Origin of the sequence: Oceanimonas sp. CAM02, assembly GCF_032842915.1 — a bacterium.
In the GTDB taxonomy this organism is placed as follows: Bacteria; Pseudomonadota; Gammaproteobacteria; order Enterobacterales; family Aeromonadaceae; genus Oceanimonas; species Oceanimonas smirnovii.
Genome location: NZ_JAWJBK010000038.1, coordinates 1 through 42129 on the forward strand (window position 1 = coordinate 1; position 42129 = coordinate 42129).

General features: G+C 58.1%; 41 protein-coding genes, 2 rRNA genes and 1 riboswitch. Of the genes, 16 read left to right on the plus strand and 27 right to left on the minus strand.

Annotation, left to right across the window (positions count from 1 at the left end; all coding sequences use genetic code 11):
- From R0I78_RS13670 to R0I78_RS13690, 5 genes are all read right to left on the minus strand, one after another.
- On the minus strand, window positions 1–125 hold a 125-nt coding region (locus R0I78_RS13670; RefSeq protein WP_317075080.1), incomplete at its 3' end, for a helix-turn-helix domain-containing protein.
- 147 nt (window positions 126–272) lie between these two features.
- Window positions 273–608: a sodium/glutamate symporter gene (locus R0I78_RS13675; RefSeq protein WP_317075727.1), complete on the minus strand. Its 336-nt coding sequence runs from the start codon at window positions 606–608 to the stop codon at window positions 273–275.
- A 39-nt stretch (window positions 609–647) separates the two neighbouring features.
- The gene (gene hutG, locus R0I78_RS13680) at window positions 648–1598 is read right to left on the minus strand and encodes a formimidoylglutamase (protein WP_317075728.1); all 951 of its coding nucleotides are present in this window, start codon (window positions 1596–1598) and stop codon (window positions 648–650) included.
- Between the two features lie 21 nt (window positions 1599–1619).
- Window positions 1620–2342 (minus strand): IclR family transcriptional regulator, encoded by a 723-nt coding sequence (locus R0I78_RS13685; RefSeq protein WP_019934586.1) that lies wholly within the window; start codon window positions 2340–2342, stop codon window positions 1620–1622.
- A 386-nt stretch (window positions 2343–2728) separates the two neighbouring features.
- Entirely contained in the window at window positions 2729–3844 is a 1116-nt protein-coding gene (locus R0I78_RS13690; RefSeq protein WP_317075729.1) for an endonuclease/exonuclease/phosphatase family protein, read from the minus strand.
- A gap of 67 nt (window positions 3845–3911) precedes the next feature.
- Here R0I78_RS13690 and R0I78_RS13695 point away from each other — a divergent pair, with 67 nt between their 5' ends.
- From R0I78_RS13695 to R0I78_RS13705, 3 genes are all read left to right on the plus strand, one after another.
- Entirely contained in the window at window positions 3912–4220 is a 309-nt protein-coding gene (locus R0I78_RS13695) for a DUF3634 family protein (RefSeq protein WP_019934588.1), read from the plus strand.
- Window positions 4221–4299: 79 nt separating this feature from the next.
- On the plus strand, window positions 4300–4995 hold the full coding sequence (locus R0I78_RS13700; RefSeq protein ID WP_317075730.1) for a hypothetical protein: 696 nt from the start codon (window positions 4300–4302) through the stop codon (window positions 4993–4995).
- Between the two features lie 128 nt (window positions 4996–5123).
- Window positions 5124–5798, plus strand: coding sequence for a cytochrome b/b6 domain-containing protein (locus tag R0I78_RS13705; protein WP_317075731.1), 675 nt, complete (start codon window positions 5124–5126; stop codon window positions 5796–5798).
- A 51-nt stretch (window positions 5799–5849) separates the two neighbouring features.
- On the opposite strand, the gene R0I78_RS13710 is transcribed toward R0I78_RS13705, so the two are convergent.
- From R0I78_RS13710 to R0I78_RS13725, 4 genes are all read right to left on the minus strand, one after another.
- Window positions 5850–6308, minus strand: a complete 459-nt coding sequence (locus R0I78_RS13710; RefSeq protein WP_019934591.1) for a c-type cytochrome — start codon at window positions 6306–6308, stop codon at window positions 5850–5852.
- Between the two features lie 161 nt (window positions 6309–6469).
- Window positions 6470–7030 (minus strand): DUF1415 domain-containing protein, encoded by a 561-nt coding sequence (locus R0I78_RS13715; RefSeq protein ID WP_317075732.1) that lies wholly within the window; start codon window positions 7028–7030, stop codon window positions 6470–6472.
- A gap of 73 nt (window positions 7031–7103) precedes the next feature.
- Window positions 7104–7388 carry a DUF1294 domain-containing protein gene (locus tag R0I78_RS13720; RefSeq protein ID WP_019934593.1) on the minus strand — a complete coding sequence of 95 codons (285 nt, stop codon included), beginning with the start codon at window positions 7386–7388 and terminating at the stop codon, window positions 7104–7106.
- Window positions 7385–9178, minus strand: a complete 1794-nt coding sequence (locus R0I78_RS13725; protein ID WP_317075733.1) for an ABC transporter ATP-binding protein/permease — start codon at window positions 9176–9178, stop codon at window positions 7385–7387. Before R0I78_RS13725 ends, R0I78_RS13720 begins: the two co-directional genes overlap by 4 nt.
- Before the next feature lie 135 nt (window positions 9179–9313).
- Between R0I78_RS13725 and zntB the strand changes: the two genes are divergently transcribed.
- Both zntB and R0I78_RS13735 read left to right on the plus strand, forming a co-directional pair.
- Window positions 9314–10276, plus strand: coding sequence for a zinc transporter ZntB (gene zntB, locus R0I78_RS13730; RefSeq protein WP_019934595.1), 963 nt, complete (start codon window positions 9314–9316; stop codon window positions 10274–10276).
- Between the two features lie 61 nt (window positions 10277–10337).
- A complete protein-coding gene (locus R0I78_RS13735; protein WP_317075734.1) occupies window positions 10338–10877 on the plus strand; it encodes a glutathione peroxidase in 540 nt (179 codons plus the stop codon).
- A 208-nt stretch (window positions 10878–11085) separates the two neighbouring features.
- Here the strand turns inward: R0I78_RS13735 and R0I78_RS13740 are convergent, their stop codons facing one another.
- Together R0I78_RS13740 and R0I78_RS13745 are read right to left on the minus strand one after the other, a co-directional pair.
- Window positions 11086–12618 carry a TerC family protein gene (locus tag R0I78_RS13740; protein WP_317075735.1) on the minus strand — a complete coding sequence of 511 codons (1533 nt, stop codon included), beginning with the start codon at window positions 12616–12618 and terminating at the stop codon, window positions 11086–11088.
- Between the two features lie 318 nt (window positions 12619–12936).
- Window positions 12937–14559 carry a methyl-accepting chemotaxis protein gene (locus tag R0I78_RS13745; protein ID WP_317075736.1) on the minus strand — a complete coding sequence of 541 codons (1623 nt, stop codon included), beginning with the start codon at window positions 14557–14559 and terminating at the stop codon, window positions 12937–12939.
- Between the two features lie 113 nt (window positions 14560–14672).
- On the opposite strand from R0I78_RS13745, the gene R0I78_RS13750 reads away from it, so the two are divergent.
- Genes R0I78_RS13750 through R0I78_RS13760 form a run of 3 tightly spaced genes read left to right on the plus strand, consistent with a single transcriptional unit; the run spans window position 14673 to window position 17037 of the window.
- Window positions 14673–15419, plus strand: coding sequence for a 5-oxoprolinase subunit PxpA (locus R0I78_RS13750; protein WP_317075737.1), 747 nt, complete (start codon window positions 14673–14675; stop codon window positions 15417–15419).
- The gene (gene pxpB / locus R0I78_RS13755; RefSeq protein WP_317075738.1) at window positions 15416–16120 is read left to right on the plus strand and encodes a 5-oxoprolinase subunit PxpB; all 705 of its coding nucleotides are present in this window, start codon (window positions 15416–15418) and stop codon (window positions 16118–16120) included. The genes R0I78_RS13750 and pxpB overlap by 4 nt, the downstream gene beginning before the upstream one ends.
- Window positions 16117–17037, plus strand: a complete 921-nt coding sequence (locus R0I78_RS13760) for a biotin-dependent carboxyltransferase family protein (RefSeq protein ID WP_317075739.1) — start codon at window positions 16117–16119, stop codon at window positions 17035–17037. The genes pxpB and R0I78_RS13760 overlap by 4 nt, the downstream gene beginning before the upstream one ends.
- A gap of 54 nt (window positions 17038–17091) precedes the next feature.
- Here the strand turns inward: R0I78_RS13760 and R0I78_RS13765 are convergent, their stop codons facing one another.
- The 12 genes from R0I78_RS13765 to menA all read right to left on the minus strand — a co-directional run bounded on the left by R0I78_RS13765 (window position 17092) and on the right by menA (window position 29760).
- A complete protein-coding gene (locus R0I78_RS13765; RefSeq protein WP_317075740.1) occupies window positions 17092–18474 on the minus strand; it encodes an NAD(P)/FAD-dependent oxidoreductase in 1383 nt (460 codons plus the stop codon).
- A gap of 139 nt (window positions 18475–18613) precedes the next feature.
- The gene (gene thiE, locus R0I78_RS13770; RefSeq protein ID WP_317075741.1) at window positions 18614–19228 is read right to left on the minus strand and encodes a thiamine phosphate synthase; all 615 of its coding nucleotides are present in this window, start codon (window positions 19226–19228) and stop codon (window positions 18614–18616) included.
- A complete protein-coding gene (thiM, locus tag R0I78_RS13775; RefSeq protein WP_317075742.1) occupies window positions 19225–20022 on the minus strand; it encodes a hydroxyethylthiazole kinase in 798 nt (265 codons plus the stop codon). The genes thiE (R0I78_RS13770) and thiM overlap by 4 nt, the downstream gene beginning before the upstream one ends.
- 4 nt (window positions 20023–20026) lie before the next feature.
- Complete coding sequence (locus R0I78_RS13780; protein WP_317075743.1) at window positions 20027–21391, minus strand: Fic family protein; 1365 nt, start codon at window positions 21389–21391, stop codon at window positions 20027–20029.
- Between the two features lie 129 nt (window positions 21392–21520).
- Complete coding sequence (locus R0I78_RS13785; protein WP_019934609.1) at window positions 21521–21922, minus strand: NINE protein; 402 nt, start codon at window positions 21920–21922, stop codon at window positions 21521–21523.
- Between the two features lie 379 nt (window positions 21923–22301).
- Window positions 22302–23423, minus strand: coding sequence for a 2-iminoacetate synthase ThiH (gene thiH, locus R0I78_RS13790; protein ID WP_317075744.1), 1122 nt, complete (start codon window positions 23421–23423; stop codon window positions 22302–22304).
- Complete coding sequence (locus tag R0I78_RS13795; RefSeq protein ID WP_317075745.1) at window positions 23420–24190, minus strand: thiazole synthase; 771 nt, start codon at window positions 24188–24190, stop codon at window positions 23420–23422. Before R0I78_RS13795 ends, thiH begins: the two co-directional genes overlap by 4 nt.
- Before the next feature lies 1 nt (window position 24191).
- A complete protein-coding gene (gene thiS, locus R0I78_RS13800) occupies window positions 24192–24392 on the minus strand; it encodes a sulfur carrier protein ThiS (RefSeq protein WP_019934612.1) in 201 nt (66 codons plus the stop codon).
- Entirely contained in the window at window positions 24392–25150 is a 759-nt protein-coding gene (locus tag R0I78_RS13805) for a molybdopterin-synthase adenylyltransferase MoeB (protein WP_317075746.1), read from the minus strand. The genes thiS and R0I78_RS13805 overlap by 1 nt, the downstream gene beginning before the upstream one ends.
- 2 nt (window positions 25151–25152) lie before the next feature.
- Window positions 25153–26661 (minus strand): thiamine phosphate synthase, encoded by a 1509-nt coding sequence (gene thiE, locus R0I78_RS13810; protein WP_019934614.1) that lies wholly within the window; start codon window positions 26659–26661, stop codon window positions 25153–25155.
- A complete protein-coding gene (gene thiC, locus R0I78_RS13815; protein WP_317075747.1) occupies window positions 26658–28613 on the minus strand; it encodes a phosphomethylpyrimidine synthase ThiC in 1956 nt (651 codons plus the stop codon). The genes thiE (R0I78_RS13810) and thiC overlap by 4 nt, the downstream gene beginning before the upstream one ends.
- Before the next feature lie 74 nt (window positions 28614–28687).
- Window positions 28688–28790: riboswitch (TPP riboswitch) on the minus strand.
- A gap of 97 nt (window positions 28791–28887) precedes the next feature.
- Entirely contained in the window at window positions 28888–29760 is an 873-nt protein-coding gene (gene menA / locus R0I78_RS13820; protein ID WP_317075757.1) for a 1,4-dihydroxy-2-naphthoate octaprenyltransferase, read from the minus strand.
- A 114-nt stretch (window positions 29761–29874) separates the two neighbouring features.
- On the opposite strand from menA, the gene R0I78_RS13825 reads away from it, so the two are divergent.
- From R0I78_RS13825 to cysA, 6 genes are all read left to right on the plus strand, one after another.
- Window positions 29875–30786: an o-succinylbenzoic acid (OSB) synthetase gene (locus tag R0I78_RS13825; protein ID WP_317075748.1), complete on the plus strand. Its 912-nt coding sequence runs from the start codon at window positions 29875–29877 to the stop codon at window positions 30784–30786.
- 107 nt (window positions 30787–30893) lie between these two features.
- Window positions 30894–32873, plus strand: a complete 1980-nt coding sequence (locus R0I78_RS13830) for an exoribonuclease II (protein ID WP_317075749.1) — start codon at window positions 30894–30896, stop codon at window positions 32871–32873.
- A 163-nt stretch (window positions 32874–33036) separates the two neighbouring features.
- Window positions 33037–34044 carry a thiosulfate ABC transporter substrate-binding protein CysP gene (cysP, locus tag R0I78_RS13835; protein WP_317075750.1) on the plus strand — a complete coding sequence of 336 codons (1008 nt, stop codon included), beginning with the start codon at window positions 33037–33039 and terminating at the stop codon, window positions 34042–34044.
- 3 nt (window positions 34045–34047) lie between these two features.
- Window positions 34048–34890, plus strand: a complete 843-nt coding sequence (gene cysT / locus R0I78_RS13840) for a sulfate/thiosulfate ABC transporter permease CysT (RefSeq protein ID WP_317075751.1) — start codon at window positions 34048–34050, stop codon at window positions 34888–34890.
- The gene (gene cysW / locus R0I78_RS13845) at window positions 34890–35729 is read left to right on the plus strand and encodes a sulfate/thiosulfate ABC transporter permease CysW (RefSeq protein WP_317075752.1); all 840 of its coding nucleotides are present in this window, start codon (window positions 34890–34892) and stop codon (window positions 35727–35729) included. Before cysT ends, cysW begins: the two co-directional genes overlap by 1 nt.
- Before the next feature lie 5 nt (window positions 35730–35734).
- The gene (gene cysA / locus R0I78_RS13850; RefSeq protein ID WP_317075753.1) at window positions 35735–36826 is read left to right on the plus strand and encodes a sulfate/thiosulfate ABC transporter ATP-binding protein CysA; all 1092 of its coding nucleotides are present in this window, start codon (window positions 35735–35737) and stop codon (window positions 36824–36826) included.
- Window positions 36827–36914: 88 nt separating this feature from the next.
- Here cysA and cysM read toward each other — a convergent pair whose 3' ends face one another.
- The gene (cysM, locus tag R0I78_RS13855) at window positions 36915–37805 is read right to left on the minus strand and encodes a cysteine synthase CysM (protein ID WP_317075754.1); all 891 of its coding nucleotides are present in this window, start codon (window positions 37803–37805) and stop codon (window positions 36915–36917) included.
- A 146-nt stretch (window positions 37806–37951) separates the two neighbouring features.
- Between cysM and R0I78_RS13860 the strand changes: the two genes are divergently transcribed.
- Window positions 37952–38305 (plus strand): DMT family protein, encoded by a 354-nt coding sequence (locus R0I78_RS13860; RefSeq protein ID WP_317075755.1) that lies wholly within the window; start codon window positions 37952–37954, stop codon window positions 38303–38305.
- 1 nt (window position 38306) lies between these two features.
- Here the strand turns inward: R0I78_RS13860 and R0I78_RS13865 are convergent, their stop codons facing one another.
- Window positions 38307–38921, minus strand: coding sequence for a LysE family translocator (locus tag R0I78_RS13865; protein WP_019934625.1), 615 nt, complete (start codon window positions 38919–38921; stop codon window positions 38307–38309).
- A gap of 107 nt (window positions 38922–39028) precedes the next feature.
- On the opposite strand from R0I78_RS13865, the gene R0I78_RS13870 reads away from it, so the two are divergent.
- Window positions 39029–41692 carry a bifunctional acetate--CoA ligase family protein/GNAT family N-acetyltransferase gene (locus R0I78_RS13870; protein ID WP_317075756.1) on the plus strand — a complete coding sequence of 888 codons (2664 nt, stop codon included), beginning with the start codon at window positions 39029–39031 and terminating at the stop codon, window positions 41690–41692.
- Window positions 41693–41808: 116 nt separating this feature from the next.
- Here R0I78_RS13870 and rrf read toward each other — a convergent pair.
- Together rrf and R0I78_RS13880 are read right to left on the minus strand one after the other, a co-directional pair.
- Window positions 41809–41923 (minus strand): 5S ribosomal RNA (gene rrf / locus R0I78_RS13875).
- Between the two features lie 87 nt (window positions 41924–42010).
- Window positions 42011–42129, minus strand: a 23S ribosomal RNA gene (locus tag R0I78_RS13880); the annotation flags it as partial.

Consider the following 42129-nt stretch of genomic DNA (forward strand, 5'->3'; position numbering starts at 1 on the left):
AAAGCATCGGTACGCCAGCGCAGTATGGCGTTATAGACAAAACGCACACAGCCGAAGGTCTGCGCCAGCAGCTCAGCCTGTTCGGGAGTTGGGTAAAACCGATATTTATAGGCGCGTTTCGTCATGCGCTTAGTTTAGTAAGCCACTGTATAAATAGCCAGTTTAAAAGGAGAGGCGGGAACAGGGGCGGCTGACGCCGCCGTGCTATCCCTCCCCGCCTTGAAAGGACGGGGGTTCCCGCGCAAAATTGATGACCACCTTGTGACGCTTGATCAGCAGACGGGCCACAGGCGCACCCAGCAGGCCACCAGATACACCCCCAGCACCTTGCCGCCTTTTTTCAGCAGTGCCAGGCTGCCGCCCAGACCTACGGTGGCAAAAAAGGCAATCATCAGCGGGCTTTGCAGTGCCAGATCAAACCTGAACTCCACCTGTGCCCAGTCCCGGGCCAGCCAGGCAAATACCGCAAAACCAAAACCACCAATCACAGGTGCCGGCACACACAGCTGATGCAGCACCGGAATACGGCGTTGCAGATACATACCCAGCATCAGCAACAGCGCCGCCAGCGTGGTGGTGGTCATTACATCGAAGGTCATTACATTCATAACATATCCCTATTGATACAGCTTTCAGGGGCCTGCTGATCAGCCGGCAAGGCGGGCCAGCAGGCGGGCGGCCACACGGGCCGTGAGTGACTGGTGATCACGGGACGGATTCAGCTCGGCAATATCCGCCATCATCACCTTGTTGCTGGCAAGAATGCGGTCGAGCGCCGCCTCCAGCAGACCCATATCCATGCCCCGCACCGCCGGCGCACTCACGCCCGGTGCCAGGCTGGCAGGTAAGACATCCAGACAAATCGTCAGATAAATCACATCGGCTTCAGCCAGTGCCATATCTACCGCATCAAACAGCGGTATCGGATTCCAGCTGAGCAGCTGCTCATCGTGGACAATGCGGGTATTGAGCTCGGCCGCACGCTCAAACAGCGCCGCCGTGTTATGGCACCGGTTGACACCAATGCAGGTGTAGTGAAACGCCGTATTCAGCTGCTCACACAAGTGGGCACACTGGTTAAAAGGAGTACCGGAGCTGGGCCGGGCGGAACGACGCAAATCCAGATGAGCATCAAAATTGATAATACCCACTCTGGGCAAGGTACCCTGCGTCTGCAGGTGCTGCATCAGACCGCTGAAGCTGCCAAAGGCAATTTCATGTCCCCCGCCCAGGCCTACCACCTTGTGACCTTCATTCAGCAGACGGGCCACCTGTTCGGCGTAAATCGACTGGGCACTCTCCAGCTCATCTTCATGACAAATAACATCACCGCCGTCATAGACAGGACGGCTGCCATGCCAAGACAGATTGGCAGCAGCACAACGCAACGCCCCCGGACCGGCAGCAGCACCCGGGTTACCCTGATTCCGGCGCACACCGGCATCGCTGCAAAAGCCAAGCAACGCCACCCCGGCCGGCGCATTACCAAACAACGACTGCACCTGCTGATGCCAGCGCAGTGCCAGCGGGCCTTCGTCGGTATCGGTCCGGCCTTGCCAGACATTCATATCAGCCGTTTTGTAGGTGGTTTGCTTCATGATTGACTCCTGCTTTTTATATTAATAACTCATGGCACCCAGACGCTGGGCCGCCTCACAGGTCCAGCGAATCCACTGACCGGCCAGGGTGCCCACCCGCTCAGCGGGTGCCATCAGGCTGATGCCGCCCAGCAGGTGATCCCGGCCGCTTAATACCGGTGCGCTGACTCCCCAGATAGTCGAATCCAGCTCACCTTCTGATACGGCGTATCCCTGCTCTCGCACCCTGGCCAGCTCTGCCAGCATGAGGTCCTGTTCGGCATCATCCAGGCTCGCCAGTACACTATTGCGCAGCGTGTTGCCGGCAAAAGCCAGCAGCACTTTGGCACTGGCTCCCCGCCGCAATGGCTGAGACTGGCCTTTCTGATAGCAGCAGCGCAGCGCCTGGGAGCTGTCGATCATCTCCACACACAGAGCCCGGTGGCCGGACAGCATCATCAGGGCGGCACTCTCACCGGTACGCACCGCCAGTTCACTGAGTAACGGCCGGGCCCAGGTGAGCATACTGTTGTGCTGTTCAAAGCCCGCTGCCAGCTGCACCGCCATGGGACCGGGAGCGTAATAGCCGCTTTGCCGTTCCTGCACCAGTGACCAGCGCGACAAGGTGCTCAGGTAACGATACACACTGGAAAGAGGCAGACCGGTCTGCTCTGCCAGTGTTTTGGCGGTCAGGGGTTCGGCAGCCACTGCCAGCGCTGACAACAACGCAAATGTTTTATCCTGGGAGGGTGTTTTTTCAGCCATTGGGTTCTCCTAGAGAGCGCGACCTTCGCTCGAAAAGCGACCTGTGTAAAATCAGATTCTCAAAATATGAGAAATAATGCTTATTTAAGCAGGTTAATTCCGTACATATGAAAAAATAAAACAGCTGTACCGATCCGGACAAAGCGTGGCAGGAGAGCAACAAAACAGACGAAAAAAAGGGCAGGCCGAACGGCCTGCCCTGATATGAAGAAATTCAGCTGATTCTTCGGGTCACCAACCCGAAAAACTGAAGCTTCGAAAGCAATCTAGGGTCTCGAAAAGCATTTAATCGCTAAAAAGACGCGCTTCCCAGCATTGCCTTTCCAATGTTTGACCTTGCTCGCGTTATTACTTTCGCGCTCCGTGAAAGCGTGAAGACACTCACATCACAGCATGATATCCACCCATACCAGCCGGTGATCCGAGCCAAGACTGCGCCGGGCCGGCCTGCCATTGCTCCGCCAGAACCAGCCCGTCTCGTCTTGCTCCGGTGCTGGCCAGTGAACCCCGCTGGCCAGCGCCTTGAGCCGGGCAGACGGCAACACATAATCCAGCCGCAGGCCATTAACATGGGTCCATAACCGGGCCGGCCCCCGGCGAGGCTCAAAGGGCCGCAGCCGGCGCGCCCCTTGTGATGCCGGCTGCAAACGGCCCCGGCTGACCTCCTGATTAAGCCCCGGATCTGCCAGCAAGGAACGAATAGCCCGGCGAAAACCGTTACCATCCTTGGGATCCGCGTTCAGATCCCCCAGAATCACAAAGTCGGCACCGGCTTCAAGACCACCCCGGCTGCCTTTATCATCCACCAGATAATCTGCCCTGCCCGGGCGAATATAATCATGCCAGAGCCGCAGTTCATCGTGATTACGGCAGCTGTTGCGCCGCTCCGGGCCTTCATCAATGGGCGGAGCCGGATGACTGGCCAGCAAATGCAGCCGCCGCCCGTGCGGCAGGCACACCGGCAGATCGATATGGTTTTTGGAAGACAGCGGTAAAAACGCCAGCACGTCAGGCGGATAGTAAGACTGGCCGTTCAGCGCCGGCAATCGAGCAGAAGGCATATCTTTCCATAAAAACCGGCGAAAACTGCGCAACTTGTCAGTATCCAGCGGAAAACGGGATAATACCGCGAAACCGTACTGACCATGAAAGGCACCGAAACCAAGCCCGTCTTGCGGCAACACAGGGGCATCACTGCCATTTAATGCTTTTGGCCCGGTCAGTCCGGTGTTGACCGGTGCCAGAAAATAATAAGGGTAATCCATGCCCTGCTCACCGGCGGCAAGATATTTCCGGGCAAAAGTAATGAGATGATCGGCCTGCCGCGCCTCGCCATCGTGATCAAATTCATTCAGCAGCAAAATATCAGGTCGCACCTGCTGTACCATGGCCGCCAGGTTGTGCAGCTGAACACTGCCGGCTCCGGCTATCTCGTCAACCAGCGCACCGGAAAAACTGCGATCCAGCGCCACATTAAAGCTGGCAATTCGTAATTTTTGCACGGGAGTTATTGCCTTTAGCGTTCAAAATGTCATCATTTTGTATTCAATGTTTTCAGGGAAGAAAACCATGTTTGGCACACTGGCTGCAACCTCGGCCTCGCTGTTTGCGCTGCTTTATTTGCTGCGCCGGCGGCAGGAAAGCTTCTGTATCACCATTCGCAATGATCATCTTAAAGTAAAGCGCGGACAGCCGCCTTCATATCTGCTTCATCACTGCCATCAGCTGGCTACCGATGCTCAAACCCTCAGAGGCACCATAAGGGGCATGAACAAGGGTGGCAGAGTGGTATTAACCTGCTCCCGCAGCATTCCGGCGTCTTACCGGCAGGATATTCATCTGTTCTGGCAGAAGCAGTCGCACCAGACTGAACCTTGAGGAGCATGATGAGTCTCACCCTTGACTTGTATTCTGTTTCCCGCTTTGCTGGATATATTCTTTCTCAAGAGACTCAACCATGAAAAAACTTAGTCCGCTTCTGTTGTGTGTGCTGCTGGCCGCCTGTGCCGGCAAGCCCGACTCAGACACCGCTGCCAACACCGAGAGCAAAAAACAGACGCCTCAAACCAGTGAGCAACAACCACCGCAGGGGCCCGTTACTCCCAAAGGTGAGTTTGCCCGGATTGATGTCAGCCGTTCTCAGCAGGCCATGGATGATATTGCTGCCGGCAAGGCAGATACCATTAACACCATTTTGCAAGACCCCAACAGCTATGCACCGCCGGTACTGTATCTGATGTCGGCCATTATGTTTGACAACGATTATGAAGATCAGGGCACTTTCTGGTATTACGTGGCACAGCTGCGCGCCCGCAGCGACGCCAACAAATCCGGTGACAACACCACTCATGCCGCTGTGAGCCAGCTGAACAAACAGTTTGGCGTGCGTATTGGTCCGCATTCCATGGGCAACCCAGACCGGCTGCAGGCCATTGTGAACCAGGTGCTGCAATGGGACAGCGAACAAATCCGTGACTATGACCCGCGCTGGATTGCTCTGCAGGGCCGGGATGTGGCCACCGAGACCACCATCGACTTTGCTCCCGAGGCCAAATGGCAGGAAATTAACGCCCTTACCCGTAATCAGTATCGTCAGGGCCTGGAGCAGGCACTGGCTGAAATACGCGAAAAGCAGGCCGAACAAGCCAAATAAACCCTGCCTCCCATTAATGCTATCCCGGTCTTTACCGGGATATTTTATTTTGGCACCTTTGCAGTACTAAAAGGTCATACCAATCTGCCCGGGTGGCGGGTAACTGGTTGCACGGAGAATCATGGTTTATGAGTACACCCCCTTCATCTTCGGTTCCGGTCTGGGACTGGTCCATTCGTTTGTTTCACTGGAGTATGCCGGTATTAATGGCGCTGCTGTGGTATTACGCCGGTGAAGACATGGACAAGCACATGTTGTTTGCCCAAATTCTGATAAGCCTGGTGTTATATAGAGTGATCTGGGGCTTTATAGGCACTCCCTATGCCCGCTTCAGCCACTTTGTGTATCACCCCCGTCATATTGTGGCCTATCTGCGCGCCAGCCTGACACCACAAAAGCCCGTTTACCTGAGCCACAACCCCATGGGCGGCATTATGGTACTGGTGCTGCTGGGTGGTTTGCTGCTGCAGGCAGGCACGGGCCTGTTTGCCACCGATGATATTTTCTATACCGGCCCGCTTTACGACTACGTTACCGGTGACACTGCCGAGCAGATGACCCGCTGGCACAAACGCTGGTTTTACTGGGGCATGCTGGTATTGGTGGGGCTGCATGTGTGTGCTGTGCTGCTTTACCGGTTACGCGGTGAAAATCTGGTGGGCCCCATGATCACCGGCCGCAAGCAGGCACCGGCAGAGCAGGTGGCCGACCGGCTGCCCGGGCATACCGGCTTTCCGTGGCTACGCTTTATCATTGCCGCCATCATTGCCTGGGGTGCCGTTGAGGCGCTGTTCAGACTGTAATAACAACAACGCCGGGGCAGGCCCCGGCGTTGTTATATCCGCAATATAAGTTTAGTCTTTGCGGTAATTATCGTGGCAACCCTTACAGGTTTTGAAAAGAGCACCGGCGGCCTTGCGTGCATCAGCCTGATCAAAGCCTTCCTCACCGGACACCTTAACCAGATTCTGCAGCGCATCGCCAAAGTCCTTGCCCTTGGCCTGCATGCCTTCCATATCGTCCCAGGCTTTGTCCAGCAGGTTGCTGGACTCTACGCCGCGGGTTTCAGGAAAGTAGGTTTCACCCAGCAGACCCGCCGCCTGGCTCAGGTTAAGAGCACGCTGGTGCAGAGCAGCAGCATCAAAGTCGATTTCACCCTTGGCCATACCACCAATCACGCCCGCCTGAGCAGACATCACCTGATACAGGGACTGACGATATTTAACGGCATCTTCCGGCTTGAACAGATCAGCCTGGGCAGAAACAGAGGCGGCAAACAGGCCGGTACTCAGAATGAGTGCTTTCTTCAACATGGCTTTGCTCCTTGGGGGTTAGGCAGTGCTCAAAAGGCACCATTTTTTAATTAGAGAGCAACGATATATCACCCACCAGCGGGGATCTAGCTTAAAAACGAGAAAACGCGCTGCATGCCGCAAACACACCCGGCTCTGTGCTGGTGGTGCGATAGCCGTTTTTATTTGGCTTTGGGTGTTTGCGTGCACTGTGCCAGCAGCCGCACAAAAAAGTCGCTGCCCTTGCGCCGGGCAAAGTGAATATTGCGCTCGGGAATGGACTCGGGGTCGTTATAGTCTGTCAGTGCTGCTTCAATGCTGGCTTCGCGAATAAGGTGCAGAGTGGGATAAAGCGAGCGGTTGGTGTAGTTGGCGGCGTCATCCTGGGGTTCGCCGTCAAAACAGTAGTCGGGGTGAAAACTGGCCAGCTGATATTTACCTTCATAACCCTGCTCAAACAGCAGCTCATCCGCCAGGTCAACCAGATCCAGATAGGCGTAAAAGCCCTCAAAACCCCGGGGCAGGATCACCAGAGTGGTTTCTGTTTCCGGCTGCTCGTCCAGCAGCCGACATTCCGCCAGCAGCGCCTGCAGCACCTCTTTCGGCTTGTGCTCTTCCACCACCACATAGCGAATGCTGGCCCGCTCCACCTCCCGCCGGGCAAAGGGGCACAGGTTGTATTTCATGATCACCTGCTTCACCCAGTTTTCAGTGTGCTCTATATACTGCTGTTGTTCCGGCATGACTCGTTTCCCTGTTGGTTGTATTAGCACCGGCCACCATCATAACCGATAGCGTTGCCACGGCGGTTAACTGCTACTCCCAGCGCGCCCACCACAGCAGCACCGGCAGCGTCAGATTCAGCAGCACCGTCAGCCAGAAGATGATGCGAAACGACGCCTTGCGGGTTTTATGACGCAGCCAATATTGCCCCAGCCAGGCACCGGGCCAGCCGCCCAGCAATGCCAGCATATGCAGAGTGCGCTCGGGCACCCGCCAGTTACCATGAATAGCAGCGCGCTTGTCCCACCAGTACACCCCAAGCGTGATCAGACTGAGCAGCAGGTACCAGAGCGCCAGCCCCAGATAAACCTTGATCATGCCGGTTGCTCCTCTTGTTTCTGCTGCAGCCGCCACAGCTGGGCATAAAGGCCGTCTGCGGCCAGCAACTGCTCGTGGCTGCCCTGCTCGGCGATGCGGCCGTCCTGCATCACCAGAATATGGTCGGCGTCCACTATGGTGGACAGCCGGTGGGCGATCACCAGGCTGCTCTGCCCCCGGGACACCTCACGAATGGCCTGCAATATGCTGCGCTCGGAGCGGCTGTCGAGGGACGAAGTGGCCTCGTCAAACACCAGAATGGGCGGCCGTTTTAAAATGGTGCGGGCAATGGCCACCCGCTGCTTTTCGCCGCCGCTCAGTTTAAGCCCGCGCTCCCCCACCAGGGTGGCGCTGCCTTCCGGCAGACTGGCGATAAAGTCATCGAGGTGAGCCAGGCGAATGGCCTCGTTCACCTCGTCCTCGCTGGCGTCGATGCGGCCATAACGAATGTTGTCGTAAATAGAGGCGTTAAACAGCACCGTATCTTGCGGCACTATGCCGATAGCCCGGCGCAGGGACGCCTGACTCACTCGCCGTATGTCCTGGCCGTCGATAAGAATGGCGCCCTCGCCCACCTCGTAAAACCGAAACAGCAGCTTGACCAGGGTGGACTTGCCCGAGCCGCTGGCCCCCACCACTGCCAGCTTCTGTTGTGGCCTCAGGGTAAAGCTGAGATCATGCAGAATTTGCCGGTCGGGGCGGTAACCAAAACTGACGTGGCGAAACTCGATTTCGCCCCGGCTGACTTCAAGCTCAGGCGCGTTATCCGCGTCGGTAATTTGCGGCTGGCGGCGCAGCAGCGCAAACATGCGCTCAATGTTGGCCAGTGACCCCTTCATCTCCCGGTACACAAAGCCAAGAAAATTGAGCGGCAGAAACAGCTGCATCATAAAGGCGTTGATCAGCACAAAGTCGCCCAGGGTCATGGTGCCCGCCACCACTTGCTGGCCGGCCAGTATCATCATGGCGGTCATGGCCACGGCGATGATCAGCGCCTGCCCGCCGTTCAGCGCAAACAGGCTGAGCCGGTTATTGCGCCGGGCCTGCTCCCACTCGGCCAGATCGTCATCGTACCGGCCCGCCTCGTACTGCTCGTTGTTGAAGTATTTGACCGTTTCAAAGTTGAGCAGGCTGTCCACCGCCCGGCTGTGGGTTTGTGAGTCGGCCTTGTTGGCGGCGCGCACATAGCGGGTACGCCAGTCGGTGGCCACCACCGACCAGGCCACATACACCACCACGGCCCCAAGAGTAATCAGCGCAAACCACACCGAGTAGTTGATCAGCAGCAGCGCCGTGACCAGGCCAATTTCCAGCAGAGTGGGCACAATATTGAACACCATAAAGCGCAGCAAGAAGCCCACCCCGGTCACGCCCCGCTCTATATCGCGGGACAGGCCGCCGGTGCTGCGGTTAAGGTGAAAATCCAACTCCAGCCGGTGCAGGTGATTAAACACGCTCAGGCCAATACGGCGCATGGCCCGCTCGGTGACCCGGCCAAACAGGGCGTCGCGAATTTCCCCAAACAGCACATTGGCAAAGCGCACCGTGCCGTAGGCCAGCAACAGCCCAAGGGGCAGCGCCACTACCGTGCTTACGGCGGTGTCCATGCCGTCCACTATGTGCTTTAGAATAAAGGGCAGGCCTACGCTGGCCAGCTTGGCTGCCACCAGGCACAACAGCGCCAAGGCAATGCGGCCCTTCCAGGCCAGCAGGTAAGGAACAAGGGTTTTCAGGGTACGGACATTGATGGTGGCGTCATCCATATCCGGGTGGTACGAGCCTCGGCGCATATCTTAGTCGGGTAAGTGAGCAATGGGGCCTAGTTTACATGGGATTGAAGTGACTGAAAGAAAGCAAAGGTTTCGCATGAACCTGGCAGCACCATATTATAAGCTGGTGCTTTGGTGTGAGTGGGAGAGAAGCCGATGGAACAGCTACCGCAAAAGTGCATTTATCGTCTTCAGCTGAGTGCTGAGGGCGGTCTCAGGCCATTACAGGATCAGCAGGCCACCACGGCGGCGCCGGTGTGGCTGCATCTGGACTACGAGCAGCCCGAGAGCGCTGGCTGGCTGCGAAAAACGGAGCTGATCAGCGAGGCCGCCCGCGAGGCATTGCTGGGCCAGAGCAGCCGGCCCAAGCTGGTGCGCCAGGGCGACAACCTGCTGCTTACCCTGCGCGGCATTAACCATAACCAGGGCAACAGCCCGGAAGAAATGGTCGCCCTGCGCATCTACATCACGCCCTCGCTCATTATCAGCAGCCGGCACCGGCCGCTGCTGTCGGAGCAGGATGTGTATGAGCAACTGGCCAATACCGGCGAACCCGTCACTCTTGGGGACTGGCTGGTGGAAATATGCGACGCCCTCACCGACCGGGCCGGCGAGTTTGTGGAAGACCTGCACGACCATATTCTGGAGCTGGAAGAGCAGATACTGATGCGTGAGCTGCCCACTAACAGCCGGCTGGGCCGCATTCGCAAACAGATGATTTTGGTACGACGTTATCTTTCTCCCCAGCGGGATCTGATCGCCCGGCTGGCCAGCGAAAAAATCGGCTGGCTCAACGACGATGATCGCCGCCGCCTGCTCGACATTGCCGACCGCCTGCGGCGGTGGCTGGACGACCTCGACGCCGGCCTGGCGCGCACCGCCGTGCTGGCGGACGAAGTCAATAACCTGATGACCGAGGCTACTAATCACCGTGCCTATCAGATGTCGATTATGGCGCTGATGTTTTTGCCAGCCAGTTTTCTCACCGGCCTGTTCGGTATTAACCTGGGAGGCATGCCCGGTGCCGACAGCCCCGCTGCCTTCTGGATTTTCTGTATCAGCCTGCTGGCGCTGGGTGGCGGCCTGGGGTTCTGGCTGCACCGCAACCGCTGGTGGTGAAGCATTTTTGCCAGCCAGCAGGTCTGTTTGTAGCACTGCCGAACGTTAAAGGATGCCCGTTATGAAACGACTGATCGGAACTCTGTGTACTGCCCTGTTCTGCTCTGCGGCGACCGCTGCAGAGCCTGACACCACCGCCCTTTATGAGCACCAGCTGCCCCGGCTGCATGCCGACACCATGCTGGATATGCGCCAGTTTGCCGGTCAGCCTATGCTGGTGGTGAACACCGCCAGCCACTGTGGCTTTACCAGCCAGTTTGAAGGGCTGGAGGCGCTGCATCAGCAATATAAGGATAAAGGCCTGAAGGTGGTGGGCTTTCCGTCCAACGATTTTAATCAGGAAGCCAAAAGCGAGGAAGAAGCCGCCAGAGTCTGCTTTCAGAACTTTGGCGTTACCTTTGATATGGCCGCCCCCATTGGCGTGAAAGGCGACTCGGCTCATCCCATTTTCAAGGAAATTACCCGCCAGAGCGGTAAGCAGCCCCGCTGGAATTTTTATAAATTCGTGATCGACAAAGACGGCCGGGTCACCGAGGTGTTTTCCAGCATTACCGGCCCCGAGAGCAAGCGGCTGAAGTCGGCAATTGAGCAGGTGCTGTAACGGCACCCTGCAATGCCCCGTCATACCGGCCTTGAGCCGGTATCTTTTGGCAGGCGGCACAGTGCCATTCGCCCGAGATTCCGGGTCAAGCCCGGAATGACGCTAATCTTAAAACCCAGAATGACGTATACCTTATAGCCCGGAATGACAAAAGCGGTAAATACAAAAAAGGGAGCACCGAGGTGCTCCCTTATTGTTTGCTTCAGGCTTATGCCGCCAGCGGCGTGATGCGCACCTGAGCAATGCGGAAGTCTTCCACTTCCGTTACCTCAAAGCGCAGATCTTCATGTTCAAACACGGCACCGGCTTCCGGCAGTTGTCCTGCCAGCGCCAGCAGCAGGCCGGCCAGGGTGGCGTATTCATCTTCAGGATCCACCAGACCCCGGCGAGACAGTACCTGCTCCAGATAGTGCAGATCGGTACTCCCCTTTACCAGCCAGCCACTGTCTTCAGTAATGATTTCCGGGTCTTCGTCTTCATCCAGAAACTCACCCACTATGGCTTCCAGCAGATCGTGAGGCGTGACCAGCCCCTGCACAGTGCCGAACTCGTCATTCACCAGCACCATATGGCCACGGGCATCACGCAGCACGTTAAGCAGGCGGATCACGCTGATGCTGTCGGGCACAATAATGGGCACACTGCCTTCCGCCAGCTCAGCCAGGGTTTTACCGGCCTTCAGGCCGGCCATCAGATCCTTGGCCCGCACCACCCCCAGCAGATTATCCAGCTCGCCGTCGCACACCGGAAACTGGCTGTGAGAAGACGCCATCAGCTCTGCCACCTGCTCTTCCCGGGTGTCGTTAATGTCCAGCCACACTATGTCGGAGCGGGGCGTCATCACGGTGCGAATGGAGCGCTCGGCCAAAGACAGCACGCCGCTTATCATATTGCGCTCTTCGTCCACAAAGCCCTGCTGTTCAATTTGCTGGGGGGTTTCTTCCGTCTCGTCTTCGGTTTTGTCCTTGCCGCCCATCAGCCGGAATATGGCATCAGTAGTGCGTTCACGCAGCGGCCGGTGAGACTCCTGGCGCACTTTGTTGCGCTGAGCCAGCTGGTTAAAGAACTCAATCAGAATCGAGAAACCAATGGCAGCATACAAATAACCTTTGGGAATATGGAAGCCAAAGCCTTCCGCCACCAGACTGAAGCCAATCATCAGCAGGAAGCTCAGACACAGCACCACTACCGTGGGATGAGCGTTCACAAAGTCGGTCAGGGATTTGGACGCCGCCAGCATCACCGCCATGGCCACCACAACGGCAATCATCATCACTGCCAGGTTATCCACCATGCCCACAGCGGTAATAATGGAGTCGAGCGAGAACACCGCATCCAGCACCAGGATCTGGGCAATCACCACGCCAAAGCCGGCGTAAACATTGCTCTTTACCTCTTCGTGCATGCTGCCTTCCAGCCGCTCGTGCAGCTCTGAAGTGGCCTTGAACAGCAAAAACAGACCTCCGGCCATCAGAATGAGATCCCGTCCCGAGAAGCTGAAGCTGCCCAGAGTGACCAGCGGCGTGGTCAGCGTTACCAGCCAGGACACCACACTCAGCAAGCCCAGACGCATCACCATTGCCAGGGTCAGGCCGATAATCCGGGCTTTTTCGCGCTGATGAGGCGGCAATTTTTTGACCAGAATGGCAATAAATACCAGGTTGTCGATACCCAGTACAATTTCAAGAATAACCAGTGTCAGCAAGCCCGCCCACACAGACGGATCCATCAGGAATTCCATGTTTTACCTCGTAGAGAGAAGGTGGTAATGCGGATCAGCGAACAGCGCGCGTCATACCGGCAAAGTCAGTATAGCCATGACGGCGGCAGGGTCGGAGTAAAATGGCGAGTGCCAAAAACAGCGGAGAAAAGCGGGAAAAAGAATGTGAAACAGTGTGGTGCAAGCAACTTCGCGAGCAGTCCATATTATATACCGGCGTTTGACCGGACCTCTTGGTTAAAATGAGCGCACATCATAATCTGAAAAAAACTGCAGGCAAGATTATTTTTTTATGGCCTTGCCGGCGGCCGTGATGCTGCTCACAACCGCCGTCTGATATTACACCCTAAAGTGTCTGACCTGCTCCTGCAGCTGCTCAGCCAGCCGGGCCAGACCGCTGCTGGAATCGCGGGTTTGATCCGTGCCTGTGTTCACCTGCTGGGTAATGTCGTTAATATTGGTAATATTGCGGTTAATTTCTTCCGCCACCGCCGACTGCTGCTCGGCGGCGCTGGCAATGCTGGCGTTCATATCCCGTATACGAGCCACTGCGGCGGTGATCTTTTCCAGCGCCATACGCGCATCCTGTGCCGACTGCACGCTGTCATAGGCCTGGTTGCGGCCAGTTTGCATCACGGCAATGGCATTACGCGCGCCGTCCTGCAACTGAGTGATCATGGCATGAATTTCGGCAGTGGAGTTTTGGGTGCGGCTGGCCAGGTTGCGCACTTCGTCGGCCACCACAGCAAAGCCCCTGCCCTGCTCGCCGGCACGGGCGGCTTCAATGGCAGCGTTCAGCGCCAGCAGGTTGGTTTGATCGGCAATATCACGAATCACACTCAGCACCGAGCTGATTTGCTCGCTGTGATCCCCTACCTGCTCCATGGCCTGAGCGGCTTTTTCTACCTCGCTGGCCAGCTGCTCTATGCTGCGGCCGGTATGCTCCACCACTTTGTTGCCTTCTTCGGTGGCATCATCCACCTGCAAAGCAGCATCCGATGCCGACAAGGCGCTCTGCGCCACTTCCTGCACGGTGGCGGTCATTTCATTCATGGCAGTAGCTACCTGCTCGGTTTCGGTGTGCTGTCGTTGCACTGAGCCCGCCGACTGCTCGGTGATCTGTGCCAGCTGTTCGGCAGCGGCAGTAACCTCAAAGGTAGATGCTGTCACTTCCTTTACCAGCCGGTGCACCTTGTCTACAAATACGTTCACGCTGGCGGCCATGGCAGTCAGCTCGTCGTTACCGCTCAGCTCCAGCCGGCGGGTCAAATCACCGTCACCGTCCGCCAGCCCGTTGATCATGCGCTGAGTCAGCCCCAGCCGCTGGTGCAGGCTGCGGGAAATACCCAGATTAATGACCAGTACCACCAGCACCGCCAGCGCACCGGCAATCAGGCCGCGCATGTAAGTGTTATCTACCTGCTGTTGCATGTGATCACGAATGAGCAGGGCCTCTTGATGCTCGCTCGCCATCAGGTTATCCAGTTCAACCCGAATGGCACGCCAGGCCGGGTTTTCCGTGCGTGCCAGCAAACGGGCGGCCGCTTCCTGACGGCCATTGGCTGCCATGGCCAGCACTTGCCGGCGGCTGTCACTTACGGTTTGCCAGTGTTCGGCAATAATGGCCATGCTAGCCCGGGTGAGTTCACTGGCACCGGCACCGCTGGTTAAAAACGCCATATCACGCTCAAACCCGGCCTGGGCCTCGGCCACGACTTCGTCGGCCATGACCAGCGACGCATTAAAAATTTTATTACGACTGGCAATGCCTGCCAGCAGGCCATTGCCATACATGCGGTTTAACGCATCCAGCCGGGGCTGGCTGACTTCCAGAAAATCAACGAAGGTATCGCGCACCTGCTGCACACCATACAGCGTCATGCCCAGAGCACTGCCTATCAGCAGCAGCGTCAGCACAACCGAGGCAAACAGTTTGGCCCGAATAGTGGATAATGAAAACATGGCAATCCCGCCCGAGTCTTTAGTTATTCTGAGGCTATGATGCCGTTAAAACGACTTGGTTAATTTGATTTAGTCGACCCTTTAACTGTTTTTTTGAGTAAGAAGGAAAGTAAATGGCCACATTACTGCTGAATGCCGATATGGGAGAAAGTTTTGGTACCTGGACCATGGGTCAGGACGAGGCAGTAATGCCCTTTGTGGATCTGGCCAATGTGGCCTGCGGCTTTCACGCCGCCGACCCCGACACCATACGCCGCACCGTGCAGCTGGCCAACGCGCATGGGGTGAAAGTGGGCGCGCACCCCGCCTACCCCGACATGGTGGGTTTTGGCCGCCGCTCGCTGGCGGCATCCCCTGCCGAAGTGGAGAACATGGTGCTTTATCAGCTGGGGGCCCTGCATGGCATTTGTGTGGCAGAGGGTGCGCAAGTGCACTACCTCAAACCCCACGGCGCGCTTTATAACGACATGATGAAAGAAGAAGCAGTGCTAGCGGCCATTATGCGGGCAGTGGCTGCCTTTAACCCTACCCTGCCGCTGATGCTGATGGCCACCGCAAATCCGCAGCCAGCGCAGGAACTGGCCGAACAACACGGCATCACTTTATGGTTTGAAGCCTTTGCCGATCGTGCCTATGATGCCGCCGGCTTTCTGGTGCCCCGCAGTCAGCCCGGTGCCGTGCATCACGCCCCCGGGGTGATTGTGGAGCAGGCCCGGCGCATTGCCGCCGGCGAGCCCCTTGCCGCCATTGATGGCAGCCCGCTCAGACTTACCGCCCATACCTTGTGCGTGCACGGTGACAATCCAGAGTCCATTGCCGCCGTGGCAGCTATTCGCCGCATGCTGGACAGCATGGCATGAACCCCGGGCTGGAAAATGCCGGTCTCGACGCCTGGCTGGTGCGGCTGTTCGATCATATCGACGACGCCAATATGAACTGGATTGCGGCGCTGATACAGGACTGCGAACGGGTCTTTGGCAAGCACCTGCTGGATCTGGTGCCGTCCTACACCACTTTGCTGGTACAGTTTGATCCGCTCACGCTGGATCATGCCGAGGCCGGCCAGTGGCTGCAAACTCTGCTGGCCACACTTACGCCGCTGAAAGATAACACTCAGAACGAGGTAAAGACCCTGCCGGTCTGGTATCACCCCAGCGTGGGCCCGGATTTGGCCCGTTTGGAGCAACATACCGGCCTGAGCATACAACACATTATTGAGCTGCACAGCAGCCACACCTACCGGGTGTTTGCCCTGGGCTTTGCGCCCGGCTTTGCCTTTATGGGCACCCTGCCCGCCGAGCTGGAAACACCCCGTCTTGCCAGCCCGCGCGCAAAGGTGCCCGCCGGCAGTGTAGCCCTGGCCGGCCGCCAGACCGCCGTCTACCCTAGCGCCACCCCAGGCGGCTGGAACCTGCTGGGACGTACGCCCATCAGGCTGTTTGACCCCGCCAGCCGCAGTCTGAGCCTGCTGCGAGTGGGCGACAGAGTACGCTTTGAGCCGGTAAGCCGCGCCGAGTTTGAACGGCTGGGGGGCGATATGACCCCTATGGAGGCATTATGAGTCTGCTGATAGCAAAGCCCGGTCCGCTCAGCACACTGCAGGACGCCGGCCGCGTTGGTGTGCGTCATCTGGGGGTAGCTCAGGGCGGGCCTGCCGATATGCACGCCTGGGCCTGGGCCAACTGGCTGGTGGGCAATAGCTGGGGTGCCACGGCGCTGGAAATCACCCTTGGGGGATTAACCCTTATTGCCCGGCAACCCTGCCGGCTGGCGTTGTGTGGTGCTCAGTTACAGGCACGGGTAAATGACAGGCCGCAGCCAAACTGGCAGTCGTTTACCCTGCAACCCGGCGATACCCTTGCTCTTGGCATGGCACGCAGCGGAGTGCGTGGTTATCTGGCGGTAGCCGGTGGCTTTATTGCCGGGTCTGTGTTGGGCAGCACCGCCTGCGTAGTGCGCGACGGTCTGGGCGGCCACAAGGGCGATGGCAGTCCGCTGGCCGCCGGCGACGAACTGATGTTTGATGCCAACGCGCAGGAAAATACGTTAACTCGTGGCCTTCCCGCTCAAGAAAAGCCTGATTACCAGGACGAGCCGGTGCTGGCGCTGATCCCCGGTGCCCAGTTTCGTCATTTTGAGGATCACAGCCTGATCGAGACATTGAACCGGCCCTGGACCGTGGATCCTCGATCGGATCGCATGGGGATCCGGATTCAAGGATCTGTTTTGCAGTGCAACATGACATCATTGATTTCAGAAGGGCTGACTCTGGGTGCGGTGCAGGTCCCCCCGGACGGCCAGCCCATCATACTGCTGAACGACCGTCAAACTATTGGCGGTTATCCGCGCCTCGGCACCCTCACACCCCTGGCCTGCGCTCGCCTGGCCCAGTGCCGGCCCGGGCAGACTCTGCGGTTATGCACCATCACCGCCAGTGAAGCACAGCGGGAGTACCGGGCATTCCGGGCGCAATTTTAGGCACAAAAAAGCCCGCTTTATATCGCGGGCTTTTTATTAGCTCAGGGCTGGCTTTCAGTCGACCTTATCGAAGTTCTTGTTTTCAATAAACTCAAGGGACATAAAGCTTTCCAGTGAGTCGTCCTTGATATCCAGCCAGGTGCCCGGCAGACGGGCAGCCATGGTGCCGGTCACGGTGGAGCGATAGCACTTTTCGCGGAAGTTCATAATGCCTTCCTGCTTGTGCTGCTGCCATTCCTTGAGCAGGGCTGCTTGCTCTTCCACCTTAAACTCGGGATAGTCGGTGGGGCCGAGCAGATCGCGAATATAGCTGGCCTGGAAATCAATGGAGTCACAGCAGCCACCCAGCCGCTCGTGGCGCGTCAGCCAGCTGTCCATATCTTTACGGCGCTGATCTGCCTCAGGCAAGGTGATCTTGCCCATGATCACGTCGCGGGCATACCAGGCCTGGGCGTCGAACATGTTGAAGGTGAAATACTGATCCTGCATGCCCAGATAAATCATCTTCGGGTTGTTCTGGAAGAAAATGCCCTTGTACAGGTTGTCCGGGTACAGGCAGTTATGTGTCTGCAGACGCAGTGCATCCGGCAGGAACGGGAAATGGAACAGATAGCCGGTGCACATAATAATGGCATCGAACTCTTTGGTAGAGCCATCGGCAAAATAGCCGGTGCTGCCATCAAAATGAGACAGCAGCGGACGTTCTTCCATGCCCTCGGGCCAGTCAAAACCCAGCGGATTGCTGCGATAGCTGATGGTTACCGATTTAGCACCGTACTTATAGCACTGGGAGCCGATGTCTTCCGCTGAATAGCTGGCACCTACCAGCAGTACGTTCTTGTCTTTAAATTCCAGCGCGTCACGGAAGTCATGGGCATGCAGTACCCGGCCCGGAAACTGCTCTACACCCTCAAAGTAAGGCATGTTGGGGGTGGAGAAGTGACCGGTGGCCACCACCACATAGTCAAATTCGTCGCTTTCCTGCTGACCGGTCTTGTGGTTCATCACGGTCACGGTGAACTTGCCGGTAGCATCGTCATGGCTGACCCAGCGAACCGGGCATTCAAAACGGATGTATTTAGAAATGGCCTGCTTGTCGATACGACCCATGATGTAGTCTTTCAGCACGGCACGCGGCGGATAGGAAGGAATGGCACGGCCGAAGTGCTCGTCAAACGAGTAGTCGGCAAATTCCAGACACTCTTTCGGGCCGTTGGACCACAAATACCGATACATGCTGCCATGAACTGGCTCGCCATTTTTATCTAAACCCGTGCGCCATGTGTAGTTCCACATGCCACCGATGTCACTTTGCTTTTCAAAACAAACGATTTCCGGCAGATCCTGAACCCCTGCCTTGCGAGCTGCTTCAAACGCTCTCAACTGTGCCAGACCACTGGGACCGGCGCCCAAAATCGCGATTCTTTGCTTGCTCACAATCAACTCCTTCTACTGCAAAAACCTTGCCATACTAAAGGAACTGACTGCTGAGTTACAGTTTTTTGTATAAAAACGCCGCAAAAATACACAAACACCCTAAACAATAGGGTGCTAAGTGCTTATATGAAAAAGTATTTTATTCCAGAATCGCACGCAATGTGCGGGCTGCTGTCTGCGGGCAGGAAGCACTGCAAATGGCTGATACCAGCGCCACACCATGCACACCGGTTTGAGCAATAATGCCTAAATTATTCTGATGGATACCCCCAATGGCCACGATGGGCCGGGCGCTGACGGCCAGCGCCCGCTGCAGTCCGTCTATACCCCAGTGCTTTTTGAGATCGGTTTTGGTGGGCGTAGCAAAAATGGCACTCAGGCCCAGATAGTCTATCGGCAATGATTCGGACTCGAATAATTGTTGCTCTGTCTCTACCGACAGCCCCAGCAGCTTATCCGGCCCCAGCAAACGCCGGGCACAAGCCGCCGGCATATCAGACTGGCCCAGGTGCACCCCATCGGCATTCACCGCCAGCGCTACATCCACCCTGTCGTTAATAATCAGCGGAATCCCTGTGCCTTTAAGCACTGACTGCACCGCTTCGGCCCGCTCAATAAAGGCACGCACATCGCCGTGTTTTTCCCGTACCTGCACCAGGGTTACGCCACCGGCCACCGCCTCGCGCACCACCTGCTGCAGGCGTTCCACCGGCAGCTGTTCGTCCGTCACCAGATATAAACGATACGGGTTCATGCTGTAGTCACCTCAATGCTCAAATGGTTTTCCAGGGTCTCGGCATCAAGCCGGTAGAGGGTATCAAGCAGGTTGAGTTGCAGGCTGCCCGGCCCCGGCGACCGGGCGGCGGCGATTTCTCCCGCCACACCCATTACCGCCGCGGCCGCCGCACCAGACATTTCCCCCACAGCGGCAAAAGCACCGGTAAGTGCCGACAAAGTGCACCCCATGCCGGTAACAAAGGGCATCATGGCATGGCCGTTGTTCAGCCTGACTTCGCGGTTTTCACCGATAATGATGTCGGTTTCACCGGAAATCACCACATGAGCGCCATACTGCTGCACCAGTTGCTGCCCGGCGCTTACTGCTGCTTCGCTGCCATCCATGGCATCCACCCCCTTGCTGTTGGCAGCCGCACCGGCTAGGGCAATAATTTCTGAGGCATTGCCACGAATAATCAGCCGCTCTGCCAGCGCCGCCAGCCGGCGCGAGGTATGGGTGCGCAGGCTGCTGACACCACAGCCCACCGGATCCAGCACCACCGGCTTGCCGTGCCGGTTGGCCAGCGTCACCGCCGCTTCCATGCTTTCAATCCAGTGGCTGTCCAGGGTGCCGATATTAATCACCACGGCCCCCACCAGCGGTACCAGCTCCTCCAGTTCATCTTGTGAATGGGCCATAATGGGTGACGCTCCCAGCGCCAGCAGGCCATTGGCGCTGTTATTCATCACCACATAGTTGGTAATGTTCAGCACCAGCGGTTTTTGTTCCCGTACCGCCTTGAGTGCGGTAATGATTTGTTGTTTGTTCATTGACTTATCCCTGCCAGTTTTGCTGAATTTCTGCCTGTTCTAGCATAAAGAACACCCATTCTCTGCCCAGCTTTCGTTTACCAAACACGCCCAGCTCCACCAGACCGTTAAGGGCGGCAGACGCCGTATTGTAGGAGCAGCCCAGGTTTTCTCTGGCATTAGCCGCGGTAAATTCTCTGGCCTTGCCACTTTTGGCCACCTGAAAGATCACCCGCTGCTTTTCCGACAACTTGCGATACAGGCCGGAGTGCCAGATCCAGGCATTGAACTGTTCAATGCTTTCAAGAGTGCTGGTATAGGCCTTTTTAAAGTCATTAATGGCCCGCAATATCACCTGACACTGGTAATCCACAAAATAGGTCAGATCCATGTCGTCGGTTTCGGTATACAGATAAGACTTGCCGTATTTCACCGGCACCGCCTTGAGCAGGGTACTGATGGCAATATAACGAAACGCCGCATAATCGCTTTTAAACAGCTGCCAGTAAAACAGGGTACGGGCCACCCGGCCGTTGCCATCCCGGAACGGATGCTCGTAACCAATGGTAAAATGCAGGCAAATAGCCTTGATCATGGGGTGAATGTAAGCATTACTGTCGGCATCATCATGATTAACGTTGGCCCACTCCACCAGCCTTGTAAGCCGCCGGCGAATGCCCTTTGCTGAAGGCGGCACATGCACCGTATTGCCATCGGCATCCACCACCGCCACGTCGTCGGTTGTTCTGAACACACCCGGCGTGTACTCATCGTCGTCGATGTCTTCGGTGCCGGTCTTGTGCATGGCCAGTATCAGCTCCACGCTCAGCGGTTTGTGTCTTTGCTCCCAGGCAAACTGCATCATTCTGAAATTACCCAGGATCATTTTCTCATCCGGCGTTCTGGGCTTGCGCTTTCTTTTCAGCATGTCTTTGGCCACCAGTGTGGTGGTGGCCGCCCCTTCAAGCTGACTGCTGCTGATGGCTTCGTCCTCGATCAAATCGTTGATCAGATACTCGAAGTGATTTTCTTCCCCGATTTTGCTGCTCATCCACTCCAGCGCTCCTGTGGTGGCGTGGCGATCGGCCCATGAAATGGCCTTCTGAATGGCGGGGGTCAGCATGAAATTGCACAGCTCCCCCCGCTCGCCCAGCGGCAGCAGCTGTAGGTACTGAACCCGGCGCGACAGCTTGGTCATGGCCCAGCACAAATCCACATTCAGTCCTTTGGGAACCCGATGGCGAAATTCGTCATAAGGCAGATAGCGCCCTTTGGCATCCACCGGCGTGTGCAGCGCCATGTAATCGGCCAGACGCTCGGGATGCTGACAGGAAATGGTCTCAAATACACCGGGCAACAGCTCACTGGACGGCGGCGGTATCTTGATCATGACGCTATCTCAAAAAAGGAAACAATTGAGATAACATTACTATATTTGGGTCCGACTGTCTCAGTTTATGAGGTTTTTGAGACAGAAAAAAAGCGCCTGATGGCGCTTTTGTATAAAATCTGAAATAAATCAGCCAAAGCGGCGTGAACGGCGGTTAACCTCGTCGATCTGGGTATTGAGAGTGCAGTAATCGTAGAGATAGCCGATCAGGAACAGGCCGCCAGTGAGGAACCAGATAATGGCGGTGACCCACTTACCCAGATAGAGCCGGTGCAGGCCAAAGATGCCGAGAAAGGTCATCAGTATCCAGGTCAGGCTGTAGTCTTTGGGGCCGGTGGCGTAGCGCTGATCAGCATCCCGGTCCATGGACGGAATAAGAAACAAGTCCACAATCCAGCCGATAAAGAACAGGCCAAGGGTAAAGAAGTAGAGGGTGCCGCTGACGGGACGGCCATAGTAAAAGCGGTGAGCGCCCATGAACCCGAAGATCCACAGAATGTAGCCGATCACCTTGCTGTGTGTGTTGTTCATGCAGCCTCGGGCAGTTTGATAAAAACGACCATTCTAGACCTTGCCCATGGCAACCGCCATGCTTGTATTTGCATCGGCGACCCGGTTCGTCGTTCACCCTGCAGGAGCTGTCAGCGATCAGCTTTAAGTGTAAGTAAAACAAAAAGGCTGCAGGCACGGCATTGTGCCTGCAGCCGCTAATAGCTGACAGCCAGCTCATAGACTCTCGAAGCAGCAGTGGGGATTGCCGTAGCCGACCGTCACATGCCATGGACGGCATGTGCCGAGCGTCCCATGGATGGGCTCGAAGCGTGTCGGCGGAGTGCAACCGCACTGATGCTTCGTACCACGGCGTCTTCAAGCCGCGGGCCGCTTGGCTGTCAGCTTACGGCTTCAAGCTTCAGCGGCTTGCAGAGTAGCTGTTGTCCCAGTCCTTCCATACCGGCTGCAGGCCGGTGGCGGCAATGGCCTGGGCCACTTCGGCGGGGCTGCGGTCGTCGTCAATTTCAAACTGTTCCAGCTCTTCCTTGACGTTGTCCACATAGCCGCCGGGCTGGGTTTTGGAGCCGGCGCTGATGCTGGTGACTCCGAGCGGAATCACCTTGTCTCGGAACTCCTGGGCCTCCCGGGTAGACAGGCTCAGCTCCAGCTCGCCGTCGAGCATGCGGTAGGCGCAGATCAGCTGCACCAGCTGACGGTCGGTCATGATCGACTTGGGCTGCAGGCCGCCGGTGCAGGGGCGCAGCCGCGGGAAGGACACCGAGTAGCGGGTCTTCCAGTAGTGCTTCTGCAGGTAACGCAGGTGCGAGGCGGTGTAAAAGCTGTCGGTACGCCAGTCTTCCAGACCGTACAGCGCGCCCAGGCCGATTTTATCGATGCCGGCCTTGCCCAGGCGGTCCGGGGTTTCCAACCGCCAGCGGAAGTCCTTCTTCTTGCCGCGAATATGATGCTCGTCGTAGGTCAGGTGCTGGTAGGTTTCCTGATACACCATAACACTGTCGAGGCCATACTGGCGCAGCTCGGCGTATTCTTCCTGAGACAGCGGCTGCACTTCCATCATCACATAGCTGAAGTGGCGCTTGACGATGGGCAGCATTTGCTTGAAATACTCCAGACCCACCTTGCCCTCGTGCTCGCCGGTCACCAGCAACACGGTATCAAAGCCCATGGCCTTGATCGCCAGGCATTCCTGCTCGATTTCCTCGGCGCTCAGAGTTTTGCGCTTGAGCCGGTTGCTCATGGAAAAACCGCAATAGGTGCAGTCGTTGGCGCACAGGTTGGACAGATACAGGGGAATGTAAAAACCCACTGTGTTGCCAAAGCGCTGCCGGGTCAGCTGATAAGACTGCTGCGCCATTTGCTCTAGATAGGGCTCCGCCGCCGGCGAGATCAGCGCCATAAAGTCGTTCAAATCCCGCTTCGGCTTGGCCAGCGCCCGCTCCACATCGGCGGCGCGCTTGCTGTAGATGGTCATTTTGATGTCATCCCAGTCCATGGATGACCAGACATCGAAGAAACTCATAAGGTCTCCAGGAAGGACGTCAGCGGACTGGACGCCTGAGCCTGCCGGCTTTGCCCGGCCAGACCGGCTTCATAGCCCATGCGACCGGCAATCACCGCTCGGCGGAAGGCATCGCCCATGGCAACCGGGTCACCGGCCACGGCAATGGCGGTGTTCACCAGCACGGCGTCGGCACCCAGCTCCATGGCGTAGGCAGCGTGGCTGGGGGCACCTATGCCCGCATCCACCACCACAGGCACAGTGCTCTGCTCAATGATGATTTCGAGGAAGTCGTGAGTGACCAGACCCTTGTTGGAGCCAATGGGCGCACCCAGCGGCATGACGGCGGCACAGCCCACTTCTTCCAGCCGCTTGCACAGCACAGGATCAGCACCGCAATAGGGCAGCACCACAAAACCTTCCTTCACCAGCTGCTCGGCAGCCTTGAGGGTTTCAATGGGATCGGGCAGCAGGTACTTGGGATCCGGGTGAATTTCCAGCTTGAGCCAGTGGGTGCCCAGGGCCTCCCGGGCCAGACGGGCGGCGAACAGGGCTTCGTCTGCGTCTTTGGCACCGGAGGTGTTGGGCAGCAGGTTCACCCCCATTTCCAGCAGCGGCGGCAAAATGTCATCGGTACGGTTTTTCAGATCCAGACGCTTCAGCGCCATGGTCACCAGCTGCGAGCCGGAGGCCGTGAGTGACTGCTGCATCTGCTTGCCGTTGGCATATTTGCCGGTGCCGGTAAACAAACGGGATTCAAAGGTTTTATCGGCGATTTTCAGACTCATATCAGCCTCCGGCAATGGCGTGGAACAGGGTAATGTTGTCGTTGGGTGCAAGCTGACGCTCCGCCCACTGGCTGCGTGCCACCACTTCACGGTTGAGTGCCACCGCCACACCGGGTTTGTCCTGCTCCAGTTCGGTCAGCAGCTGCGCCAGGGTGGTCCCCTCGGTCAGCGGGTGTTGTTCGTCGTTCAGAATTATGTGCATCAGTTCTCACTCCCCTTGATTCCACATACCGGGCAGGCCGGGTCCTTGGGCACTCGAAGGCTGTGCCAGCGGTGGGCCTTGGCATCAAACAGCTTGAGCTCACCCCAGGGCACAGTGCCGGTGCCGGCTAAATACTTGATGGCTTCCAGTGCCTGCAACAAACCGATGGTGCCCACCACGGGGCCAATCACACCGGCGTTGCTGCAGGTCAGCCGTTCTTCCATTTCAGGGCCATACAGGCAGCGATAGCATCCATGCTCGCGGGACGGATCCAGCGCCAGCAACTGGCCTTCAAAGCGAATGGCCGCGCCCACCAGCAGGGGCTTGCCCTCGGCGTAGCAGGCGGCGTTCAGAGCCTGGCGCACCGTCATGTTGTCGGTGCAGTCCAGCACCAGGTCTGCCTCGGCCACAAAGCCGGCCAGACTGTGCTCGTCCATTTTCTGATTCACCGCCACCAGCTCGACCTCGGGGTTGAGCTTTTGCAGCTTTTCCCGGGCCACTTCGGCCTTGGCCATTTTCAGGCTGTCGACGTCATACAGGGTCTGGCGCTGCAGGTTGCTGACCTCAATCTGATCGAAGTCGGCCAGCCAGAGGGTGCCCACACCGGCTGCCGCCAGATATTGAGAGGCCGGCGAGCCCAGCCCGCCCAGGCCCACAATGAGCACGGAGGCGTTTTTCAGCCTGAGCTGACCTTCCTCGCCCACCTCTTCCAGCAGCAGATGCCGGCTGTATCGCATGAATTCGCTATCGCTGAGCATGATTAGCCCTCCACCATGTGCAGCAGTTCCTGCGTGGCTGCATCCGGATCCGCCGCCTCGGTAATGGCGGTGACCAGTGCAATGCTGCCGACGCCGGTTTCCGCCACCAGCGGCACTCTGTCCTTGCTGATGCCACCAATGGCCACCAGCGGGAACTCGTCCTGCATCAGTGCCACATAGCGATGAAGCCGCTCCAGGCCCTGCGGGCGGGACGGCATGTCTTTGGTGCGGGTAGGGAAAATATGCCCCAGCGCCAGATAAGACGGCTGCAGCTCCCGGGCCCGCAGCATCTCGTAATAGCCGTGGGTAGACAGCCCCAGCTTGAGGCCGGCAACCCGAATGGCTTCCAGATCCGCCACTTCAATGTCTTCCTGACCCAGATGCACACCATAGGCACCATGCTGAATGGCCAGCCGCCAGTAATCGTTGATAAACAACCGGGCGTTATAACGCTTGCCCAGCTCCACCGCGGCCTTGATATCGGCTTCCACCTCGGCATCGGTCTTGTCCTTGATGCGCAGTTGCAGGGTGCGAACCCCCTGCTCCAGCAGTCGCTCCAGCCAGGCAACCGTGGTCACCACCGGGTACAGACCGAGCTTGTTGGTGTCCATGGCGGCAAAAGCGCCATTCGGGTGCGGACCTTCAATACCCAGCTGCCCGGCCAGCGGGCTGCCGGGCATGACCACGGCAGGAAAGTCATCCAGATTGGTGGGCCAGCCCAGATGGGCCACCGGACCGGCACCGGCACCAATGCCTTCGGCGGCTTTCAGGCCCTGATTAACGTAGGCCTTGGCCAATACCAGAGCATCCTCGATGGGATAATCCAGCGCCATGGCGGTGGCAATGGCGGAGGACAAGGTACAGCCGGTGCCATGACCGTGCTGCGTGTCGAGGCGCGGGCTGGCCAGCCAGATTTCCCGCTCGCCGTCACTGTAGAAGTCGATGGACTGGTCGCCGGTCCAGCCGAGATGGCCGCCCTTGACCAGCACAGCACCTACGCCCATTTCCCGCAGGGCGGCAGCACCGGCACGCAGTGCCTGAGGTGAGTCGGGCGTTATGCCCGACAAGGCTTCCAGCTCAACGGCGTTGGGGGTGATCAGGTCCACTTCCGGCAGCAGATCAGCCTTGATGGCCGGCAGCAGGTTGGCTTCTGCCATGGACTGACCGGTGCTGGCAATGGCCACCGGATCCAGCACCACATAAGGCTGCCACTGGCGGCGATATTCCTTGAGGTAGCGCGCCAGCACCTCGGCGCGCAGTCCGCCCGGCAGCAGGCCCACCTTGATGGCGGCGGCCTGCATATCGGTAGACAGAGAAACCAGCTGGCTGGTAAAGGCCTGCATCAATACCGGCTCCACCATGGATACCGACACCGAGTTCTGAGCGGTAATGGCGGAGATGACTGAGCAGCCGTGGCCGCCCAGTGCATGAATGGTGTGCAGATCGGCCTGAATGCCGGCTCCGCCACCCGAGTCGGAACCGGCTATGGTCCAGACGATGGGTTTGGTCATAGAGTTTCTTGCTCCAGTTTATCGGCCTGGTGATAGAGCTCACCGCCGCGTTTCTTGAATTCTTCCGACATTTTCGCCATGCCGGCCTGTACGATTTCAGGCTGGCCGTCCATACCCACCAGCTGCACTGCTATGTTGTTTTCCAGGCTGGCGGCGTAGTCGCGCACGTCCTGAGTGATCTTCATGGAGCAGAACTTGGGTCCGCACATGGAGCAGAAGTGCGCCACCTTGCCCGATTCCTGAGGCAGGGTTTCGTCGTGATATTCCCGGGCGGTTTCCGGATCCAGCGCCAGGTTGAACTGATCGTGCCAGCGAAACTCGAAACGCGCCTTGGACATGGCGTTGTCACGAATTTGCGCGCCCGGGTGGCCCTTGGCCAGATCGGCGGCATGGGCGGCGATCTTGTAGGTGATCAGACCCTGCTTCACGTCTTCCTTGTTGGGCAGCCCCAAGTGCTCCTTGGGAGTAACGTAACAGAGCATGGCACAGCCGTACCAGCCGATCAGCGCCGCACCGATACCAGAGGTGAAGTGGTCGTAACCCGGGGCGATGTCGGTGGTCAGCGGGCCAAGGGTATAGAAAGGCGCTTCGTGGCAGTGCTCGAGTTGCTCTTCCATGTTGCGCTTGATCATGTGCATGGGAATGTGACCCGGGCCTTCAATGATCACCTGCACGTCGTATTCCCAGGCGATCTTGGTCAGCTCACCCAGCGTATGCAGTTCGGCGAACTGAGCCTCGTCGTTGGCATCGGCCACCGAGCCCGGACGCATGCCGTCACCCAGTGACAGGGACACATCGTAAGCGGCACAGATTTCACAGATTTCACGGAAGTTCTCGTAGAGGAAGCTTTCCTTGTGGTGAGTGAGGCACCACTTGGCCATGATGGAGCCACCGCGGGACACAATGCCGGTCACCCGCTTGGCGGTCATGGGCACATAGCGCAGCAGCACGCCGGCGTGAATGGTGAAGTAGTCCACGCCCTGCTCGGCCTGCTCGATCAGAGTGTCGCGGAACACTTCCCAGTTCAGGTCTTCGGCCACGCCGTTCACTTTTTCCAGGGCCTGGTAGATGGGCACGGTGCCGATGGGAACCGGGCTGTTGCGCAAAATCCACTCACGGGTTTCGTGAATGTAGCGGCCGGTGGACAGATCCATGACGGTGTCGGCACCCCAGCGGGTGGACCACACCAGTTTTTCCACTTCTTCTTCAATGGAAGAGGTCACTGCCGAGTTGCCGATGTTGGCGTTGATCTTCACCAGGAAGTTGCGGCCGATGATCATGGGCTCGGCTTCCGGGTGGTTGATGTTGGCGGGAATGATGGCGCGGCCTTCGGCCACTTCCTTGCGCACAAATTCTGGGGTGATGTTTTCCGGCAGATTGGCACCAAAGCTCTCGCCCTTGTGCTGCCTGAGCAGCAGTTCGTCCCGCACCCGCTCACGGCCCATGTTTTCGCGAATGGCGATGTATTCCATCTCGGGAGTGATAATGCCTTTGCGGGCGTAGTGCATCTGGGTCACGCACTGACCGGCCTTGGCCTTGCGCGGCTTGGGCAGGTGCTCAAAGCGCAGGTGATCCAGGCCATCGTCGGCCATGCGCTGCTGAGTAAACTCGGAGGTGACGCTTTCCAGCTCTACGGTGTCGTTACGCTCCAGAATCCAGTCCCGGCGCAGCTGGTGCAGACCCTTGCGCACATCAATTTCAGACTCGGGATCACCATAGGCACCTGAGGTATCGTATACCGGTACCGGATCGTTGGGCTCGAAAATCGGGTTTTCTTCAGTGCCGCCCTTGTAGCTGTCGGCCAGGGCGATTTCGCGCATGGCGACTTTTATGTCGGGGCGTGAGCCGTCGAGATAAATGCGGGAGGAATTCGGAAAGGGTTCGCCCTTCAGGTTGTGAATATATTCCTGGGCCTGGCTGCGAACTTCACGACGGTTTACTTTTGTTGACATAGCAATCTCACTTTTGCGTCCATTTGGTGAAATGCTTGTCGGGAGTGTTGATAAAGAACTGCCTACATCCGGTGGCGGGTTCTTTACTTGCTTCCCTTCGCAGGTATTAGCCTGATCAGGTTCAACGGATCCCGCTTTCGCGGTCTCAGCCCCATGAGGGCACTCCGACAAGATGGTCGCAGTATAACCAGACCGAGTTCACAAAAGCAAAGATGATTCATTGCCAGGCAACAGCCAAAATGGCACCGGGCCGTTACTTTTTTGCATAAACCACTCAGGACGTTACCAGCCCCAATGCCAGACCCACGGTCAGAATCAGGGTACCTTTGGCAGTGAGCGCCAGTGCCCGGTTCAGCTCGGTGCCTTCCCGGGTCAGCACCAGCTTCAGCCCTTGGGCAAGCGGCCACAGCCCCAGCAGCGCCAGATACCCCCAGCCGGTCATCAGCCGTTCGGCTGCCAGCACCGCCAACGCCAGCAGCCCGGCCTGCCAGGCCCGTGCCCGGGGCAGCCCCAGCCGTAAAGCAAGCGTGTGTTTGCCCGCCTGAGCATCACCCGCCAGGTCACGAATATTGTTGATATTGAGCACCGCCATCGACAGCAAGCCTGCCACCAGCGCCGCCCAGCTGCCGGCAGCGGCAAGCTCCGGCCGCATCAGCCAGCCAGTGCCCAGCACCGCCACCGGACCAAAGAACACAAATACTGCCGCATCGCCCAGCCCGGAATAACCATAGGGCCGCCGGCCCAGGGTGTAGCCCAGCGCCGCCAGCACAGATAATGCCCCCAGCAGCAAAAAGCCCAGCCAGGCGGCAAGGTCGTGACCCAACGCCAGGGTCAGCAGCGCCAGTCCGCTTGTCAGAGCCAGTAAAATCACCACTACTATGGCCCGGCGCAGCTGAGCCACCGACACTTGCCCCGAGGCCAGCACTCGTACCGGGCCGGTGCGCTCATGGCCATCTGTGCCACGCAGACCGTCACCGTAATCGTTGGCCAGATTCGACAGAATCTGCAGTAACAAGGCCGTGAGCAGGGCCAGGGCCAGCACACCAACATTTACAGTGCCGGCACTGGCGGCTCCCAACACAATGGAAGCCACCGCCAGCGGCAGGGTTTTGGGCCGAATGGCCAGCAGCCAGATGTTCAGGGGCATCACAAACACAATTCCGCTTATATAAAGCGCTCCATGATACTCAATAAACACCGCTGTTGCTTACTGTGTCGGCATGTTACCTTTATGTGAAAATAAGTATGAGAGCGCCTGTTTATGTCTGTTTCCGTATATCGTTATGCCCTGCCGCTGACCAAAGAAAAAGTGATCGACGGCGTTGCCGTGCGCCGCCGCCGTGGCTTGTATATATGTATTAACGGTCACTGGGGCGAGGTGGCACCCCCGGTCACCGCCGATATAGCAGCAACAGAAACCGAACTGCTGACCGCCTGCGCGCGGCTGGAACAAGGCCTTGAGCATACAGCCACCTCACCCTGGGTGCGCTTTGGACTGGGTTGCGCGCTCACGCCACTCACAGCAGCACCCGCTCCCAGCCTGCCGCTGCTGGAAGGCGAGCGCGAAGCCATTATTCGTGCCTGGCGCTGCCGCAGGGAGCACCCTGTTCAAGCCTGGCTGACCCTGACCGGCGATGTGCAGCTTGACGCCGGCCTGGTGCGCGAGCTGTCCATTCTGGTGCCCGGCCTCAGGCTGGTGCTGGATGCCGGCGGCCGGCTCAGCGAAGTACAGCTGGCTGAACTGTGGCGACATACCGGTGGCCGCGCTACCGACTGGCTGCTGGACCCCGGTGCCAGCGCGGCCGACACTCAGACGCTTGCCCAACGACATGGCTGGCCGGTGGCCATCAGTGCTGATCGCTGTGGCGGTAAACTCCCGGCGGTGTTTGAAGGGCTGAAAGCACTGGTACTGCGCCCCTCCCTGCTGGGCGAGCCGCCTCTGTGCCGGCAATGGGCCAATACGGCACTAGCGCAAGGGCTGCAGGTGATGCTGGCGGGCAATCTGGAAAGCGGCCTGGCCAATCAGCATATTGCACAACTGGCGGGGGAGCTGACACCGGACAGCCCGGCTCAGGTCGACGGCCTGCGTTATTTGCTGCACAACGGCGTGAATACGGAAGGGCAGCCGCAGGCGCAAAACCTCACCCTGATTTACGGCCCGGACTGTTTATAAAACCGCCATAAAATGCGCACCAAATTGGTGCAAAAGGCAAGGTTTTCTTGGCATTATGCGGGTAAATCCGTATAGTCAGGCCGATATTTCGACAGGTTCCCAAACACATGTTTCAAGACAATCCCCTGCTGGCTCAGCTCAAGCAACAAATCCGCGACACCCTTCCCACCAAGGAAGGCATGGTCAAAGGCACCTCCAAGGGCTTCGGCTTTCTCGAAGTCAGTGACAAGGAAAGCTATTTCATTCCGCCCCCTCACATGAAAAAGGTGATGCATGGCGATCACATTACCGCCGTGCTGCGCACCGAGAACGACAAGGAGATGGTGGAGCCCGAGACCCTGATCGAGCCCGGCCTGACCCGCTTTGTGGCCCGGGTGAAGTGGTTCCGTGACCGGCTCAATATTGTGCCCGATCACCCGCTGATGAAAGACGCCATCAAGGCTCGCACCATCAAGGGGATGAACGACAAGGACCTGAAAGATGGCGACTGGGTGCTGGCGGATCTCAAGCGTCACGCCCTGAAAGACAATGGCTTTTTTGCTGATGTGGTGGAAGTGATTGCCGGCGTGGAAGACCCCATTGCCCCCTGGTGGGTGGTGCTGGCCCGCAATAGCCTGGCCAACCAGGCCCCTCAGGACCGGGAACAGTGGGAGCTGCTGGACGACACTCTGCCCCGCCAGAACCTGACCGAAGTGCCCTTTTTCACCATCGACAGCGAGTCCACTCAGGATATGGACGACGCTTTGAGCGTGAAAAAGCTGGATGACGGCGGCTGGGAGTTGCTGGTGGCCATTGCCGATCCCACCGCTTATGTAGCCCACGACAGCGACATGGACAAAGTAGCCGCCGAGCGCGCCTTTACCGTGTATTTGCCGGGCCGCAACATTCCCATGCTGCCGCGCACCCTGGCCGACGAGCTGTGCTCCCTGAAGGAAGGCGAAGATCGCCACGCCCTTTGCGCCCGCATTCATATTAACGCCGACGGCAAAGTGGCCGACAACGCCGACTTTTTTGCCGCCCGCATTCGCTCCCACGCCCGCCTGGCCTATAACAAGGTCTCCGACTGGATTGAAGGCACCGGCGACTGGCAGCCCGAAAGCGAAGTGATTGCCGAGCAGTTGCGCGAGCTGAACACCATGACCCTGGCCCGCAACAACTGGCGCAGCACTCACGCCATTGTGTTCCCGGACCGCCCCGACTTCCGTTTTGAACTGGACGATGCCAGCAACGTGGTGGCCATTCACGCCGATCACCGCCGCATTGCCAACCTGATGGTGGAAGAGTCGATGATTGCCGCCAACCTGGCCTGCGGCAACTGGCTGACCAAACACTGCGGCACCGGTGTATTCAACGTGCACGCCGGCTTTGATGAAGAAAAACTGGCCCAGCTGCAGGAACTGCTGAAAGAGCATGATGCACCGGTAGACCTCGACAGAATCACCACCCTGGAAGGTTTCTGTGAGCTGCGCCGCTGGCTGGATAGCCGCGACACCAGCTATCTGGACAACCGGGTGCGCCGCTTCCAGTCTTACGCCGCCATGAGTACGGCTCCGGGTGAGCACTACGGCCTGGGTCTGGACGCCTACGCCACCTGGACCTCGCCCATTCGTAAATACGGCGACATCATCAACCACCGGCTGATCAAGGCCATTCTGGCCGAGAAGGCCCACGATGCTCACGCGCCCAACGCCGAGCTGGCCGTGCACCTCTCGGAGCAACGCCGCATGCACCGCCGTGCCGAGCGCGACATTGCCGACTGGCTGTATGTGCGCTATCTGCAGCCGGCGGTGGCTGGCGGCCATGTGTTTGATGCCGAGATTATCGACATCGGCCGCGGCGGCGTGAAGCTGCGCCTGCAGGAAAACGGTGCCGTGGTGTTTATGCCGTCCTCCCTGATCCTGCCCAACCGGGATCGGCTGGAATGCAGCTGGGACGACGGCCGCGTCTATCTCGACAAGCAGCCGGTATACGAGCTGGGCCAGCGCATTCAGGTGATCCTGACCGAGGCTATCGAGGACACCCGCTCGCTGATCGCCAAACCGGCTATTCCGCTGGTACCGGAGAAGCAGGAAAAACCCGCTTCCTGAGCGGAATTCTGATACTGAAAAGGCCTGCACATGCAGGCCTTTTTTGTCCCTTATATCCACCCTTGCTTATATATTCCAAAAGAAACTATCAAAGATGGTTTAAATATCTTTTGCGCATATTAGAATCGATTACAGTTTCTTCATTTTTGTTTGGAGTTGAATCATGCGCAAATCCCTTCTGGCTTCCGTGCTATTTGCTGCCGGCATCAGTGCTACCGCCCTGCCGCTGCAGGCCAAGGAGCTGCTGAACAGCAGCTATGACATCGCCCGCGAGCTGTTTGCTGAAATCAACCCGGTGTTCGTAAAACACTGGCAGGAGCAAACCGGTGAGACCCTGGAGATCAAACAGTCTCACGCCGGCTCGTCCCGCCAGGCCCAGGCCATTTTGCAGGGCCTGCGCGCCGATGTGGTGACCTATAACCAGACCACAGACGTGGACGTGCTGCACCAGAAGGGCAAGCTGATCCCCGAAGACTGGAAGGCCCGCCTGCCCAACGACAGCTCTCCTTACTACTCCACCATGGCGTTTCTGGTGCGCAAGGATAACCCCAAGCAGATCGCAGACTGGGATGACCTGACCCGGGAAGACGTGCAACTGGTGTTCCCCAACCCGAAAACCTCCGGCAATGGCCGTTATACCTATCTGGCCGCCTGGGGTGCCGCTCACAAGGCCTTTGATGGCAACGACGCCAAGATTCGCGAGCACATGGGCAAGCTGGTGAAACAGGTTGCCGTGTTCGACACCGGCGGTCGCGGTGCCACCACCACCTTTGTGGATCGGGGCATTGGTGATGTGCTGATCACCTTTGAATCGGAAGTGAACAACATTATCGCCCAGTACCCGGATCAGGCCTTTGAGCGGGTGGTACCGCCGGTGGATGTGCTGGCCGAGTTTCCGGTGACCTGGATTGACCGCAACGTGGAGCGTAACGACACCGCCGGCGCCGCCAAAGCCTATCTGGAGTTCCTCTACACCCCAGAGGCCCAGCGCATTCTGGCCAGCTACAACTACCGGGTGCATAACGAAGAAGTGGCCGCCGAAGTGGCCGATCAGTTCCCGGCCACCGAGCTGTTTACCGTGGAAGAGATCTTTGGTGGCTGGGAGCAGGCCATGCAGGATCACTTTGCTAACGGCGGCAGCCTGGATCAGCTGCAAGCCGAGGCCCGCTAAGCCATGGCGGCGTTGCTGGGTGCTTCCAGGCGGGTGCTGCCGGGCTTTACCCTGAGCCTGGGCACCAGCCTGCTGTTCGTCAGCCTGATCATATTGCTGCCGCTCACCGGGCTAGTGATGAACACCAGCCAGATGGGCTGGGAGCAATATTGGCAGGTGGTGACAGACCCGCGGGTGGTGGCTACCTACAAGGTGACCCTCAGCGCCGCCGCCGTGGCCAGCCTGTTCAACATGGCCTTTGGCCTGCTGATGGCCTGGATCCTCACCCGCTACCGTTTTCCCGGCCGGGCCCTGCTCGACGGCCTGATGGACCTGCCCTTTGCTCTGCCCACGGCGGTGGCAGGCCTGACCCTGGCCTCGCTGTTTGCCACCAATGGCTGGTACGGTGCCTGGCTGGCAGAGCTGGGTATCAAGGTGTCCTACACCTGGGTGGGCATAGTGGTGGCCATGGTGTTTACCAGCGTGCCCTTTGTGGTGCGCACCGTGCAGCCGGTGCTGGAAGACCTGGGCCCGGAATATGAAGAAGCCGCCGCCACCCTGGGGGCCAGCCCCTGGCAGGCCTTTACTCGCGTGGTGCTGCCCGAGCTGCGGCCGGCGCTGTTTACCGGCACTGCGCTGTCATTTACCCGCAGTCTGGGGGAGTTTGGCGCCGTCATCTTTATTGCCGGCAACATGCCCTGGCAGACCGAAATCACTTCGCTGATGATCTTTATTCGGCTGCAGGAGTTCGACTATGCCGCCGCCAGCGCCATTGCCAGCCTGGTGCTGCTGGCCTCGTTTGTGCTGCTGTTTACCATCAACACTCTGCAAAGCCGCTTTATGCGCCGCATTCGAGGTAACGCCTGATGGAACAGACGCTCACGCTCAGGGCTTCCCGCCCCTGGGGCCGCTGGCTGCTGATTGGCACCGGCGTGGTACTGACCCTGCTGTTGCTGGTGGTGCCGATGATTGCCATCTTTGCCGGCGCGCTGGCCGCCGGTGTGGGTGGTGTGATTGACAACCTGGCTGAGCCCGACATGCTGCACGCCATTGGCCTGACCCTGATGGTGGCGGCCATTACCGTGCCCATCAACCTGGTGTTTGGCACCCTGCTGGCCTGGCTGGTCACCCGCTTTCGCTTTCCCGGCCGTCAGCTGCTGCTGACCCTGATGGACGTGCCCTTTGCGGTGTCACCTGTGGTGGCCGGCCTGCTTTATCTGCTGATGTACGGCGTAAACGGCCCGGTGGGCGGCTGGCTCGACAGCCACGATATGCAGCTGATGTTTGCCTGGCCCGGCATTGTGATGGTGACGGTGTTCGTAACCTGCCCCTTTGTGGTGCGCGAGCTGGTGCCGCTGATGAGCAGCCAGGGCACCGACTCGGAAGAGGCCGCCGTGCTGCTGGGTGCCAGCGGCTGGCAGCTGTTCCGTAAGGTCACTCTGCCCAATATTCGCTGGGCGCTGCTTTATGGCGTGATCCTCACCAATGCCCGGGCGGTGGGCGAATTTGGGGCCGTGTCTGTGGTGTCCGGCGGCATTCGCGGTGAAACCAATACCCTGCCCCTGCATGTGGAGCTGCTGCATCAGGACTATAACGCCGTGGGTGCCTTTACCGCCGCCGCCCTGCTGACGCTGATGGCAGTGGTCACCCTGATGATTAAATCTTATCTCGAGTGGCGTCTGCACAACGCCAGTGAACAGGAGTAACCGGCATGAGCATTCGCATTGACGGCATTCAAAAGTCCTTTGGCAAGACCCGAGTACTGCACGATATCAATCTGGATCTGCCCAGCGGTCAGCTGGTGGGTCTGCTGGGGCCGTCGGGCTCGGGCAAGACTACGCTGCTGCGCATTATTGCCGGGCTGGAGCAGGCCAATGCCGGCCGCATTCACTTCAGCGGCACCGAAGTGACCGGGCTGCACGCCCGGGATCGCAAGGTAGGCTTTGTGTTTCAGCATTACGCCCTGTTCCGCCATATGACGGTGTTCGACAACATCGCCTTTGGTCTGACCATTAAACCAAAGAAAGAGCGTCCGTCCGCCGCCGAGATCAAAATCCGGGTGGGCAAGCTGCTGGAAATGATCCAGCTGTCGCACCTGGCCGACCGCTTTCCGTCCCAGCTGTCCGGTGGCCAGCGCCAGCGGGTGGCGCTGGCCCGGGCGCTGGCGGTGGAGCCACGGGTGCTGCTGCTGGACGAGCCCTTTGGTGCCCTGGATGCGCAGGTGCGCAAGGATCTGCGCCGCTGGCTGCGCCGGCTGCACGACGATCTGCACTTTACCAGTGTATTCGTGACTCACGATCAGGAAGAGGCGCTGGATGTGTCGGATCAGGTGGTGGTGATGAGCCAGGGCCGCATTGAGCAGATTGGCAGCCCCAACACCGTCTGGCAGCAGCCCGCCAGCCGCTTTGTGCTGGAGTTTCTGGGCGAGGTGGCCAAAATCGACGGCGAGCTGGCGGATGGCCGTTTTCGCGTGGGCGAACATGGCCTGGCACTGCCGGCGGCGACGCAGCATAACGGCGCTGCCAGCTGGTATCTTCGCCCCCACGAGATAGGCCTGCAGGCCGAGGCAAGCAGCAGCCATCCACTGCCGGTGCGGGTCACCGACGTTAACCCTCGCGGTGCCCTGGTGCACCTGGAGCTCGAGCCCGCCGGCTGGCCGGGCCCGCTGCTGGAAGCCGAACTGCCCCAGCATCAGCTGAGTAATGTGGCGCGGGGCCAGACTCTGTATCTGGGTGGCCAGCAAGGCCGCCTCTACGCCGGTGACCGCCAGCTCAGCGAAAGCAAGCTGGCGTTATCGGCCTGAAAGGATCAAAAGAGGGATTAGGGATTCGTGACTGGGGACTGGCAGAGACGTTTTCTAATCCCCGGTCCCTGATCACCAATCCCGGTTTTTATCCGTTAAACACACCCGATGACAGGTAGCGGTCGCCCCGATCGCAGACAATAGCCACAATCACGGCGTTATCCACTTGCTCCGCCAGTTTCAGCGCGCCGGCCACGGCACCGCCGGAGCTGACGCCGCAGAAAATGCCTTCCTCTCGTGCCAGGCGCAGCATGGTAGCCTTAGCTTCTTCTTCGCTGATATCCAGCACCGAATCCACCCGGCTTTTGTCAAAGATGCCTGGCAGATAGGCCTCGGGCCAGCGCCGAATTCCCGGAATATGGCTGCCTTCGCAGGGCTGCAGGCCCACAATCTGCACCTCCGGGTTCTGCGCCTTGAGGTATTGGGACACGCCCATGATGGTGCCGGTGGTGCCCATGCTGGAAACAAAGTGGGTAATACGGCCGTCGGTTTGTTGCCAGATCTCGGGGCCGGTGGAGAGCAGGTGGGCTTGCGGGTTGTCCGGGTTGTTGAACTGGTCAAGGATCACGCCCTTGCCTTCGGCGGCCATTTGTTCCGCCAGATCCCGGGCGCCTTCCATGCCTTCTGCCTGGCTCACCAGAATAAGCTCGGCACCATAGGCGCGCATGGAGGCCTTGCGCTCTTCGGTGGAGTTGTCGGGCATGATCAGCACCATTTTGTAGCCCTTGATGGCGGCAGCCATGGCCAGGGCGATGCCGGTGTTGCCGCTGGTGGCTTCAATCAGGGTATCGCCAGGCTTGATGATACCGCGCAGCTCGGCCTGCTGAATCATGTTCAGGGCCGGTCTGTCTTTTACCGAGCCAGCCGGGTTATTGCCTTCCAGCTTGACCAGCACACAACTGTTGGTGTGATTGGTCATACGCTGCAGGCGCACCAGCGGCGTGTTGCCGACATAATCCTCAATGGTCGGAAATGACATAGGTAATCCTTTGCTACAGTGTCTGCAGCTAGTTTACCTCCGAGGTGCCAGGCAAGTTAAGAGGCAGTAATAAATAGCCCGGTTACGGCTTGCGCCAGAATCAGCCCGGTATAATAATTCGCCGGCCCTGTTCACGGAGAGTCCTTATGCCGCCACTGGCCATTACCATCAGTCTGCTGATCCTCAGCAACATTTTCATGACGTTTGCCTGGTACGGGCATCTGAAAAATATGCAGCACAGCTCCTGGATCTGGGCCGCCCTGGTCAGCTGGGGTATCGCCCTGTTCGAATACCTGCTGCAGGTGCCGGCCAACCGCATTGGCGCTCAGGTGGTCAATGTGGGTCAGCTCAAGATCCTGCAGGAGGTGATCACCCTGTCGGTATTCGTGCCCTTTTCCATACTCTACCTGAAAGAGCCCTTTCGTATGGACTTTGTCTGGGCCGGGCTCTGCCTGCTGGGTGCCGTGTTCTTCATGTTCCGCGAGCGGCTGTTTGGCTGAATCAGCGACTTAGTGCCAGCCGGGCACCCAGTACCATCATCAGTATTCCCGAGATCCGGCCCAGATAAACGGAAAAACGCTCCCGGCCTGCCAGGCTGCGCTGCAGCCGCTGCCCCAGCAAACCGTAGCCGCCGTTGCACAGAGTGGCGGTGAGAGTAAACACCAGCCCCAGTTGCAGCAACTGTAACGGCACCGAACCACCGTCAAAAGTGACGAACTGGGGCAGAAACGCGAGGAAAAACAGCGCTACTTTGGGGTTAAGCAGGCCCACGGTCAGCCCTTGCCTGAAAATACGCCAGCTGCTTTGCTCATTAGCAGCGGCAGGTAACGCCAGCCTGCTGGCATGACGCAGGCTGCTCCAGCCCAGATAGAACAGATAAGCCGCACCGGCATACTTGATCAGGGTAAAGGCGGTAGCCGACTGCAACACCAGCGCCGATAATCCCACCACTGCCAGCAAAGTATGGCCAAGATAAGAGATCCCAAGCCCGAGCGCCGCCAGCATGCCGGCGCGACGATGGCCACCCAGGGCCTGAGAAAGGATAAAAAAGATATCCGGCCCGGGGGTCAGATTCAGGGCAAGACAGGCGGGAATAAACAGTAACCAGACTTCCATCACAGTCTCCGGTGGCGTTTGTTCATGGTCAACACAAAATGGATAACAGGCTGATAATATGATTCAAATATTAGTTTGGTGCCACATATCCCTTTTGAGGAGACGCTATGCCCCAGCAAGGACTCGATGCCCTGTTCAGGCCTGCCAGTATTGCCGTTATCGGAGCTTCCCACCGGGACGACGGTGCCGGCAAACTGGTAATGAAAAACCTGCTGGCCGGCAATTTCAGCGGCCCCGTTATGCCGGTTAACCCCAAATACGAGGCCGTGGCCGGAGTGATGGCTTATCCGAATATCGCCAGTCTGCCGCGCGTTCCTGATCTGGCCATTATCTGCACACCGGCAGAGAAAAATACAGAGATTATCGAACAACTGGGACAAAAGGGCTGTAAAGCCGCCATTATTCTTGCTGCCGGCACTACTAATGAGCAGCTGGAGCAAATGAAAGCCAGCGCCCGCCAGCACCGTATGCGTCTGTTAGGCCCTAACAGCATGGGAGTAATACTGCCGCATCTGGGGTTAAATGTGAGTTTTGCCCCTTTTCCGGCCAAAAAAGGGCGAATTGCCTTTGTTTCACAATCTTCTGCGGTGTGTGCGACGATTCTGGACTGGGCACGGCATAACGATATCGGCTTCTCTCATTTTATCTCCCTGGGTGATGCCTGCGATATCGACTTTGCTCAGTTGCTCGATTACCTGTCCCGGGACCGGCACACTAATTCCATTTTGCTGTATATGGATGCCGTGCAGGATGCCCGTGCCTTTATGTCTGCAGCCCGTGCCGCGTCCCGCAACAAGGCTGTGCTGGTGGTCAAAAGCGGCAAAACCCGTATTGGCGCTCAGTTGGGTCATATTCATACCGGCGGCCATGTGGGCATGGACTCAGCCTACGATGCCGCCATTCGCCGGGCCGGCATGCTGAGAGTGCGCGACACTCACGACTTGTTTGCCGCGGTAGAAACCCTGAACCATTCACACAGTCTGCGGGGCGAGCGGCTGGTTATTCTCACCAACGGCGGTGGTCCGGCCATCAATGCCATCGACACCCTACTGGCCCGGGGCGGCAAGCTGGCCAGCCTGACCGACACAACACGTGCGGCACTGGACAACGTATTGCCGCCATCCTGGTCTCGCACCAACCCCATCGACATCGTCGGTGATGCACCAGTAGAGCGCTATGTGGCCAGCCTTCGGGTATTGCTCGATAGTGACGATTTTGATGCCATTCTGATCATGCACGCGCCCTCGGCTGCGGTAAACAGCACAAAAGTAGCCAAAGAGCTGATTGAAGTACTGCGCTCTCATCCCAGAGCCAAACGTTTTAATATTCTGACCAACTGGTCCGGTGAAACCAGCGCTTTTGAAGCCCGCCGTTGCTTTACCGAAGCCGGCATTCCCACCTATCGCACGCCGGAAAGCGCTGCCGGTGCTTTTATGCATATGGTGGAATATCGACGTAACCAAAAACAGCTGATGGAAACCCCCGAGTCCATTTCAGACATGCCCAGTGATGGCGACACAGTCCGCAAGCTCATTGGTCAGGCTTTTGAAGAAGGACTGAACCAGCTCGATACTCATGAAGTGAGCCGGCTGATGGCCGCTTATGGCATTGACGTTTTGCCGACCTGGATTGCCACTGACGGCACCGAAGCAGCCCATATTGCCGAACAAATTGGTTATCCTGTGGCGATCAAGCTGCGATCTCCCGATATTGTGCATAAATCGGAAGTGTCGGGCGTAGTGCTCAACCTGCGTTCGGCCGCAGAGGTGGCTCAGGCTGCCGATGCACTGCTCGACCGGGTGCGGCAGGCATACCCCAGTGCTCGTATACACGGCCTGATGGTACAGCGCATGGCGCGCCGGGCAGGCTCTCAGGAGCTGCATATAGCGGTTCGCTCAGATCCCGTGTTTGGTCCGGTCATTCTGCTGGGTGACGGCGGTGTGGATCTGGAAGGAGAAGAGCAGGCCGCAGTGGCATTACCCCCCTTAAACATGACCCTGGCCCGCTATCTGGTTATTAATGCGCTTAAAAGCGGCAAGGTGCGTGCAAACCGCTCTCAGCACCCCATGGATATGATGGCGGTATGTCGGGTGCTGACTCAGGTATCTCATCTGATTATCAACCACCCGGAGATTGTCAGCCTCGATATTCATCCGCTGCTGGCCACCGGTAGCGAACTGATTGCACTGGATGTAAGCATGAAGCTCACTCCCTTTGAAGGAGATGGCCAGACCCGGCTTGCTATCCGGCCTTACCCCAGAGAGTGGGAAGAGCGTACTGTGCTTAAAGATGGCACTCCGGTCACTCTAAGGCCCATACTCCCCGAAGATGAGCCAGCCCATCAGGATTTTGTCAGCCATGTTACTGATGAAGACAGATATAAACGCTTCTTTGCCGATGTGGTGATCGGCCATGAAGAACTGGCTCATATGACTCAGATAGATTATGACCGGGAAATGGCCTTTGTAGCCGTGGCCAGTAATGGCAGCATTCTTGGTGTAGTACGGGCAGTTTCTGATCCTGACAATAACGATGCCGAGTTTGCTGTGCTGGTACGCTCGGATCTCAAGGGTGTGGGACTGGGCCGTATGCTGATGGAGAAGATCATTCGTTATGCCCGGCAGCGCGGTCTCAACAGCCTGAGCGGTATCACAATGCCATCGAATCGGGGCATGGTGATGCTGGCCCGCAAGCTGGGCTTTAACACCAGAATGCAGCTGGAAGACGGTATCGTTGAGCTGAAGCTGCTGCTGAATAATGAGGTTTTGTAGGCCCGGTTTAACCGGGCAATAAATGCATACGCCCCGTATAAAACGGGGCCTGCAAACACAAAATACAGAAACGAAAAAAGCCCTTCACATCAGTGAAGGGCTTTTTCTTATTGGGTGCCTGGCAGTGACCTACTTTCACATGGCAGCTGCCACACTATCATCGGCGCGGTTGCGTTTCACTACTGAGTTCGGCATGGAGTCAGGTGGTTCCACAACGCTATGGCCGCCAGGCATAAAACTTGAATTCGGAAAAAAGCTGTTTTGATGAATCTGTTTTGTTCTCGAGACCGCAAGTCTCTCACACTTCTTGGGTGTTGTATGGTTAAGCCACACGGGTCATTAGTACAGGTTAGCTGCACGCCTCACAGCGCTTCCACACCCTGCCTATCAACGTCCTGGTCTCGGACGGCCCTTTAGAGGCATCAAGTACCTGGGGA

Bases quoted from the DNA above. Each gene is read 5' to 3' on its own strand.
- R0I78_RS13675 (WP_317075727.1), bottom strand. From the start codon at position 608: ATGAATGTAATGACCTTCGATGTAATGACCACCACCACGCTGGCGGCG.
- hutG (WP_317075728.1), bottom strand. From the start codon at position 1,598: ATGAAGCAAACCACCTACAAAACGGCTGATATGAATGTCTGGCAAGGC.
- R0I78_RS13685 (WP_019934586.1), bottom strand. From the start codon at position 2,342: ATGGCTGAAAAAACACCCTCCCAGGATAAAACATTTGCGTTGTTGTCA.
- R0I78_RS13695 (WP_019934588.1), top strand. From the start codon at position 3,912: ATGTTTGGCACACTGGCTGCAACCTCGGCCTCGCTGTTTGCGCTGCTT.
- R0I78_RS13700 (WP_317075730.1), top strand. From the start codon at position 4,300: ATGAAAAAACTTAGTCCGCTTCTGTTGTGTGTGCTGCTGGCCGCCTGT.
- R0I78_RS13705 (WP_317075731.1), top strand. From the start codon at position 5,124: ATGAGTACACCCCCTTCATCTTCGGTTCCGGTCTGGGACTGGTCCATT.
- R0I78_RS13710 (WP_019934591.1), bottom strand. From the start codon at position 6,308: ATGTTGAAGAAAGCACTCATTCTGAGTACCGGCCTGTTTGCCGCCTCT.
- R0I78_RS13715 (WP_317075732.1), bottom strand. From the start codon at position 7,030: ATGCCGGAACAACAGCAGTATATAGAGCACACTGAAAACTGGGTGAAG.
- R0I78_RS13720 (WP_019934593.1), bottom strand. From the start codon at position 7,388: ATGATCAAGGTTTATCTGGGGCTGGCGCTCTGGTACCTGCTGCTCAGT.
- R0I78_RS13725 (WP_317075733.1), bottom strand. From the start codon at position 9,178: ATGCGCCGAGGCTCGTACCACCCGGATATGGATGACGCCACCATCAAT.
- zntB (WP_019934595.1), top strand. From the start codon at position 9,314: ATGGAACAGCTACCGCAAAAGTGCATTTATCGTCTTCAGCTGAGTGCT.
- R0I78_RS13735 (WP_317075734.1), top strand. From the start codon at position 10,338: ATGAAACGACTGATCGGAACTCTGTGTACTGCCCTGTTCTGCTCTGCG.
- R0I78_RS13740 (WP_317075735.1), bottom strand. From the start codon at position 12,618: ATGGAATTCCTGATGGATCCGTCTGTGTGGGCGGGCTTGCTGACACTG.
- R0I78_RS13745 (WP_317075736.1), bottom strand. From the start codon at position 14,559: ATGTTTTCATTATCCACTATTCGGGCCAAACTGTTTGCCTCGGTTGTG.
- R0I78_RS13750 (WP_317075737.1), top strand. From the start codon at position 14,673: ATGGCCACATTACTGCTGAATGCCGATATGGGAGAAAGTTTTGGTACC.
- pxpB (WP_317075738.1), top strand. From the start codon at position 15,416: ATGAACCCCGGGCTGGAAAATGCCGGTCTCGACGCCTGGCTGGTGCGG.
- R0I78_RS13760 (WP_317075739.1), top strand. From the start codon at position 16,117: ATGAGTCTGCTGATAGCAAAGCCCGGTCCGCTCAGCACACTGCAGGAC.
- thiE (WP_317075741.1), bottom strand. From the start codon at position 19,228: ATGAACCCGTATCGTTTATATCTGGTGACGGACGAACAGCTGCCGGTG.
- thiM (WP_317075742.1), bottom strand. From the start codon at position 20,022: ATGAACAAACAACAAATCATTACCGCACTCAAGGCGGTACGGGAACAA.
- R0I78_RS13780 (WP_317075743.1), bottom strand. From the start codon at position 21,391: ATGATCAAGATACCGCCGCCGTCCAGTGAGCTGTTGCCCGGTGTATTT.
- R0I78_RS13785 (WP_019934609.1), bottom strand. From the start codon at position 21,922: ATGAACAACACACACAGCAAGGTGATCGGCTACATTCTGTGGATCTTC.
- thiH (WP_317075744.1), bottom strand. From the start codon at position 23,423: ATGAGTTTCTTCGATGTCTGGTCATCCATGGACTGGGATGACATCAAA.
- R0I78_RS13795 (WP_317075745.1), bottom strand. From the start codon at position 24,190: ATGAGTCTGAAAATCGCCGATAAAACCTTTGAATCCCGTTTGTTTACC.
- thiS (WP_019934612.1), bottom strand. From the start codon at position 24,392: ATGCACATAATTCTGAACGACGAACAACACCCGCTGACCGAGGGGACC.
- R0I78_RS13805 (WP_317075746.1), bottom strand. From the start codon at position 25,150: ATGCTCAGCGATAGCGAATTCATGCGATACAGCCGGCATCTGCTGCTG.
- thiE (WP_019934614.1), bottom strand. From the start codon at position 26,661: ATGACCAAACCCATCGTCTGGACCATAGCCGGTTCCGACTCGGGTGGC.
- thiC (WP_317075747.1), bottom strand. From the start codon at position 28,613: ATGTCAACAAAAGTAAACCGTCGTGAAGTTCGCAGCCAGGCCCAGGAA.
- menA (WP_317075757.1), bottom strand. From the start codon at position 29,760: ATGCCCCTGAACATCTGGCTGCTGGCCATTCGGCCCAAAACCCTGCCG.
- R0I78_RS13825 (WP_317075748.1), top strand. From the start codon at position 29,875: ATGTCTGTTTCCGTATATCGTTATGCCCTGCCGCTGACCAAAGAAAAA.
- R0I78_RS13830 (WP_317075749.1), top strand. From the start codon at position 30,894: ATGTTTCAAGACAATCCCCTGCTGGCTCAGCTCAAGCAACAAATCCGC.
- cysP (WP_317075750.1), top strand. From the start codon at position 33,037: ATGCGCAAATCCCTTCTGGCTTCCGTGCTATTTGCTGCCGGCATCAGT.
- cysT (WP_317075751.1), top strand. From the start codon at position 34,048: ATGGCGGCGTTGCTGGGTGCTTCCAGGCGGGTGCTGCCGGGCTTTACC.
- cysW (WP_317075752.1), top strand. From the start codon at position 34,890: ATGGAACAGACGCTCACGCTCAGGGCTTCCCGCCCCTGGGGCCGCTGG.
- cysA (WP_317075753.1), top strand. From the start codon at position 35,735: ATGAGCATTCGCATTGACGGCATTCAAAAGTCCTTTGGCAAGACCCGA.
- cysM (WP_317075754.1), bottom strand. From the start codon at position 37,805: ATGTCATTTCCGACCATTGAGGATTATGTCGGCAACACGCCGCTGGTG.
- R0I78_RS13860 (WP_317075755.1), top strand. From the start codon at position 37,952: ATGCCGCCACTGGCCATTACCATCAGTCTGCTGATCCTCAGCAACATT.
- R0I78_RS13865 (WP_019934625.1), bottom strand. From the start codon at position 38,921: ATGGAAGTCTGGTTACTGTTTATTCCCGCCTGTCTTGCCCTGAATCTG.
- R0I78_RS13870 (WP_317075756.1), top strand. From the start codon at position 39,029: ATGCCCCAGCAAGGACTCGATGCCCTGTTCAGGCCTGCCAGTATTGCC.